The 57,671-nt window shown below is 41.9% G+C and carries 60 protein-coding genes and 1 pseudogene (1 of these 61 only partly in view); 57 read left to right on the top strand and 4 right to left on the bottom strand.

From position 1 onward, the window contains the following. From rpoB to BXY_RS08780, 38 genes are all read left to right on the top strand, one after another. A protein-coding gene (gene rpoB / locus BXY_RS08965) for a DNA-directed RNA polymerase subunit beta (RefSeq protein ID WP_004310892.1) crosses the window boundary here: on the top strand, positions 1-2,226 show its 3' portion. 1,587 nt of this gene lie to the left of the window's left edge; 2,226 of the gene's 3,813 nt are visible here — the last part of the coding sequence; the start codon falls outside the window, past its left edge; its stop codon occupies positions 2,224-2,226. A gap of 106 nt (positions 2,227-2,332) precedes the next feature. Next, positions 2,333-6,616: a DNA-directed RNA polymerase subunit beta' gene (gene rpoC / locus BXY_RS08960; RefSeq protein WP_004310891.1), complete on the top strand. Its 4,284-nt coding sequence runs from the start codon at positions 2,333-2,335 to the stop codon at positions 6,614-6,616. Positions 6,617-6,761: 145 nt separating this feature from the next. Beyond that, entirely contained in the window at positions 6,762-7,070 is a 309-nt protein-coding gene (locus BXY_RS08955; RefSeq protein ID WP_004296354.1) for a DUF3467 domain-containing protein, read from the top strand. A 136-nt stretch (positions 7,071-7,206) separates the two neighbouring features. Then, entirely contained in the window at positions 7,207-7,617 is a 411-nt protein-coding gene (gene rpsL, locus BXY_RS08950) for a 30S ribosomal protein S12 (RefSeq protein WP_002558078.1), read from the top strand. Positions 7,618-7,760: 143 nt separating this feature from the next. Continuing rightward, entirely contained in the window at positions 7,761-8,237 is a 477-nt protein-coding gene (gene rpsG, locus BXY_RS08945) for a 30S ribosomal protein S7 (RefSeq protein ID WP_004296352.1), read from the top strand. 45 nt (positions 8,238-8,282) lie between these two features. After that, entirely contained in the window at positions 8,283-10,400 is a 2,118-nt protein-coding gene (gene fusA, locus BXY_RS08940) for an elongation factor G (protein WP_004310890.1), read from the top strand. Between the two features lie 79 nt (positions 10,401-10,479). Beyond that, positions 10,480-10,785 carry a 30S ribosomal protein S10 gene (gene rpsJ / locus BXY_RS08935; RefSeq protein WP_002558075.1) on the top strand — a complete coding sequence of 102 codons (306 nt, stop codon included), beginning with the start codon at positions 10,480-10,482 and terminating at the stop codon, positions 10,783-10,785. 18 nt (positions 10,786-10,803) lie between these two features. After that, positions 10,804-11,421, top strand: coding sequence for a 50S ribosomal protein L3 (gene rplC / locus BXY_RS08930; RefSeq protein WP_004313455.1), 618 nt, complete (start codon positions 10,804-10,806; stop codon positions 11,419-11,421). Beyond that, entirely contained in the window at positions 11,421-12,047 is a 627-nt protein-coding gene (gene rplD / locus BXY_RS08925) for a 50S ribosomal protein L4 (RefSeq protein WP_008023043.1), read from the top strand. The genes rplC and rplD overlap by 1 nt, the downstream gene beginning before the upstream one ends. 16 nt (positions 12,048-12,063) lie before the next feature. Then, positions 12,064-12,354, top strand: a complete 291-nt coding sequence (gene rplW, locus BXY_RS08920; protein ID WP_004296347.1) for a 50S ribosomal protein L23 — start codon at positions 12,064-12,066, stop codon at positions 12,352-12,354. A gap of 5 nt (positions 12,355-12,359) precedes the next feature. Then, entirely contained in the window at positions 12,360-13,184 is an 825-nt protein-coding gene (rplB, locus tag BXY_RS08915; protein WP_009040599.1) for a 50S ribosomal protein L2, read from the top strand. Between the two features lie 20 nt (positions 13,185-13,204). Continuing rightward, entirely contained in the window at positions 13,205-13,474 is a 270-nt protein-coding gene (rpsS, locus tag BXY_RS08910) for a 30S ribosomal protein S19 (RefSeq protein ID WP_004296345.1), read from the top strand. A gap of 36 nt (positions 13,475-13,510) precedes the next feature. Beyond that, a complete protein-coding gene (gene rplV, locus BXY_RS08905; protein WP_004296344.1) occupies positions 13,511-13,921 on the top strand; it encodes a 50S ribosomal protein L22 in 411 nt (136 codons plus the stop codon). Between the two features lie 5 nt (positions 13,922-13,926). Then, positions 13,927-14,658, top strand: a complete 732-nt coding sequence (gene rpsC / locus BXY_RS08900; protein ID WP_004296343.1) for a 30S ribosomal protein S3 — start codon at positions 13,927-13,929, stop codon at positions 14,656-14,658. A gap of 23 nt (positions 14,659-14,681) precedes the next feature. Continuing rightward, positions 14,682-15,116, top strand: coding sequence for a 50S ribosomal protein L16 (rplP, locus tag BXY_RS08895; protein ID WP_004291234.1), 435 nt, complete (start codon positions 14,682-14,684; stop codon positions 15,114-15,116). A 5-nt stretch (positions 15,117-15,121) separates the two neighbouring features. After that, entirely contained in the window at positions 15,122-15,319 is a 198-nt protein-coding gene (gene rpmC, locus BXY_RS08890) for a 50S ribosomal protein L29 (protein ID WP_004296342.1), read from the top strand. Next, positions 15,316-15,585: a 30S ribosomal protein S17 gene (rpsQ, locus tag BXY_RS08885; RefSeq protein WP_004296341.1), complete on the top strand. Its 270-nt coding sequence runs from the start codon at positions 15,316-15,318 to the stop codon at positions 15,583-15,585. The genes rpmC and rpsQ overlap by 4 nt, the downstream gene beginning before the upstream one ends. A gap of 2 nt (positions 15,586-15,587) precedes the next feature. After that, entirely contained in the window at positions 15,588-15,953 is a 366-nt protein-coding gene (gene rplN, locus BXY_RS08880; RefSeq protein WP_004296340.1) for a 50S ribosomal protein L14, read from the top strand. A gap of 19 nt (positions 15,954-15,972) precedes the next feature. Continuing rightward, positions 15,973-16,293: a 50S ribosomal protein L24 gene (gene rplX / locus BXY_RS08875; protein WP_004296339.1), complete on the top strand. Its 321-nt coding sequence runs from the start codon at positions 15,973-15,975 to the stop codon at positions 16,291-16,293. After that, positions 16,293-16,850: a 50S ribosomal protein L5 gene (rplE, locus tag BXY_RS08870; RefSeq protein WP_004310886.1), complete on the top strand. Its 558-nt coding sequence runs from the start codon at positions 16,293-16,295 to the stop codon at positions 16,848-16,850. Before rplX ends, rplE begins: the two co-directional genes overlap by 1 nt. 5 nt (positions 16,851-16,855) lie before the next feature. Continuing rightward, a complete protein-coding gene (gene rpsN / locus BXY_RS08865) occupies positions 16,856-17,155 on the top strand; it encodes a 30S ribosomal protein S14 (RefSeq protein WP_004310885.1) in 300 nt (99 codons plus the stop codon). Positions 17,156-17,207: 52 nt separating this feature from the next. Continuing rightward, a complete protein-coding gene (rpsH, locus tag BXY_RS08860) occupies positions 17,208-17,603 on the top strand; it encodes a 30S ribosomal protein S8 (RefSeq protein WP_004296336.1) in 396 nt (131 codons plus the stop codon). Positions 17,604-17,618: 15 nt separating this feature from the next. Next, on the top strand, positions 17,619-18,188 hold the full coding sequence (rplF, locus tag BXY_RS08855; RefSeq protein WP_004310884.1) for a 50S ribosomal protein L6: 570 nt from the start codon (positions 17,619-17,621) through the stop codon (positions 18,186-18,188). A gap of 21 nt (positions 18,189-18,209) precedes the next feature. Beyond that, the gene (gene rplR / locus BXY_RS08850; protein ID WP_004310883.1) at positions 18,210-18,554 is read left to right on the top strand and encodes a 50S ribosomal protein L18; all 345 of its coding nucleotides are present in this window, start codon (positions 18,210-18,212) and stop codon (positions 18,552-18,554) included. 5 nt (positions 18,555-18,559) lie between these two features. Continuing rightward, entirely contained in the window at positions 18,560-19,078 is a 519-nt protein-coding gene (gene rpsE, locus BXY_RS08845) for a 30S ribosomal protein S5 (protein ID WP_004296333.1), read from the top strand. Between the two features lie 9 nt (positions 19,079-19,087). Beyond that, on the top strand, positions 19,088-19,264 hold the full coding sequence (gene rpmD / locus BXY_RS08840; protein ID WP_004296332.1) for a 50S ribosomal protein L30: 177 nt from the start codon (positions 19,088-19,090) through the stop codon (positions 19,262-19,264). A 32-nt stretch (positions 19,265-19,296) separates the two neighbouring features. After that, complete coding sequence (gene rplO, locus BXY_RS08835) at positions 19,297-19,743, top strand: 50S ribosomal protein L15 (RefSeq protein ID WP_008023042.1); 447 nt, start codon at positions 19,297-19,299, stop codon at positions 19,741-19,743. Positions 19,744-19,747: 4 nt separating this feature from the next. After that, positions 19,748-21,088: a preprotein translocase subunit SecY gene (secY, locus tag BXY_RS08830; protein WP_004310881.1), complete on the top strand. Its 1,341-nt coding sequence runs from the start codon at positions 19,748-19,750 to the stop codon at positions 21,086-21,088. A 15-nt stretch (positions 21,089-21,103) separates the two neighbouring features. After that, positions 21,104-21,901 carry a type I methionyl aminopeptidase gene (gene map / locus BXY_RS08825; protein ID WP_008023041.1) on the top strand — a complete coding sequence of 266 codons (798 nt, stop codon included), beginning with the start codon at positions 21,104-21,106 and terminating at the stop codon, positions 21,899-21,901. Position 21,902: 1 nt separating this feature from the next. After that, positions 21,903-22,121 (top strand): translation initiation factor IF-1, encoded by a 219-nt coding sequence (infA, locus tag BXY_RS08820; RefSeq protein ID WP_002558052.1) that lies wholly within the window; start codon positions 21,903-21,905, stop codon positions 22,119-22,121. Positions 22,122-22,129: 8 nt separating this feature from the next. Next, positions 22,130-22,246 carry a type B 50S ribosomal protein L36 gene (gene ykgO / locus BXY_RS08815; protein ID WP_002558051.1) on the top strand — a complete coding sequence of 39 codons (117 nt, stop codon included), beginning with the start codon at positions 22,130-22,132 and terminating at the stop codon, positions 22,244-22,246. 33 nt (positions 22,247-22,279) lie between these two features. Next, the gene (gene rpsM / locus BXY_RS08810) at positions 22,280-22,660 is read left to right on the top strand and encodes a 30S ribosomal protein S13 (protein ID WP_004296328.1); all 381 of its coding nucleotides are present in this window, start codon (positions 22,280-22,282) and stop codon (positions 22,658-22,660) included. 11 nt (positions 22,661-22,671) lie between these two features. Continuing rightward, positions 22,672-23,061, top strand: coding sequence for a 30S ribosomal protein S11 (gene rpsK, locus BXY_RS08805; RefSeq protein ID WP_004296327.1), 390 nt, complete (start codon positions 22,672-22,674; stop codon positions 23,059-23,061). A 117-nt stretch (positions 23,062-23,178) separates the two neighbouring features. Beyond that, the gene (gene rpsD, locus BXY_RS08800) at positions 23,179-23,784 is read left to right on the top strand and encodes a 30S ribosomal protein S4 (protein WP_004296326.1); all 606 of its coding nucleotides are present in this window, start codon (positions 23,179-23,181) and stop codon (positions 23,782-23,784) included. An 11-nt stretch (positions 23,785-23,795) separates the two neighbouring features. Beyond that, positions 23,796-24,788: a DNA-directed RNA polymerase subunit alpha gene (locus BXY_RS08795; RefSeq protein ID WP_004296325.1), complete on the top strand. Its 993-nt coding sequence runs from the start codon at positions 23,796-23,798 to the stop codon at positions 24,786-24,788. Positions 24,789-24,791: 3 nt separating this feature from the next. Next, positions 24,792-25,295: a 50S ribosomal protein L17 gene (gene rplQ, locus BXY_RS08790; protein ID WP_004313458.1), complete on the top strand. Its 504-nt coding sequence runs from the start codon at positions 24,792-24,794 to the stop codon at positions 25,293-25,295. Between the two features lie 147 nt (positions 25,296-25,442). Then, positions 25,443-25,838 carry a hypothetical protein gene (locus tag BXY_RS08785; RefSeq protein ID WP_004313459.1) on the top strand — a complete coding sequence of 132 codons (396 nt, stop codon included), beginning with the start codon at positions 25,443-25,445 and terminating at the stop codon, positions 25,836-25,838. A 112-nt stretch (positions 25,839-25,950) separates the two neighbouring features. Next, positions 25,951-26,493, top strand: a complete 543-nt coding sequence (locus BXY_RS08780) for a hypothetical protein (protein ID WP_004313460.1) — start codon at positions 25,951-25,953, stop codon at positions 26,491-26,493. A 152-nt stretch (positions 26,494-26,645) separates the two neighbouring features. Here BXY_RS08780 and BXY_RS08775 read toward each other — a convergent pair whose 3' ends face one another. Continuing rightward, positions 26,646-28,460, bottom strand: coding sequence for a MutS family DNA mismatch repair protein (locus BXY_RS08775; protein WP_015531720.1), 1,815 nt, complete (start codon positions 28,458-28,460; stop codon positions 26,646-26,648). Positions 28,461-28,714: 254 nt separating this feature from the next. Between BXY_RS08775 and BXY_RS08770 the strand changes: the two genes are divergently transcribed. From BXY_RS08770 to BXY_RS08685, 19 genes and pseudogenes are all read left to right on the top strand, one after another. After that, entirely contained in the window at positions 28,715-29,359 is a 645-nt protein-coding gene (locus BXY_RS08770; protein WP_004313462.1) for a DUF6563 family protein, read from the top strand. A gap of 538 nt (positions 29,360-29,897) precedes the next feature. Further along, entirely contained in the window at positions 29,898-31,895 is a 1,998-nt protein-coding gene (locus tag BXY_RS08765) for a urocanate hydratase (protein WP_015531719.1), read from the top strand. A 227-nt stretch (positions 31,896-32,122) separates the two neighbouring features. Next, a complete protein-coding gene (gene ftcD / locus BXY_RS08760; protein WP_015531718.1) occupies positions 32,123-33,025 on the top strand; it encodes a glutamate formimidoyltransferase in 903 nt (300 codons plus the stop codon). Positions 33,026-33,163: 138 nt separating this feature from the next. Beyond that, positions 33,164-34,417: an imidazolonepropionase gene (gene hutI / locus BXY_RS08755; protein WP_015531717.1), complete on the top strand. Its 1,254-nt coding sequence runs from the start codon at positions 33,164-33,166 to the stop codon at positions 34,415-34,417. Positions 34,418-34,459: 42 nt separating this feature from the next. Continuing rightward, entirely contained in the window at positions 34,460-35,089 is a 630-nt protein-coding gene (locus tag BXY_RS08750) for a cyclodeaminase/cyclohydrolase family protein (RefSeq protein WP_009040606.1), read from the top strand. Next, a complete protein-coding gene (hutH, locus tag BXY_RS08745; RefSeq protein ID WP_004313467.1) occupies positions 35,086-36,585 on the top strand; it encodes a histidine ammonia-lyase in 1,500 nt (499 codons plus the stop codon). The genes BXY_RS08750 and hutH overlap by 4 nt, the downstream gene beginning before the upstream one ends. Positions 36,586-36,932: 347 nt before the next feature. Beyond that, entirely contained in the window at positions 36,933-37,583 is a 651-nt protein-coding gene (locus BXY_RS08740) for a TetR/AcrR family transcriptional regulator (protein WP_008023025.1), read from the top strand. A 55-nt stretch (positions 37,584-37,638) separates the two neighbouring features. Further along, positions 37,639-38,985, top strand: a complete 1,347-nt coding sequence (locus tag BXY_RS08735; protein WP_004313469.1) for a TolC family protein — start codon at positions 37,639-37,641, stop codon at positions 38,983-38,985. Between the two features lie 33 nt (positions 38,986-39,018). Beyond that, entirely contained in the window at positions 39,019-40,056 is a 1,038-nt protein-coding gene (locus BXY_RS08730) for an efflux RND transporter periplasmic adaptor subunit (protein WP_008645763.1), read from the top strand. A gap of 114 nt (positions 40,057-40,170) precedes the next feature. Next, positions 40,171-43,329 carry an efflux RND transporter permease subunit gene (locus BXY_RS08725; protein WP_015531715.1) on the top strand — a complete coding sequence of 1,053 codons (3,159 nt, stop codon included), beginning with the start codon at positions 40,171-40,173 and terminating at the stop codon, positions 43,327-43,329. A gap of 14 nt (positions 43,330-43,343) precedes the next feature. Continuing rightward, positions 43,344-43,637, top strand: coding sequence for a PG0541 family transporter-associated protein (locus BXY_RS08720; protein ID WP_008023018.1), 294 nt, complete (start codon positions 43,344-43,346; stop codon positions 43,635-43,637). A 223-nt stretch (positions 43,638-43,860) separates the two neighbouring features. Beyond that, positions 43,861-45,252, top strand: a complete 1,392-nt coding sequence (locus BXY_RS08715; protein ID WP_015531714.1) for an SGNH/GDSL hydrolase family protein — start codon at positions 43,861-43,863, stop codon at positions 45,250-45,252. Beyond that, the gene (locus BXY_RS08710) at positions 45,206-46,156 is read left to right on the top strand and encodes an SGNH/GDSL hydrolase family protein (RefSeq protein ID WP_044130242.1); all 951 of its coding nucleotides are present in this window, start codon (positions 45,206-45,208) and stop codon (positions 46,154-46,156) included. The genes BXY_RS08715 and BXY_RS08710 overlap by 47 nt, the downstream gene beginning before the upstream one ends. Beyond that, positions 46,143-47,630, top strand: a complete 1,488-nt coding sequence (locus tag BXY_RS08705) for an MBOAT family O-acyltransferase (protein ID WP_015531713.1) — start codon at positions 46,143-46,145, stop codon at positions 47,628-47,630. Before BXY_RS08710 ends, BXY_RS08705 begins: the two co-directional genes overlap by 14 nt. A 123-nt stretch (positions 47,631-47,753) precedes the next feature. Continuing rightward, positions 47,754-48,758 carry an aldo/keto reductase gene (locus BXY_RS08700; protein ID WP_009040610.1) on the top strand — a complete coding sequence of 335 codons (1,005 nt, stop codon included), beginning with the start codon at positions 47,754-47,756 and terminating at the stop codon, positions 48,756-48,758. 297 nt (positions 48,759-49,055) lie between these two features. Beyond that, positions 49,056-50,201, top strand: coding sequence for a DUF7689 domain-containing protein (locus BXY_RS08695; RefSeq protein ID WP_008645790.1), 1,146 nt, complete (start codon positions 49,056-49,058; stop codon positions 50,199-50,201). 296 nt (positions 50,202-50,497) lie between these two features. Beyond that, positions 50,498-50,782, top strand: a pseudogene (locus BXY_RS23520) (transposase); the annotation flags it as partial. Positions 50,783-51,039: 257 nt separating this feature from the next. Continuing rightward, positions 51,040-52,161 carry an ISAs1 family transposase gene (locus BXY_RS08690; RefSeq protein WP_015531712.1) on the top strand — a complete coding sequence of 374 codons (1,122 nt, stop codon included), beginning with the start codon at positions 51,040-51,042 and terminating at the stop codon, positions 52,159-52,161. A gap of 258 nt (positions 52,162-52,419) precedes the next feature. Next, positions 52,420-53,628 carry a hexokinase family protein gene (locus tag BXY_RS08685; RefSeq protein WP_009040229.1) on the top strand — a complete coding sequence of 403 codons (1,209 nt, stop codon included), beginning with the start codon at positions 52,420-52,422 and terminating at the stop codon, positions 53,626-53,628. Positions 53,629-53,864: 236 nt separating this feature from the next. Here BXY_RS08685 and BXY_RS08680 read toward each other — a convergent pair whose 3' ends face one another. The 3 genes from BXY_RS08680 to BXY_RS08670 all read right to left on the bottom strand — a co-directional run. Continuing rightward, positions 53,865-55,859: a glycoside hydrolase family 97 protein gene (locus tag BXY_RS08680; protein ID WP_009040228.1), complete on the bottom strand. Its 1,995-nt coding sequence runs from the start codon at positions 55,857-55,859 to the stop codon at positions 53,865-53,867. Between the two features lie 113 nt (positions 55,860-55,972). Continuing rightward, positions 55,973-57,070, bottom strand: coding sequence for a cellulase family glycosylhydrolase (locus BXY_RS08675; RefSeq protein ID WP_015531711.1), 1,098 nt, complete (start codon positions 57,068-57,070; stop codon positions 55,973-55,975). A 59-nt stretch (positions 57,071-57,129) separates the two neighbouring features. Continuing rightward, the coding region (locus BXY_RS08670; RefSeq protein ID WP_208946792.1) for a beta-galactosidase trimerization domain-containing protein at positions 57,130-57,671 on the bottom strand (542 nt) is incomplete at its 5' end.

Genomic DNA, 57,671 nt, shown 5'->3' with positions numbered 1-57,671 from the left:
ATCGGTTTGATTTCTTCATTGTGTGTATTTGCTAAGATTAATGAGCTAGGATTCATTGAAACTCCCTACCGCAAGGTGGAAAATGGAAAAGTGGATCTTTCTGATAACGGTCTGATTTATCTGACTGCTGAAGAAGAGGAAGAAAAGGTTATTGCGCAGGGAAATGCTCCGTTGAATGACGATGGTACATTCGTACTTAACAGAGTTAAGTCTCGTCAAGATGCAGATTTCCCGGTTGTTGAACCATCTGAAGTTGACTTGATGGACGTTGCTCCTCAGCAGATTGCATCTATTGCAGCTTCTTTGATTCCATTCTTGGAACATGACGATGCTAACCGTGCATTGATGGGATCGAACATGATGCGCCAGGCGGTTCCTTTGTTGAGAAGTGAAGCTCCGATCGTAGGTACAGGTATCGAACGTCAGTTGGTAAGAGACTCTCGTACCCAGATTACCGCAGAAGGCGATGGTGTGGTTGACTATGTGGATGCTACTACTATCCGTATTTTGTATGACCGTACGGAAGACGAAGAATTTGTAAGTTTCGAACCTGCTTTGAAGGAATATAGAATACCTAAGTTCCGTAAGACTAACCAGAACATGACGATTGACTTACGTCCGATTTGTGACAAAGGCCAGCGTGTGAAGAAAGGTGATATCTTGACTGAAGGTTATTCTACTGAAAAGGGTGAATTGGCATTGGGTAAGAACCTGCTGGTAGCTTATATGCCTTGGAAGGGTTACAACTATGAGGATGCTATCGTATTGAACGAACGTGTGGTACGCGAAGACTTGTTGACTTCAGTTCACGTAGAGGAATATTCTCTGGAAGTTCGTGAAACAAAACGTGGTATGGAAGAGTTGACTTCTGATATCCCGAATGTAAGTGAAGAAGCTACCAAAGACTTGGATGAAAATGGTATCGTAAGAATTGGTGCTCGTATCGAGCCGGGTGATATCATGATTGGTAAGATTACGCCGAAGGGTGAATCTGATCCTTCTCCGGAAGAAAAACTGCTTCGGGCTATCTTCGGTGATAAGGCAGGTGACGTGAAAGATGCTTCTTTGAAAGCTTCTCCTTCTTTGAAAGGTGTGGTGATTGATAAGAAACTTTTCTCACGTGTGATTAAGAATCGTAGCTCTAAACTGGCCGATAAAGCATTGTTGCCTAAGATTGATGATGAATTTGAATCTAAGGTAGCTGACTTGAAACGTATCCTGGTTAAGAAACTGATGACTTTGACTGAAGGTAAGGTTTCTCAAGGTGTGAAAGACTATTTGGGTGCGGAAGTTATTGCGAAAGGTTCTAAGTTCAGTGCTTCTGATTTTGATTCACTTGACTTTACTTCTATTCAATTGAGCAACTGGACAAGCGACGATCATATTAACGGTATGATTCGTGATCTGGTGATGAATTTCATTAAGAAATATAAAGAGCTGGATGCTGAATTGAAACGTAAGAAGTTTGCTATTACAATTGGTGATGAACTTCCTGCTGGTATTATCCAGATGGCAAAAGTATATATTGCTAAGAAACGTAAGATTGGTGTGGGTGATAAGATGGCTGGTCGCCACGGTAACAAGGGTATTGTATCCCGTGTTGTTCGTCAGGAGGATATGCCGTTCTTGGCTGATGGTACTCCGGTTGACATCGTGTTGAATCCGTTGGGTGTGCCTTCTCGTATGAACATTGGTCAGATTTTTGAAGCTGTACTCGGACGTGCCGGAAAAACGTTGGGCGTGAAATTTGCGACTCCTATTTTCGACGGTGCTACCATGGAAGATCTGGATCAGTGGACAGACAAGGCAGGATTGCCTCGCTACTGTAAGACTTATCTTTGTGATGGTGGTACAGGTGAGCAATTTGACCAGGCAGCTACTGTGGGCGTAACTTACATGTTGAAGTTGGGCCACATGGTTGAAGACAAGATGCATGCTCGTTCTATCGGTCCGTACTCATTGATTACTCAGCAACCTCTTGGTGGTAAAGCTCAATTCGGTGGTCAGCGTTTCGGAGAAATGGAGGTTTGGGCACTCGAAGGTTTCGGTGCTGCCCATATCTTGCAGGAAATCCTGACTATCAAATCTGATGACGTGGTAGGACGTTCGAAGGCTTATGAAGCAATTGTGAAAGGTGAACCGATGCCACAACCTGGTATTCCGGAATCCTTGAACGTATTGTTGCACGAGTTGAGAGGTTTAGGTTTGAGTATCAACCTAGAATAAAATAATGAAAGAATGTGAGATGTCAATGTACCGATGAAGGTCTGTTGGCATCCGCACTTTTTTCAATTTCCAATGATTCAATTATCAAATCTCAATTATATAGAGTATGGCTTTTAGAAAAGAAAATAAGACGAAAAGTAATTTCTCGAAGATCTCAATTGGTCTGGCTTCTCCGGAAGAAATCCTTGAGAATTCGAGTGGTGAAGTTTTGAAGCCTGAAACCATTAATTACCGTACGTACAAACCCGAACGTGACGGTTTGTTCTGCGAGCGCATTTTTGGTCCTATCAAGGATTATGAATGTCATTGCGGTAAATACAAGCGTATCCGTTATAAAGGTATCGTCTGCGACCGTTGTGGTGTGGAAGTTACTGAAAAGAAAGTGCGCCGTGAACGTATGGGACATATCCAGCTGGTTGTGCCGGTGGCTCACATCTGGTATTTCCGTTCGCTTCCTAATAAAATCGGTTATTTGCTCGGATTGCCGACAAAGAAACTGGATTCGATTATATACTACGAACGTTATGTTGTTATTCAGCCGGGTGTGAAAGCTGAAGATGGCGTAGCCGAATATGATTTGCTTTCTGAAGAAGAATATCTGGATATTCTGGATACGCTTCCGAAAGACAATCAGTATCTTGAAGATAATGATCCGAATAAATTTGTTGCAAAGATGGGAGCCGAAGCTATCTATGATTTGCTGGCTCGTTTGGATCTGGATGCTTTGTCTTACGAACTGCGTCACCGCGCCGGAAACGATGCGTCTCAGCAACGTAAGAATGAAGCTTTGAAACGTCTTCAGGTAGTAGAATCGTTCCGCGCATCACGTGGACGTAACAAACCGGAATGGATGATCGTACGTATCGTACCGGTTATTCCGCCCGAACTTCGTCCGTTGGTTCCGCTGGATGGTGGCCGTTTTGCTACATCTGACTTGAACGACCTTTATCGTCGTGTGATTATCCGTAACAACCGTTTGAAACGACTGATTGAAATCAAGGCTCCGGAAGTAATCTTGCGTAATGAAAAACGTATGCTTCAGGAATCTGTCGATTCTTTGTTTGATAACTCACGTAAGTCAAGTGCTGTGAAGACAGATGCCAACCGTCCGTTGAAGTCATTGTCTGACAGTTTGAAAGGTAAACAGGGACGTTTCCGTCAGAACTTGCTGGGTAAACGTGTTGACTACTCTGCTCGTTCCGTAATCGTCGTTGGTCCGGAATTGAAGATGGGTGAATGCGGTATTCCTAAATTGATGGCTGCCGAATTATACAAGCCGTTTATTATTCGCAAACTCATCGAACGTGGTATCGTTAAGACTGTTAAGTCTGCAAAGAAAATCGTAGACCGCAAAGAGCCGGTGATTTGGGATATCTTGGAACATGTAATGAAGGGACACCCGGTACTGTTGAACCGTGCTCCGACCTTGCACCGTTTGGGTATTCAGGCTTTCCAGCCTAAAATGATCGAAGGTAAAGCTATCCAGTTGCACCCGTTGGCATGTACGGCATTCAACGCCGACTTTGACGGTGACCAGATGGCTGTTCACTTGCCTTTGAGTAATGAAGCAATTCTTGAAGCACAAATGTTGATGCTTCAATCACATAATATCTTGAATCCGGCAAACGGTGCGCCTATTACTGTACCTGCACAGGATATGGTTCTTGGTTTGTACTATATTACTAAGTTGCGTGCTGGTGCAAAAGGTGAAGGCTTGACATTCTACGGACCGGAAGAAGCGTTGATCGCTTACAATGAAGGTAAGGTGGATATTCATGCTCCGGTGAAGGTTATCGTGAAAGACGTTGATGAAAATGGTAACATTGTAGACGTAATGCGCGAAACTTCAGTAGGACGTGTGATTGTGAATGAAATCGTTCCACCTGAAGCTGGTTATATCAATACAATTATCTCTAAGAAATCTCTTCGTGATATTATTAGTGATGTAATTAAGGTCTGTGGTGTGGCTAAGGCTGCCGACTTCCTGGATGGAATCAAGAATTTAGGTTATCAGATGGCGTTCAAGGGTGGTTTGTCATTCAACTTGGGTGATATTATCATTCCGAAGGAAAAAGAAACTTTGGTACAAAAAGGTTACGACGAAGTTGAACAAGTCGTAAACAACTATAACATGGGTTTCATTACCAATAACGAACGTTACAATCAGGTAATTGATATTTGGACACATGTGAACTCCGAGTTGTCTAATATCCTGATGAAGACTATTTCTTCGGACGATCAGGGTTTCAACTCTGTATATATGATGCTTGACTCTGGTGCCCGTGGTTCAAAAGAGCAGATTCGTCAGTTGTCAGGTATGCGTGGTTTGATGGCAAAACCGCAGAAAGCAGGTGCTGAAGGTGGTCAGATCATCGAGAACCCGATTTTGTCGAACTTTAAAGAAGGACTTTCGGTGTTGGAGTACTTTATCTCTACCCATGGTGCTCGTAAAGGTTTGGCGGATACCGCTTTGAAGACTGCCGATGCTGGTTATTTGACTCGTCGTCTGGTGGACGTATCACACGATGTGATTATTACAGAAGAAGACTGCGGTACACTCCGCGGATTGGTTTGTACGGACCTTAAGAATAATGATGAGGTTATTGCTACTCTGTACGAACGTATCTTAGGCCGTGTTTCCGTACATGATATTATTCATCCTACCACAGGTGAATTGCTTGTTGCCGGTGGTGAAGAAATCACAGAAGAAGTAGCCAAGAAGATTCAGGAGTCTCCGATCGAGAGTGTTGAAATCCGTTCGGTATTGACTTGTGAAGCTAAGAAGGGTGTTTGTGCTAAATGCTACGGACGTAACCTGGCAACGAGCCGCATGGTTCAGAAGGGTGAAGCTGTCGGTGTAATCGCTGCTCAGTCTATTGGTGAGCCGGGTACACAGTTGACATTGCGTACATTCCACGCCGGTGGTACTGCTGCAAATATTGCAGCTAACGCCAGTATCGTTGCTAAAAATAATGCACGTCTTGAATTTGAAGAGTTGCGTACAGTAGATATCGTTGACGAGATGGGTGAATCTGCAAAAGTAGTAGTAGGTCGTTTGGCCGAAGTACGTTTTGTGGATGTGAATACCGGTATCGTTCTTTCTACTCATAACGTACCTTATGGTTCAACACTGTATGTAAGCGACGGCGATTTGGTAGAAAAAGGCAAACTGATTGCTAAGTGGGACCCGTTCAATGCTGTTATTATCACAGAAGCAACCGGTAAGATCGAATTTGAGGGCGTGATTGAAAACGTTACTTATAAGGTTGAATCGGATGAAGCAACAGGTCTTCGTGAAATTATTATTATTGAATCCAAGGATAAAACCAAAGTTCCTACTGCTCATATCTTAACAGAGGACGGTGATTTGATCCGTACTTATAACTTACCGGTAGGTGGTCACGTTATCATCGAGAACGGTCAGAAGGTAAAAGCCGGTGAAGTAATCGTGAAGATTCCGCGTGCCGTAGGTAAGGCGGGTGATATCACGGGTGGTCTTCCTCGTGTTACTGAATTGTTTGAAGCTCGTAACCCGTCAAATCCGGCTGTCGTTTCTGAAATCGACGGTGAGGTGACAATGGGTAAGATCAAACGTGGTAACCGTGAAATCATCGTAACTTCCAAGACAGGTGAGGTTAAGAAATATCTGGTTGCACTGTCTAAGCAGATTCTGGTACAGGAAAATGACTATGTACGTGCTGGTACTCCGTTGTCTGACGGTGCTACTACTCCGGCAGATATCTTGGCAATCAAGGGTCCTACAGCTGTACAGGAATATATCGTGAATGAAGTTCAGGATGTATATCGCTTGCAGGGTGTGAAGATTAATGATAAGCACTTTGAGATTATCGTTCGTCAGATGATGCGCAAAGTACAAATTGATGAACCGGGAGATACTCGCTTCCTCGAACAGCAAGTCGTAGACAAACTGGAATTCATGGAAGAAAATGATCGTATCTGGGGTAAGAAAGTCGTAGTAGATGCTGGTGATTCTCAAAATATGCAAGCTGGACAGATTGTAACTGCCCGCAAGTTGCGTGATGAGAATAGTATGTTGAAACGTCGTGACTTGAAACCGGTTGAGGTTCGTGACGCTGTTGCTGCTACCTCTACTCAGATTCTTCAAGGTATCACGCGTGCTGCTTTGCAAACATCAAGCTTTATGTCGGCTGCTTCCTTCCAGGAAACAACGAAAGTCTTGAATGAAGCTGCTATTAACGGTAAGATCGATAAGCTTGAAGGTATGAAGGAAAATGTGATCTGTGGTCACTTGATTCCTGCCGGTACCGGACAGCGCGAGTTCGAAAAGCTCATCGTTGGATCAAAAGAAGAGTATGACCGTATCTTGGCTAACAAGAAAACAGTACTTGACTACAATGAAGTAGAATAAATACAATTCAATTGACTATATGAAAAGGAGCAGTTGCCTGATTGGGCAATTGCTCCTTTTTTATTTCTTTTTTACTCGCGTGTATTACCATTAGTTTCAGGAAAAATGTGTTATTTTGCAGGATAACTTTTTAATCATATTAAATATGGAAGAACAAAATAACAACGGACAATTACAGATTGAATTGAGAGAAGAGGTTGCACAGGGAACTTATGCAAATCTTGCTATTATTACTCATTCGAGTTCTGAATTCATCCTTGACTTCGTGCGCGTAATGCCGGGCATACCGAAGGCTGGTGTGCAATCTCGTATTATTGTGGCTCCGGAGCACGCAAAACGTCTGCTGCGGGCATTAGAAGATAATATAGCAAAGTATGAGCGCGTATTCGGTCCGATTCGTACTTCGGATGAACCCCCTATTTCTCCTTTGACGGGTGTAAAAGGCGAAGCGTGAGGATGATATAAAAACATTAAAAAAGAAAAAAAAGTTGTAGCGCATTGAATATTCAAATATTATTCGTATTTTTGCAGCCCAAAATGTATAGTTACGAAATTAATATAACAATAATATAAATCAAAAAACAATTAAAATGCCTACAATTCAGCAATTAGTAAGAAAAGGACGCGAAGTGCTGGTGGAGAAAAGTAAATCTCCAGCCTTGGATTCATGTCCTCAAAGACGTGGCGTTTGCGTGAGAGTATACACTACTACTCCGAAGAAGCCGAACTCTGCAATGCGTAAAGTAGCTCGTGTACGTTTGACTAACCAAAAAGAGGTGAACTCATACATTCCGGGAGAAGGACACAACTTGCAGGAACACTCAATCGTTTTGGTACGTGGTGGTCGTGTAAAAGACCTTCCGGGTGTGCGTTATCACATTGTACGTGGTACACTTGATACAGCAGGTGTTGCTGGTCGTACTCAAAGACGTTCTAAGTATGGTGCTAAGCGTCCGAAACCAGGACAAGCTGCTGCTCCTGCTAAGGGTAAGAAAAAATAAGGATTAAGACCTAATTAAAATTAAAGTAATAACTTACGTTTTAGTTTGTTGGAAATGCTAAAGGTTGAGTAAATTCTCCGGAGGGAGAGTTGAAGAAGTCAAGAAGTAGACAACCAAGAACAAAAACATTATTTTTCAAACAAATGAGAAAAGCAAAACCAAAAAAACGCCTGATTCTTCCGGATCCTGTGTTTAATGACCAAAAGGTTTCCAAGTTCGTGAACCACTTGATGTATGATGGAAAGAAAAATACATCTTATGAAATCTTTTATGCCGCTTTGGAAACAGTGAAAGCAAAACTTCCTAACGAAGAAAAATCAGCTCTCGAAATCTGGAAAAAGGCTTTGGATAATGTAACTCCGCAAGTGGAAGTAAAGTCTCGCCGTGTAGGTGGTGCTACTTTCCAAGTTCCTACTGAAATCCGTCCGGATCGTAAAGAATCAATCTCTATGAAGAATTTGATTCTGTTTGCTCGCAAAAGAGGTGGTAAATCAATGGCTGACAAGTTGGCTGCTGAAATTATGGATGCCTTCAATGAACAAGGCGGTGCATACAAACGTAAAGAAGATATGCACAGAATGGCAGAAGCTAACCGTGCATTTGCTCATTTTAGATTCTAATACTGTAAGAAACCTAATATAAACTTAAAGTAAAGGAATTAGAAGATGGCTAAACATGATTTACATTTAACTCGTAATATCGGTATCATGGCTCACATTGATGCCGGAAAAACAACTACTTCTGAACGTATCCTGTTCTACACTGGATTGACTCACAAAATTGGTGAAGTTCATGATGGTGCTGCTACTATGGACTGGATGGAGCAGGAGCAAGAACGTGGTATCACTATTACATCCGCTGCTACAACAACAAGGTGGAAATATGCTGGTGATACTTATAAAATTAACTTGATTGACACTCCGGGACACGTTGACTTTACCGCAGAGGTAGAACGTTCATTGCGTATCCTTGATGGGGCTGTAGCTGCTTACTGTGCTGTTGGTGGTGTTGAGCCTCAATCTGAAACAGTATGGCGTCAGGCTGATAAATATAACGTTCCTCGTATTGCTTATGTTAATAAGATGGACCGTTCTGGTGCTGACTTCTTTGAAGTAGTTCGTCAGATGAAGGATGTTCTTGGAGCTAATCCGTGTCCGATTGTTGTTCCTATCGGTGCTGAAGAATCTTTCAAAGGTCTTGTTGACCTTATCAAAATGAAAGCTATCTATTGGCATGATGAAACAATGGGGGCTGACTACAGTATTGAGGAAATCCCTGCAGAACTTATCGATGAAGCTAACGAGTGGAGAGATAAGATGCTTGAAAAAGTAGCAGAATTTGATGATGCTTTGATGGAGAAATATTTCGATGATCCTTCTACTATTACTGAAGAAGAAGTATTGAGAGCTCTTCGTAATGCAACAGTTCAGATGGCTGTAGTTCCTATGCTTTGCGGATCTTCTTTTAAGAACAAAGGTGTTCAGACATTGCTTGATTATGTTTGTGCTTTCTTGCCTTCTCCACTTGATACAGAGAACGTAATAGGTACAAATCCTAATACGGGAGCTGAAGAGGATCGTAAACCAAGTGATGATGAAAAAACATCTGCTTTGGCGTTTAAGATCGCAACTGACCCATATGTAGGTCGTTTGACTTTCTTCCGTGTTTATTCTGGTAAAATTGAAGCAGGTTCTTATATCTACAACTCTCGTTCTGGTAAGAAAGAACGCGTTTCTCGTCTGTTCCAGATGCACTCCAACAAACAGAACCCGGTTGAAGTAATCGGTGCTGGTGATATTGGTGCAGGTGTAGGCTTTAAAGATATTCGTACTGGGGATACTTTGTGTGATGAAACAGCTCCGATAGTACTTGAGTCTATGGACTTTCCGGAACCGGTTATTGGTATCGCTGTAGAACCTAAGACTCAGAAAGATATGGATAAACTGTCTAACGGTTTGGCTAAATTGGCTGAAGAAGACCCGACATTTACTGTGAAAACAGACGAACAGACAGGTCAGACAGTTATTTCTGGTATGGGTGAGCTTCACTTGGATATTATCATTGACCGTTTGAAACGTGAATTCAAGGTAGAATGTAATCAAGGTAAGCCTCAGGTTAACTATAAGGAAGCTATCACGAAGACAGTTAACTTGCGTGAAGTGTACAAGAAGCAGTCTGGTGGACGTGGTAAGTTTGCTGATATCATTGTGAACATTGGTCCGGCTGATGCGGATTTCACTTTAGGTGGTTTGCAGTTTGTTGATGAAGTGAAGGGTGGTAATATTCCTAAGGAATTTATCCCAGCAGTTCAGAAAGGCTTTACAAATGCTATGAAGAGTGGTGTTTTGGCAGGCTACCCATTGGATTCATTGAAAGTGACTTTGGTTGATGGTTCATTCCACCCGGTTGACTCTGACCAGTTGTCATTTGAAATCTGTGCAATGCAGGCTTATAAAAATGCATGTGCTAAGGCAGGTCCTGTTTTGATGGAACCTATCATGAAACTGGAAGTTGTAACTCCGGAAGAAAACATGGGTGATGTTATCGGTGACTTGAACAAACGTCGTGGACAGGTTGAAGGTATGGAATCTAGCCGCTCTGGCGCTCGTATCGTGAAAGCGATGGTTCCACTGGCGGAAATGTTTGGTTACGTAACAGCTTTACGTACTATTACTTCTGGTCGTGCAACCTCGTCAATGACCTACTCTCATCACGCTCAGCTTTCTTCTTCTATTGCTAAGGCTGTATTGGAAGAAGTAAAAGGACGCGCTGATTTACTCTAAAATATCTAAAGTAGCAGGCTAGCGAATGACTCTTAGCCTGCCGCTTTATCTTATTATAAATGTATTAATTAAAAAAATAATGAGTCAGAAAATTAGAATTAAATTGAAATCTTACGACCACAACTTGGTTGACAAGTCAGCTGAGAAAATTGTAAGAACTGTAAAAGCTACAGGTGCTATCGTTAGCGGTCCAATACCTCTGCCTACGCACAAACGTATCTTTACTGTGAACCGTTCGACTTTCGTAAATAAAAAGTCTCGTGAGCAATTTGAACTCTCTTCTTATAAGAGATTAATCGACATCTATAGCTCAACAGCTAAGACAGTAGATGCTTTGATGAAGTTGGAATTGCCAAGTGGTGTGGAAGTAGAAATTAAAGTTTGATAATTAAAAATTAGTGAAATGCCAGGATTATTAGGAAAAAAAATCGGAATGACATCCGTTTTCAGTGCCGATGGTAAAAATGTACCATGCACTGTTATCGAAGCAGGTCCTTGTGTTGTTACTCAAGTTAAAACTGTAGAAAAAGATGGCTATGCAGCTGTTCAGTTGGGTTTCCAGGACAAAAAGGAAAAACATACAACTAAACCGTTGATGGGACATTTTAAAAGAGCAGGAGTAACACCGAAGAGACACTTGGCTGAGTTCAAAGAATTTGAAACAGAGTTGAATTTGGGTGATACCATTACTGTAGAAATGTTTAACGACGCTAGCTTTGTTGACGTTGTTGGTACTTCTAAGGGTAAGGGTTTTCAGGGTGTAGTAAAAAGACATGGTTTTGGTGGTGTGGGTCAAGCTACTCACGGTCAGCATAATCGCGCTCGTAAACCGGGTTCTATCGGTGCTTGTTCTTACCCTGCAAAAGTATTCAAAGGAATGCGCATGGGTGGACAACTTGGTGGTGACAGAGTCACTGTACAAAACTTGCAGGTATTAAAAGTAATCGCGGATCATAACCTTCTTTTGGTTAAAGGTTCTATCCCGGGTTGCAAAGGTTCAATCGTATTAATTGAGAAATAATGGAAGTTAACGTATATAACATTAAAGGTGAAGACACTGGGAGAAAGGTTACGTTAAACGAATCTATCTTCGGAATTGAGCCCAACGACCACGCTATTTATTTGGACGTAAAACAATTTATGGCTAATCAGCGTCAGGGTACTCATAAGTCAAAAGAAAGAAGTGAAATCAGTGGTTCAACTCGTAAGATCGGTCGTCAGAAAGGTGGCGGTGGAGCACGTCGTGGTGATATGAACTCGCCTGTTCTTGTAGGTGGTGCTCGTGTTTTCGGTCCGAAACCAAGAGACTACTTCTTCAAATTGAATAAAAAAGTTAAGACATTGGCTCGTAAGTCAGCTTTGTCTTATAAAGCTCAAAACGATGCAATCATTGTCGTTGAGGATTTCACATTTGAAGCTCCTAAGACAAAAGATTTCGTTGCAATGACAAAAAATCTTAAAGTTTCCGATAAAAAGCTACTTGTAATTTTACCGGAAGCAAATAAAAACGTATATTTGTCAGCTCGTAACATCGAGGGTGCTAATGTGCAGACTATCTCAGGATTAAATACTTACAGAGTATTGAATGCTGGGGTTGTTGTGCTTACAGAAAACTCTCTGAAGGCTATTGACAATATCTTAATTTAAAAAGGAGGCTTAAATAATGGGAATTATTATTAAACCGTTGGTAACAGAGAAAATGACTGCAATCACAGATAAGCTGAATCGTTTCGGCTTTGTTGTACGTCCTGAAGCTAACAAACTGGAAATTAAGAAGGAAATTGAAGCTCTTTATAATGTTACTGTAGTTGATGTGAATACTGTGAAGTATGCTGGCAAGAATAAGAGCCGTTATACCAAAGCAGGTATCATCAATGGTCGTACGAATGCTTTCAAAAAAGCAATCGTGACATTGAAAGAAGGAGATACTATTGATTTTTATAGCAATATTTAATAAAAATGGCAGTACGTAAATTTAAGCCCACAACACCGGGGCAAAGACATAAAATTATTGGTACTTTCGAAGAAATTACTGCATCAGTACCAGAAAAGTCTCTTGTATATGGTAAGAAATCATCTGGTGGTCGTAACAGCGAAGGTAAGATGACTATGCGCTACATTGGTGGCGGTCATAGAAAGGTGATTAGAGTTGTTGATTTCAAGAGAAATAAGGACGGTGTTCCAGCAGTAGTTAAAACAATCGAATACGACCCGAATCGTTCGGCTCGTATCGCTCTGTTATTTTATGCTGATGGAGAAAAAAGATATATTATTGCTCCCAATGGATTGCAAGTTGGTGCGACTCTGATGTCAGGTGAAACAGCAGCGCCAGAGATTGGTAATGCTCTTCCTCTTCAAAACATTCCGGTGGGTACTGTGATTCACAATATCGAATTACGTCCGGGACAGGGTGCTGCTCTGGTTCGTTCAGCTGGTAACTTTGCTCAGTTGACTTCTCGTGAGGGTAAGTATTGTGTAATTAAGTTGCCTTCAGGTGAGGTTAGACAGATTCTTAGCACTTGTAAAGCTACTATCGGTAGTGTAGGTAACTCTGATCATGGATTGGAAAGTTCAGGTAAAGCAGGACGTTCTCGTTGGCAAGGACGTCGTCCTCGTAACCGTGGTGTTGTAATGAACCCGGTTGATCACCCGATGGGTGGTGGTGAAGGACGTGCTTCCGGAGGTCACCCAAGATCACGTAAGGGATTGTATGCTAAGGGACTTAAGACTAGAGCTCCTAAGAAACAATCGTCTAAGTACATTATTGAGAGAAGAAAAAAGTAATCTGATTAATTGAGTAAACTATGAGTCGTTCATTAAAAAAAGGTCCATATATTAACGTTAAGCTTGAAAAGAGAATTCTTGCCATGAATGAATCAGGTAAGAAAGTCGTAGTAAAGACTTGGGCCAGAGCTTCAATGATTTCGCCTGATTTTGTAGGCCATACAGTTGCAGTTCACAATGGAAATAAATTTATTCCTGTTTATGTTACCGAGAATATGGTAGGACACAAGTTGGGCGAATTTGCTCCAACTCGTACATTCAGAGGACACGCTGGTAACAAGAAAAGATAACAGGATTTATTTGAAATAATAAAGTAATAAATAATAATGGGAGCAAGAAAAAAAATATCGGCTGAAAAAAGAAAAGAAGCCCTTAAGACCATGTATTTTGCAAAATTGCAAAATGTTCCTACTTCTCCACGTAAGATGCGTCTGGTTGCAGACATGATCCGTGGTATGGAAGTGAACAGAGCACTTGGTGTTTTGAAATTTTCTTCAAAAGAAGCTGCTGCAAGAGTGGAAAAATTGCTTCGCTCTGCAATTGCTAACTGGGAACAGAAAAACGAACGTAAAGCAGAAAGTGGCGAATTGTTCGTAACACAGATTTTTGTTGATGGTGGAGCTACACTCAAAAGAATGAGACCGGCACCACAGGGTAGAGGTTATAGAATTCGCAAACGTTCAAATCACGTAACATTGTTCGTTGGTGCTAAAAGTAATAACGAAGATCAAAATTAAGGTAGATGGGACAAAAAGTTAATCCAATAAGCAACCGTTTAGGAATTATCAGAGGATGGGATTCTAACTGGTATGGTGGAAATGATTACGGTGATTCTTTGCTGGAAGATAGCAAAATCCGTAAATATCTTAATGCAAGACTTGCAAAAGCAAGTGTATCAAGAATCGTAATTGAACGTACGCTGAAGCTCGTTACTATTACTGTTTGCACTGCTCGCCCGGGTATTATTATCGGTAAAGGTGGCCAAGAAGTTGATAAGTTAAAAGAGGAGTTGAAGAAGGTTACCGACAAAGATATTCAAATCAATATCTTTGAAGTGAAGAGACCGGAACTGGATGCTGTGATTGTTGCTAACAACATCGCTCGCCAGGTTGAAGGTAAAATTGCCTATCGCCGTGCCATCAAGATGGCTATCGCAAACACAATGCGTATGGGTGCTGAAGGTATCAAAATTCAGATTTCAGGACGTTTGAATGGAGCTGAAATGGCTCGTTCTGAAATGTATAAAGAAGGAAGAACTCCGTTGCACACTTTCAGAGCTGATATCGACTACTGCCATGCAGAAGCATTGACTAAAGTAGGTCTTCTTGGTATCAAAGTTTGGATTTGTAGAGGTGAAGTGTTTGGTAAGAAAGAATTGGCTCCGAACTTTACACAAAGCAAAGAAAGTGGTCGTGGAAACAATAGTGGAAACAACGGCGGAAAGAACTTCAAAAGAAAGAAAAATAATCGCTAAACGAATTTGAATTTTAGGAAACTATGTTACAACCGAAAAAGACAAAATTCAGAAGACAACAAAAAGGCCGTCAGAAAGGTAATGCCCAGAGAGGCAACCAGCTGGCCTTTGGTTCTTTTGGCATAAAGGCTTTGGAGACTAAGTGGATTACAGGCCGTCAGATCGAAGCTGCTCGTATTGCAGTAACAAGATATATGCAACGTCAAGGACAGATCTGGATCCGTATATTCCCGGATAAACCGATCACTAGAAAACCTGCCGATGTACGTATGGGTAAAGGTAAAGGTGCTCCAGAGGGATTTGTGGCTCCTGTAACTCCAGGTAGAATCATTATTGAAGCTGAAGGAGTATCTTACGAAATCGCGAAAGAAGCATTGCGCTTAGCTGCTCAAAAGCTTCCTATTACAACGAAGTTTGTCGTAAGACGTGATTATGATATTCAAAATCAAAATGCGTAAGTGTTATGAAAATTGCAGAAATTAAAGAAATGACTACTAATGATTTAGTAGAAAGAGTAGAGGCGGAAACAGCTAATTATAACCAAATGGTTATTAATCATTCTATTTCTCCTTTGGAAAATCCTGCTCAAATCAAACAATTACGCAGGACTATTGCGCGTATGAAAACAGAATTGCGCGAAAGAGAACTTAACAATAAATGATCAGCTTGATGGAAGCAAGAAATTTAAGAAAAGAAAGAACAGGGGTTGTGTTGAGCAATAAGATGGACAAGACCATCACAGTTGCTGCCAAATTTAAGGAAAAACACCCTATATATGGTAAGTTCGTTAGCAAAACGAAGAAGTACCATGCTCACGATGAAAAGAATGAATGCAATATCGGTGATACTGTAAGCATCATGGAAACTCGTCCTTTGAGCAAGACTAAAAGATGGAGATTAGTAGAAATAATTGAAAGAGCTAAGTAATTATGATACAAGTAGAATCCAGACTTACAGTATGTGATAACAGTGGAGCGAAAGAGGCGTTGTGTATCCGCGTTTTGGGGGGGACAGGTCGTCGTTATGCTTCAGTGGGGGATGTCATTGTAGTTTCAGTGAAGAGCGTTATCCCTTCTAGTGATGTTAAAAAAGGTGCAGTATCAAAGGCTTTGATTGTACGTACAAAGAAAGAAATCCGTCGTCCTGATGGTTCTTATATACGTTTTGATGATAATGCTTGCGTGTTGTTGAATAATGCAGGTGAAATTAGAGGTAGTCGTATTTTCGGTCCTGTAGCAAGAGAACTTCGTGCTACAAACATGAAAGTTGTGTCACTTGCGCCTGAGGTACTTTAATTTGTAAAAGATTTAAGTAATGAGTAAATTACATATTAAAAAAGGCGATACAGTTTACGTAAATGCTGGTGAAGATAAGGGCAAAACTGGTCGTGTATTGAAGGTTCTTGTTAAAGAAGGACGTGCATTTGTTGAAGGTATCAATATGGTATCTAAAAGCACAAAGCCGAATGCAAAGAATCCACAAGGTGGTATTGTGAAGCAAGAAGCTTCTATCCACATTTCAAACTTGAACCCGGTTGATCCAAAAACTGGTAAAGCAACGCGTATTGGGAGAAAAAAGAGTTCGGAAGGAACTTTAGTGCGTTATTCTAAAAAATCAGGAGAGGAGATTAAGTAATGAGTAATACTGCTAGTCTTAAGAAAGAATATGCAGAGCGTATAGCACCTGCATTGAAATCACAGTTCCAGTATTCTTCTACAATGCAGATACCCGTACTTAAGAAGATTGTAATCAATCAGGGATTAGGTATGGCTGTTGCTGATAAGAAGATTATCGAAGTAGCAATCAATGAAATGACAGCTATTACAGGTCAAAAAGCTGTAGCTACCATTTCTCGTAAAGATATCGCAAACTTTAAGTTGCGTAAAAAAATGCCGATTGGTGTTATGGTAACTTTACGTCGTGAAAGAATGTACGAATTCCTTGAAAAATTGGTTCGTGTAGCTCTTCCTCGTATTCGTGACTTCAAAGGTATCGAAAGTAAGTTTGATGGTAAAGGTAACTATACCCTTGGTATTCAGGAACAAATCATTTTCCCTGAAATAAATATCGATAGTATTACAAGAATTCTCGGAATGAATATTACCTTTGTAACCTCTGCGGAAACAGATGAAGAAGGTTATGCTTTGCTGAAGGAATTCGGTTTACCTTTTAAAAACGCTAAAAAAGACTAATAGATATGGCAAAGGAATCAATGAAAGCACGTGAAGTAAAGCGTGCTAAATTAGTAGCCAAATACGCCGAGAAAAGAGCTGCTTTGAAGCAAATCGTAAGAACAGGTGATCCTGCTGATGCTTTCGAAGCTGCACAGAAGTTGCAAGAGTTGCCAAAGAATTCTAATCCAATTCGTATGCACAACCGTTGCAAACTGACTGGTCGTCCTAAAGGTTATATTCGTCAGTTCGGAATTTCGAGAATTCAATTCCGTGAGATGGCATCTAACGGACTGATCCCAGGCGTAAAAAAAGCAAGCTGGTAATTATTGTTTAAATATTGTCAGGGTAGTCCTGATTAATTTAATTTATTTTTATATGACTGATCCAATAGCAGATTATTTAACGAGGTTGCGGAACGCGATTGGTGCAAAGCACAGAGTTGTTGAAGTTCCCGCTTCGAATTTGAAAAAAGAAATCACTAAGATTCTTTTTGAAAAAGGCTACATCCTTAATTATAAGTTTGTAGAAGATGGTCCTCAAGGAACTATTAAGGTTGCCTTGAAGTATGATTCTGTTAACAAAGTTAACGCAATCAAAAAGTTAGAAAGAATATCTTCTCCGGGTATGCGTAAGTATACTGGTTACAAAGATATGCCGCGTGTTATTAATGGGCTGGGTATTGCTATAATATCTACTTCCAAAGGTGTAATGACTAACAAAGAGGCTGCAGAACTGAAAATCGGTGGTGAAGTCTTGTGTTATGTATATTAATTAGGAGGAATTAGAATGTCAAGAATAGGAAAATTACCCATTAGTATCCCTGCTGGAGTGACAATCACTCTGAAGGATAATGTGGTTACCGTAAAGGGACCCAAAGGCGAAATGAGCCAATATGTGAATCCTGCTATCAATGTTACTATTGAAGACGGACACGTAACTTTAACAGAAAACGATAAAGAAATGCTTGATAACCCGAAGCAGAAACATGCTTTCCACGGTTTGTATCGTTCATTGGTTCACAACATGGTTGTGGGCGTATCTGAAGGTTACAAGAAAGAACTGGAACTTGTAGGTGTAGGTTATCGTGCTTCAAACCAAGGTAACATCATTGAGCTGGCTTTAGGTTATACACACAATATTTTCATTCAATTACCTGCTGAGGTAAAAGTTGAAACGAAGTCTGAAAGAAATAAGAATCCTCTTATTATATTGGAATCGTGTGACAAACAATTGCTTGGTCAAGTTTGCTCTAAAATACGTTCTTTCCGTAAGCCTGAACCATACAAGGGTAAAGGTATTAAGTTTGTTGGCGAAGTAATTCGTAGAAAGTCTGGTAAATCAGCCGGCGCTAAGTAATTCATATAAAATTAGATTATTATGACAACAAAAATAGAAAGACGAGTTAAGATCAAATATAGAGTACGCAACAAAATTTCAGGTACTACTGAATGTCCGCGTATGAGTGTATTTAGAAGTAACAAGCAAATTTATGTCCAGATTATCGATGATCTTTCTGGTAAGACACTGGCTGCTGCTTCTTCTTTAGGTTTGACTGAGAAAGTCGCTAAAAAAGAACAAGCTGCTAAAGTTGGTGAAATGATTGCTAAAAAGGCTCAGGAAGCAGGTATAACTACTGTTGTTTTCGACCGTAATGGTTACTTGTATCATGGGAGAGTAAAAGAAGTAGCTGATGCTGCTCGTAACGGTGGACTTAAATTTTAATCATTATGGCAGGAGTTAATAATAGAGTTAAGATTACTAACGATATAGAACTGAAAGATAGATTAGTTGCTATTAATCGTGTTACTAAAGTTACCAAAGGTGGTAGAACTTTTAGTTTCTCTGCAATCGTTGTTGTAGGTAACGAAGAAGGTATCATTGGTTGGGGACTTGGTAAAGCAGGTGAAGTAACAGCTGCTATCGCTAAAGGTGTTGAGTCAGCTAAAAAGAACCTGGTGAAAGTACCTATTTTAAAAGGTACTGTTCCTCATGAACAATCAGCTAGATTTGGTGGTGCTGAAGTATTCATCAAACCTGCATCTCACGGAACCGGTGTTGTAGCTGGTGGTGCTATGCGTGCTGTATTGGAAAGTGTTGGTGTTACTGACGTTTTGGCTAAATCTAAAGGTTCTTCGAATCCGCATAATCTTGTTAAAGCTACAATTGAAGCTTTGAGTGAAATGCGTGATGCAAGAATGGTTGCTCAGAACAGAGGTATTAGTGTTGAAAAAGTATTTAGAGGATAAGGAGGAGATATGTCAACTATAAAGATTAAACAAGTTAAAAGTAGAATTGGTGCTCCAGCTGATCAGAAAAGAACTCTTGACGCACTGGGACTTCGTAAACTGAACCGTGTGGTTGAACACGAAAGCACTCCTTCAATTCTTGGAATGGTAGATAAAGTAAAACACTTGGTTGCCATTGTTAAGTAATTATTTGTTGAATAATAAAACGAAATTACAATATGAACTTAAGTAATTTAAAACCTGCTGAGGGATCTACTAAGACAAGAAAAAGAATTGGACGTGGTGCTGGTTCTGGCTTAGGTGGTACTTCTACAAGAGGTCATAAAGGAGCTAAATCAAGATCTGGATACTCTAAGAAAATCGGTTTTGAAGGTGGTCAGATGCCTCTTCAACGTCGAGTTCCTAAATTTGGTTTCAAGAATATTAATCGTGTTGAATATAAAGCTATCAACTTGGATACTATCCAGAAACTTGCTGAAGCTAAAAGCTTGGCAAAAGTTGGTGTAAACGACTTTATCGAAGCAGGATTTATTTCTTCAAATCAGTTGGTAAAAGTATTGGGTAACGGAACTCTGACTAACAAGCTGGAAGTAGAAGCTCATGCATTCTCTAAGACTGCAACTGCTGCTATTGAAGCTGCTGGTGGAACTGTAGTAAAACTCTGATTCAATGAGAAAAGCTATTGAAACATTAAAGAATATATGGAAGATTGAGGATCTGAGACAGCGGATCCTCATCACCATATTGTTCGTGGCAATTTACCGTTTCGGATCGTATGTCGTATTACCGGGTATCAATCCGGCGATGCTGGCAAAATTGCACGAACAAACAAGTGAAGGCCTTTTAGCCTTGTTAAATATGTTCTCTGGAGGAGCATTTTCTAATGCCTCTATTTTTGCATTAGGAATCATGCCTTATATCTCTGCATCTATCGTAATCCAGTTATTGGGAATCGCTGTACCGTATTTCCAGAAGTTGCAACGCGAAGGTGAGAGCGGCAGAAGAAAAATGAATCAATATACTCGTTACTTGACGATTGCTATATTGTTAGTTCAGGCCCCTTCTTATTTGCTCAATCTTAAAATGCAGGCTGGCCCTTCCTTAAATGCTTCATTAGATTGGACTCTGTTTATGGTTACCTCTACCATTATTTTGGCAGCAGGTAGTATGTTTATTTTGTGGCTTGGTGAAAGAATTACTGATAAAGGTATTGGTAACGGTATTTCATTTATCATCTTGATTGGTATTATCGCTCGTTTCCCTGATGCTTTGTTGCAAGAAGTTGTATCCAGAGTAGCAAATAAGAGCGGTGGTCTGATTATGTTTATAATTGAAATCGTATTCTTATTATTAGTGATTGGCGCTGCTATTCTTTTGGTGCAAGGTACAAGAAAGATTCCTGTACAGTATGCAAAAAGAATTGTTGGTAACAAGCAATATGGTGGTGCTAGACAGTATATCCCTTTAAAGGTGAATGCTGCCGGTGTTATGCCTATCATTTTTGCTCAGGCAATCATGTTTATTCCAATTACATTTATCGGCTTTTCAAATGTAAATGATGCAGGCGGTTTCTTGCATGCGTTTACAGATCATACAAGTTTCTGGTATAATTTTGTCTTTGCGGTAATGATTATATTATTTACGTATTTCTATACTGCAATTACAATTAATCCGACTCAGATGGCTGAGGATATGAAGAGAAATAATGGTTTCATCCCTGGTATTAAACCGGGAAAGAAAACAGCAGAGTATATTGATGATATAATGTCTCGTATCACTTTGCCGGGTTCTTTCTTCTTGGCTTTAGTTGCTATTATGCCTGCTTTTGCCGGTGTATTCGGAGTGCAAGCAGGATTCGCTCAATTCTTCGGCGGTACATCTTTGTTAATTCTTGTAGGTGTTGTTCTTGATACCCTGCAACAGGTTGAAAGTCATTTGTTGATGAGACACTATGATGGTCTGTTGAAATCTGGTCGTATTAAAGGACGCGCTGGTGTAGCGGCATATTAATTCTTTAGATTAGAAATGATATTTCTTAAAACAGAAGATGAAATAGAATTGCTCCGTCAGAGTAACCTGCTTGTTGGTAAAACTCTTGCAGAGGTTGCCAAACTGGTGAAGCCTGGTGTAACTACACGTGAGTTGGATAAAGTTGCTGAAGAGTTCATTAGAGATCATGGGGCAACTCCAACTTTCAAAGGATTTCCGAATCAATATGGAGAACCGTTTCCCGCATCTCTCTGTACTTCTGTCAATGAACAGGTGGTACATGGAATCCCAGGGGATATCGTACTGAAAGATGGTGATATCGTATCAGTGGATTGCGGAACTTACATGAATGGTTTCTGTGGTGATTCTGCTTATACTTTTTGTGTAGGAGAGGTAGACGAAGAGATTCGTAACTTGTTGAAGGTAACTAAAGAAGCGTTATATATTGGCATCCAGAACGCAGTGCAAGGTAAAAGAATTGGTGATATCGGATATGCTATTCAGCAATATTGTGAGTCTCATTCTTATGGTGTAGTGCGTGAGTTTGTTGGCCATGGCATCGGTAAAGAGATGCACGAAGATCCTCAGGTTCCTAACTATGGTAAAAGAGGATATGGACCATTGATGAAAAGAGGCCTTTGCATAGCGATAGAGCCGATGATAACATTGGGAGACCGACAAGTGATAATGGAAAGTGACGGATGGACTGTGAGGACCAGAGATCGTAAATGTGCTGCACATTTTGAGCATACGATAGCTGTTGGAGCTGGTGAAGCTGATATTTTGTCTTCATTCAAATTCATAGAAGAAGTTTTAGGAGATAAAGCAATATAATATGGCAAAGCAATCTGCAATAGAACAAGATGGAGTTATAGTTGAAGCATTGTCAAATGCAATGTTTCGTGTTGAATTAGAAAACGGACATGAGATTACCGCACATATTTCAGGCAAGATGAGGATGCATTACATCAAGATCCTGCCGGGAGATAAAGTGAGAGTCGAAATGTCTCCTTACGACTTATCGAAAGGAAGAATTGTGTTTAGATATAAATAAAATAAGATATGAAAGTAAGAGCATCATTAAAGAAACGCACGCCAGAATGTAAGATCGTTAGACGTAATGGCCGTTTGTATGTTATTAACAAGAAAAATCCTAAGTATAAACAACGTCAAGGATAATTTGTTATTTTTGCAAAAAAAATAATTTAGTATATGGCTATAAGAATAGTTGGTGTAGATTTACCTCAGAACAAAAGAGGTGAAATTGCGTTGACCTATGTATATGGAATAGGTCGCAGTAGTTCAGCAAAAATTTTAGATAAAGCTGGTGTAGATAAAGATCTGAAGGTTAAAGACTGGACAGATGATCAAGCTGCTAAGATTCGTGAGATTATCGGTGCAGAGTATAAAGTAGAAGGTGATCTTCGTTCTGAAATCCAATTGAACATTAAGCGATTAATGGATATTGGTTGCTATCGTGGTGTACGTCACCGTATTGGTCTGCCTGTTAGAGGTCAGAGCACTAAGAACAATGCACGTACTCGTAAGGGTAGAAAGAAAACCGTTGCTAATAAGAAAAAAGCTACTAAATAATAATTGTTGATATGGCAAAAAAAACAGTTGCAGCTAAAAAGAGAAATGTGAAAGTAGACGCTAATGGACAGTTGCATGTTCATTCATCTTTCAACAATATTATTGTTTCTCTTGCAAATAGTGAAGGGCAGATTATCTCTTGGTCATCTGCTGGTAAAATGGGATTTAGAGGTTCTAAAAAGAATACTCCTTATGCAGCTCAGATGGCTGCCCAGGATTGTGCAAAGATTGCATTCGATCTTGGCCTGAGAAAGGTAAAAGCATATGTGAAGGGTCCAGGTAACGGACGTGAGTCTGCTATTAGAACTATCCACGGTGCTGGTATCGAAGTTACTGAAATCATTGACGTGACTCCGCTTCCACATAATGGTTGTCGTCCTCCGAAAAGACGTAGAGTTTAATTTACCTTTAACTTACACAATGATCTTGATTTTGTTTTTGGATTACATTAATTTCTCTCTGTAATCGCGGCTGCAACAAATTGAGTTCATGAATAAACAATTAAATATTTAAAAGAAATGGCTAGATATACTGGACCAAAATCGAGAATCGCCCGTAAATTCGGTGAAGGAATCTTTGGAGCTGACAAAGTTTTGTCAAAGAAGAACTATCCTCCCGGACAACATGGTAATTCAAGAAAAAGAAAAACTTCTGAATACGGTGTGCAACTTCGTGAAAAACAGAAAGCTAAATACACCTATGGAGTTTTGGAAAAACAATTCCGCAATTTGTTTGAAAAAGCAGCTACTGCTAAAGGTATTACCGGTGAGGTACTTCTTCAATTGCTGGAAGGCCGTCTTGACAACGTAGTATTCCGTTTGGGTATTGCTCCTACACGTGCTGCTGCTCGTCAGTTGGTTAGTCACAAGCACATCACTGTAGATGGTGAAGTAGTAAACATTCCTTCATTTGCAGTAAAACCAGGACAATTGATTGGTGTTCGTGAAAGATCTAAGTCTTTGGAAGTAATTGCTAATTCTCTTGCAGGTTTCAATCACAGCAAGTATGCTTGGTTGGAATGGGACGAGGCTTCAAAGGTTGGTAAAATGTTGCACATACCTGAAAGAGCAGACATTCCTGAGAACATTAAAGAACATTTGATCGTTGAATTGTATTCTAAATAATAATTAATTTCATGGCGATATTAGCATTTCAAAAACCTGATAAAGTATTAATGTTGGAGGCGGACTCCAGATTCGGTAAATTCGAATTCCGTCCGTTGGAACCGGGTTTTGGTATTACTGTAGGTAATGCATTACGCCGTATCCTTCTTTCTTCATTAGAGGGTTTTGCTATCACTACTATCAGAATCGATGGTGTGGAGCATGAATTTTCTAGTGTACCTGGAGTAAAAGAGGATGTTACCAACATTATCTTGAATCTGAAACAAGTGAGATTCAAGCAAGTAGTTGAAGAGTTCGAGAGCGAAAAAGTGAGCATCACTGTCGAGAATTCCAGTGAATTTAAAGCAGGTGACATAGGTAAGTATTTGACTGGATTTGAAGTGTTAAATCCGGAATTAGTTATTTGTCATTTAGATTCTAAGTCAACTATGCAGATTGATATTACCATTAACAAAGGTCGTGGTTATGTACCTGCTGATGAAAATCGCGAGTATTGCACGGATGTTAATGTAATTCCAATCGACTCTATTTATACACCGATACGTAATGTCAAGTATGCTGTAGAAAACTTCCGTGTAGAACAGAAGACTGACTACGAAAAGCTAGTGCTTGAAATTAGTACCGACGGTTCTATACACCCGAAAGAAGCGCTGAAAGAAGCTGCAAAAATTCTGATTTATCACTTCATGTTGTTCTCTGACGAGAAGATCACGCTTGAAAGTAATGATACTGACGGCAATGAAGAGTTTGATGAAGAAGTATTGCACATGCGTCAGCTGTTGAAAACTAAACTCGTTGATATGGACTTGTCAGTTCGTGCCCTCAATTGCTTGAAGGCTGCTGACGTAGAAACTCTCGGCGACTTGGTACAATTCAACAAAACTGACCTACTGAAATTCAGAAACTTCGGAAAGAAATCGCTTACCGAGCTTGATGATTTGCTGGAAAGTCTGAATCTGTCGTTTGGAACCGACATTTCTAAATATAAATTAGATAAAGAATAAAAAATGAGACATAATAAAAAATTCAATCATTTAGGTCGTACTGCTTCTCATAGAAGCGCTATGTTATCTAACATGGCTTGCTCTTTGATCAAGCACAAAAGAATCACTACGACTGTTGCAAAGGCGAAAGCTTTGAAAAAGTTTGTTGAGCCTTTGATTACTAAGTCTAAAGAAGATACTACGAACTCTCGTCGTGTTGTATTTAGCAACTTGCAAGATAAGATTGCAGTAACAGAGTTGTTCAAAGAAATCTCTGTTAAGATTGCTGATCGTCCGGGTGGTTATACTCGTATTATCAAGACTGGTAACCGTTTGGGTGACAACGCAGAAATGTGCTTTATTGAGTTGGTTGACTACAATGAAAACATGGCTAAGGAAAAAGTTGCTAAGAAAGCTACTCGTACTCGTCGTTCGAAAAAAGCTGCTGAAGCTGCTCCTGCTGCTGTTGAAGCTCCTGCAACTGAAGCTCCTAAGGCTGAAGAACCAAAAGCTGAATCGGCTGAATAATTTTACAGTTATTCTTATAGATATAAAAAAGGCTACCTTCGAAGGTAGCCTTTTTTGTTTGTCTGCCGTTTATTAATACTAAGATACATTAAAATATATCCTAATTAAACTTTTCATAGAGAGAATCTGTTATATTTGCAGGTGAATATGGCAAAATTTGTAAAGGTAATATTGTTTCTGTTGCTGACAGTTGCTTTTCATAGCATAGCAGGCAATGTCTCTACCGAAAGAATGGTGGATAAGCAGGGGTGTGATATTACATATGCTATGGGGCAGCGTGGGGAAATCTGTGCACCCGATCTTCCGGGTAAGCCTGTGGCTGAATTGACCAATTTGCAGAGCCATCAAATATCTGTGACACGTATTCAACGTGTACAGCTTGGAGAATATTTCTTTTCTTTAAAGAATGCGCTACAAGGTTGTGCTGATCGTGAGAGCTCACTATCACAACACTGGGGGCGGATTTATGATACAACAACTTCCTATTATTGCCAGCCATCGAGTGAATACTATGTATACACCTTGAGGCGTATAATTATTTAGCAGTATATTTATTGGTATTGTTTATTTTGTGGTTACTGGTATCTTCTGTATACTGGTGATACTACTTCTTTTTATCTTTATATTTTTACTAATAAATTAAACTTTAAATATTATGGCAACTACTCAAACGATTGATGCTACTATATTCGCATCTACACACCCCGATATCGCTAAACGCATAAGTGTTTCAGGAGTTTTAATCTCTTCTGTTATGTTATTGATTGGTATTTTAGCTTTTGCTTCAACATTCGAATTGGATGACAAGTCTTCTACAACCAGTATGGCTTTGATGGTTTTGGGGACAGGTTTATTCCTTATCGGAATTTTCCGTCTTTTCTGGAAATCAAAGGAGGTTGTTTATTTACCAACAAAAAGTGTGGCTAAAGAGCATAGTGTATTCTTTGATTTGAAGCATATGGATGCTTTGAAAAATCTTGTAAATTCGGGTTCATTCTCCGCTGATTCGAAAATAAAAAGCGAGGCTAGTGGTAATATACGTATGGATGTGATACTTTCTGCTGATAAAAAGTTTGCAGCTGTACAGTTATTCCAATTTGTACCTTACACGTATCAGCCAATAACATCGGTGCAGTATTTCACTAATGAAAAAGCTTCTGCGATAGTCGCTTTTTTGTCGAAAAGTAAAATACAATAAGTATATATCTATAACACCTGTTTGACTTTGTTTTTTCCGACACATTAAAACTATGCAGTTTGAAACTTTATATTGAGTTTGCTGCTACTAAATAAAACAGGTTTTAGATGTTACTGTAAAAGATAACTTTGATTTTCATACGAAGATGGGGATTAGTCGTTAATGACGGCGATCCCCATTTTTTTCATTAAGAAGCAGGCGTTCATGTTTTGAGCAACTCCGTTTCTCATTTGATATGAGAAGGTGAGTTCATTGTTGGTAATGTCGGCTTCGAAACAGTAATTTCGGATATTTTGTGGGAAGGACTCTATTAAAGTCCCTAATAACAAGTCATGGGTGGCGATGATACCGTTGGCGTTCATGTGCATGAATTGTTTGATAAGGGCGAAAGAGCCTTTCTGTTTGTCCATGGAGTTGGTGCCTTTCAGTATTTCATCAAGGATGATGAAAAGCTCTTCCCCGGCTTCAAGTTTGTCTATGATTAATTTAAGTCGCTTGAGTTCTGCAAAGAAATAAGATTCGTTGTCAGCTAGGGAATCACTGGTTCGAAGGCTGGTAACGAGACGGGCCGGATATATTTTCATTTGCTTTGCCCAAACGGGAGCTCCTATACATGCCAGTAGATAGTTTACTCCTACAGTACGTAAATAAGTACTCTTGCCTGCCATATTGGCGCCTGTGATTATAATAAAGAAAGGACGTTTTTCAATGTCTATTCCGTTACGCACACATTGGTTGCGATCCATTAGGGGATGCCCCAAGGCTTCAGCTTGTAGGTGGAAAGATTGAGCAGCGATAGTGGGGTAAATATAATCCGGATGGTTATATGCGAATGTTGCCAGGGAACAATAGGCATCTATTTCTCCGATTGTTTCTATCCATCGGGGTAGGTCGGATGCATGAATCTCTTTCCACTTCTCGATTCGCATCACCTGTCGTAGCTCCCAAAATATCAGTCCGTTGAGTATAGTACTCATGAGCAGATTGCTTCGTTGATCGAGTGCGTTCATCAGTTTAGAAAGCTGGCGGACTGCTTGAGAAGCGGTTTGATTTTGACTTGTAAGGTCCGCTTTTAACTCTTGTAGTATATGACTGTGCATTTCTTTTTGTTCAGTGAGCAGAATTTGGTCAGCGTATGTCGAAAGAATCTGCAGCTTTTCTCCGTAGGTTGTTTGCAGTTTAGTGATTCCTTTAGAGAAAATAGTACTGAATAATACAAAGCAGACAAATACTCCTCCTGCGATGTTAGCCGAGATAATACCTGAAATGGCTAGACTTATACATAAGAAATTAATGACGGTAACCGCTATTGGGAGGATACGCAAGAGCGTACGTTTTCGATAATAACTCGGACTGGTTGCCCATTCTTTGATTTCGGTGGTATCGGCAGGTTTTCCTTTATAGAGTAATCCGAGTAAGCGGATTTGTTGGCGATATTCCAAATCGGTGGAGAGTTCCCGGATGGCTTCCTGGCGGTGGTCAATAGCTGCTTTATTTTCCAGATGTGCATTGAACCAATTTGCGAGATGTTGCTTGCCGATAGGGGTTGCGGTGCGGTTGATATATTGGAAAAGAGAGTGCTCGCCAAATACATCCAGATCAAGAGTGTAGAGGTGAGACGGGTTAATGAATTCTTTTCCATCGTCAAAATCGGAAAAATCATATTGCATGGCACGTAGTTCCTGCTCGTTGATTTCTATTTTCTTTTTCAGAAAGTCTTTCCGGTAGAACCAGAAATTATGGCGTTTTACTAACCAAATGAATAAGATAAAGGGTAGGACAGCGAATGCAGAGAGGCATAGCCAACCGTCAGACCAAAAAATAATGGCATTTGCTACGGCTCCTACGAATAAGATAAGTCGAAGAAGACTTATATAATAGATACGTTTTCGTGCATTCTGTAACTCCAGTTCTGTTTTCTGAATGATTTGCTGATATGTGGTAATGATCTGTTCTAGTTTTTCCATGACAAATTTAAATCTTTTGCGCAAAGGTAATATAATTCATAACGGTCGGGATAGGAGCTTGTTTTTGTCAAGAGTAGATTTACTGTTTATTAACGGAAGTAGGAAGATGTGTGGGCTTGGATTATAACTCGTCTTGATAATGTTATTGTTAGCTGGAAGAAATTTTCAATATTTCTTTTCTCATTCTTGCATTTATCCGCTAAAATTTATAACTTTCCACTCGAAAAGGCGTTAGACAGGAAAGGAGGATGCTTATGAAGAAAGGATGTATCTTATGTTTGCTGATAAGCGTGATTAGCCTTCCGTTAATTGCGCAGAATATTATTTATTCCAACCTGAAAGAGTTGCTGACTCAACATGGCGATACCACTGCTGTGTTGCGTGTAGAAAAACGTTCCAGAAATCAGATTGTATTAACAGGAGGGGCTGATTACCGGATAACGGCCGGTGATGACGAGTCGATGTGCCGGCGTTTGAAGAAGCGTTGTTTTGCTGTGCGTGACGAAAAAGGAAATTTATATTTGAACTGTCGTAAGTTGCGCTATAAGAAATTGCGTTTTGGAGCATGGTATGCTCCTGCCGTTCAGTTAGGCAAAAACATCTATTTTTGTGCGATGCCTTTAGGATCAGTCATCGGAGGCAACTTTGTGGAAGAAGATGATGTAAAACTAGGAGGAAATATAGGCGATGCTCTTGCCGCTTCAAGTCTGGTTACAAAACGTGTTTGCTATGAATTGAATGGTGAAACGGGAAAAGTCGACTTTCTGGGGAAAGATAGAATGCTGCAATTATTGAAGAATTATCCGGAACTGAAACAAGCATATTTGAAAGATGATAGTCAGGAGGCAAAGCATACTTTTAAATATCTGTTAGAGTTGCAGAATAAACAAAAGAAATAATTCCATTAATTGCGGTTGGTATCGTATAAAAAGCCCTATCAATAATACAATCATCTATATAATGATATTATTGAGATGCGGGTTACGCTAGTTATACAAATTCCACCGATTTCATAGCGTTGATTTTAGAAAGGGCTGCTATTTGCTTTACTAAAGATTCTCTTTTATTTTAATGAAAGGTTTTTTACCAACGATCCTTCCATTCATTTTAATGAAAAGTCTATTTTTAGCTTTAGTGAAGCTCCGCCATTCGTTTTAATGATAGTTTTGCTATTTACCGTAATGCCCCCTGCTATCTACTTTAATGAAAGGTCTATCTATCTGTTTTGACAAAACGGTTTGTATTCGTGCCTGTATAAAAGCATAAGAGAGTTTTGACATCGCTTGTGTCTTGTTCTTCTATCAAACTGTAAATGTAATAATACCTTTCTGATAATAAATCTGTCAAATCTCTTGTCTTTTATCTTCTTTTTTTCTATCTTGCGAAGAGTTATAAGACTGTATTGCTTACAGTTTGTAATCCTTAATTCTGTTTATTATGAGAATAACTCTTGGCAACACACTACCTCCTTATCCGGATTTTGTAGAAGGTATCCGGAGAGCTCCCGACCGTGGTTATACACTTACCCCGGCGCAGACAATCACTGCATTAAAAAACGCTTTGCGTTATATTCCTACCGAGTGGCACGAACAATTGGCTCCTGAATTGATGGAAGAGCTACGCACTCGCGGGCGGATTTACGGATACCGTTTCCGTCCTGCCGGCGACTTGAAAGCCAAACCGATTGATGAATATCGGGGACAATGCATTGAAGGCAAAGCTTTTCAGGTAATGATTGACAATAACCTTTGCTTCGATATAGCATTATATCCCTACGAACTAGTCACTTACGGTGAAACCGGACAAGTCTGTCAAAACTGGATGCAATATCGGCTGATAAAACAATACCTCGAAGAACTTACCCAAGAACAGACGCTGGTTATTGAGTCCGGACATCCATTAGGGCTTTTCCGCTCCCGTCCCGATGCTCCCCGCGTTATAATAACCAATTCGATGATGATCGGGCAATTCGACAATCAACATGATTGGCATATTGCTGCCCAGATGGGAGTTGCCAATTACGGGCAAATGACCGCTGGCGGCTGGATGTATATCGGTCCTCAAGGAATTGTGCATGGCACTTTCAATACCCTCCTCAATGCCGGGCGATTGAAACTGGGGATTCCCCAAGATCAGGATCTGCGGGGACATTTATTTGTATCTTCCGGCTTGGGAGGAATGAGCGGCGCACAACCCAAAGCGGCGGAGATAGCAGGAGCAGTCTCCATCATAGCCGAAGTAGATAGTTCGCGTATTGAAACCCGCCACCGCCAGGGATGGGTGGGACACGTGACTGCGGATATAGCCGAAGCATACCGGATGGCATCTCAAGCAATGCAACGTCGTGAACCCTGCTCGATAGCCTATCACGGCAATGTCGTAGATCTGCTCGAATATGCCGAACGCGAAAGAATTCCTATTGAATTATTATCCGATCAAACCTCCTGTCATGCCGTTTACGAAGGCGGTTACTGCCCTGTCGGACTAACTTTTGAAGAACGCACACGCCTTCTTCACGAATCTCCGGAACAATTCCGTCACTTGGTAGATATATCCTTGCATCGTCATTTCGAAGTTATTAAGAAACTCGTAGCCCGCGGAACTTATTTCTTTGATTATGGAAACTCCTTCATGAAAGCTATATACGATGCCGGAGTAAAAGAAATTTCCCGTAATGGTGTTGATGAAAAGGACGGATTTATCTGGCCAAGCTATGTTGAAGATATTATGGGACCCCAACTCTTTGATTATGGCTACGGTCCGTTCAGATGGGTTTGCTTGAGTGGCAAACACGAAGATCTGATAAAAACAGACCACGCAGCTATGGAATGTATCGACGTCAATCGGCGCGGTCAGGATCTTGACAATTACAACTGGATACGGGATGCCGAAAAGAATCAGCTCGTGGTGGGTACACAGGCACGTATTCTGTATCAGGATGCAGTTGGGAGAATGAACATAGCCCTCCGTTTCAATGAGATGGTCCGCCGGGGCGAAGTAGGTCCTATCATGCTGGGACGAGACCATCACGATGTAAGCGGAACGGATTCTCCTTTCCGGGAGACATCGAATATCAAAGACGGAAGCAATGTGATGGCAGATATGGCTGTGCAATGTTTTGCCGGAAATTGTGCCCGCGGAATGAGCCTGGTAGCTTTGCACAATGGTGGGGGAGTCGGTATTGGCAAAGCAGTCAATGGCGGCTTCGGTATGGTATGCGACGGTAGCGAACGGGTAGATGAAATACTTCGTTCGGCAATGCTCTGGGATGTGATGGGCGGAGTAGCCCGTCGCTCATGGGCGCGTAATCCGCATGCGATGGAGACAAGCGAAGCATTTAATGACTCCCATGCAAGAGACTATCAGATAACAATGCCGTATGTAGCAGACGAAGAACTTATAAAGAAGATAGTCCCATATATTGTGGGAAAATAGTATCACATATTATGGGAATTTATTCTCTTAATATGAGAGAATAAATTCCCATAATATATGGACTGTTTAAACATATAGCTGTTTAGTATAAACCATGCGGTGATTCGGTATGAAACTCGTGTGAACCGTGCTTGATTATATAAGGACTATTGGGCAAGAGCACTTGTTTAATGTAAAACATATAGTTATCCAGTTGAATATAACCTCTATAATAGTAGATATTTGATATGAGTTGGAATAAAATTATTGAATGCGTCCCCAATTTTAGCGAGGGACGTGATTTAGAGAAAATAGATCAGATAGTAGCCCCTTTCCGTATTAAGGCCGGAGTAAAACTGCTTGATTACAGTAATGATGAAGACCATAACCGTTTGGTTGTAACCCTTGTCGGCGAGCCGGAAGCTCTGTACGAAGCAATCGTTGAAGCCGTCGGTGTGGCTGTCCGTTTGATAGACCTGAATCAGCATACCGGGCAACATCCCCGTATGGGAGCAGTCGATGTCATCCCTTTCATCCCGATTAAGAATACCAGCATGGAAGAAGCCATCGAACTATCCAAGAAAGTAGCCGCAAAAGTAGCCGAGATCTATCATCTTCCTGTCTTCCTGTATGAGAAGTCCGCAACTGCGCCGCATCGGGAGAATCTCGCTTCCGTCCGTAAAGGAGAATTTGAAGGCATGGCCGAAAAAATCAAACTACCCGAATGGCAACCAGATTTCGGACCTGCCGAACGTCATCCAACCGCAGGTACAGTCGCCATCGGAGCTCGTATGCCGCTTGTAGCCTATAATATCAATCTTAGTACGGACAATCTGGAAATAGCTACCAAGATAGCAAAGAATATCCGCCATATCAACGGAGGGCTCCGTTATGTGAAAGCAATGGGAGTGGAGCTAAAGGAGAGAAACATCACCCAGGTATCCATAAACATGACCGACTATACCCGTACTGCTCTTTACCGCGCCTTCGAACTGGTACGTATCGAAGCTCGCCGCTATGGTGTTACGATTGTCGGTAGTGAAATCATTGGCCTCGTACCGATGGAAGCCCTGATTGATACAGCTTCCTACTATCTCGGACTCGAAAACTTTTCCATGCAGCAAGTCTTGGAAGCCCGTATCATGGAATAGCCGGTAAAGAAATATGTTAGCGAATATTCAATCCAAATCAGAACGGATGTTTACAGGGGAACCTGCCCTGATAAAAAACAACGGATCAAGAAGCAGGATGAATGAAACAAGAATAAACCAAGATAATTCGGATAATTTATGAGTGAAAACCTAATCATATTCAATGCCCGTATTGTAACTCCCATCGGCTTTTCCGCCCGTAAAGGCGAAGAAATGTCCCAACTGCAAGTCATAGAGAACGGAACCGTGGAAGTCACCAAAGGAGTCATCACCTACGTTGGTGAAAACCGTGGCGAAGACCGCGACGGTTACTATCAACACTACTGGCATTATAATGCTCGCGGACACTGCCTCTTGCCCGGCTTCGTCGATTCCCATACCCATTTCGTGTTTGGCGGAGAACGTTCCGAAGAATTCTCCTGGCGTCTGAACGGCGAAAGCTATATGTCGATTATGGAGCGGGGAGGCGGAATTGCAAGCACCGTAAAAGCCACCCGGCAAATGAACCTCCTGAAACTTCGTTCAGCAGCTGAAGGCTTTCTGAAAAGAATGAGCACAATGGGCGTAACCACCGTAGAAGGTAAAAGCGGCTACGGACTGGATCGGGAAACCGAACTATTACAGCTAAAGGTAATGCGCAGCCTGAACAACACCGAGCATAAACGTGTCGATATAGTCTCCACCTTTCTCGGTGCCCATGCCCTTCCCGAAGAATATGCAGGAAGAAGCGACGAATACATCGACTTCCTGATTCGTGAAATGCTTCCCCTTGTCCGTGACAGCGAACTGGCAGAATGTTGTGATGTCTTTTGCGAACAAGGCGTTTTCTCTATCGAACAGTCCCGCCGCCTGCTTCAGGCAGCCAAGGAACACGGCTTTCTGTTGAAACTCCACGCTGACGAAATCGTCTCCCTCGGTGGAGCTGAACTGGCAGCCGAACTGGGAGCACTGTCTGCCGATCACCTCCTGCACGCTTCCGATGCCGGCATCCGTGCAATGGCCGATGCCGGAGTAGTAGCCACCCTGTTACCTTTGACAGCTTTTGCTCTGAAAGAACCCTACGCACGCGGTCGTGAAATGATTGACTCCGGCTGTGCGGTAGCACTTGCCACCGACCTGAATCCCGGCAGTTGTTTCTCCGGTTCTATCCCGCTGACCATTGCTCTGGCCTGCATCTATATGAAAATGAGCATCGAAGAAACCATCACCGCCCTGACCCTGAACGGAGCTGCCGCCCTTCAGCGAGCCAACCGGATTGGAAGCATCGAAGTAGGCAAACAAGGCGATTTTATCGTCCTCAATTCCAACAACTATCATATTCTACCTTATTATATAGGCATGAACTGTGTAATCATGACTATTAAAGGTGGCATGTTATATCCCGTCGCTTAATAGTTGACCAACTCATTCATTAATCACTTAAAACAAAATACCATGTTAGCAGATTTAACCGTAAAAGATTTCTTAGATAAAGTAGCTTGCAGCGATCCTGTACCCGGTGGAGGTAGTATTGCCGCTTTGGATGGAGCACTGGCTTCCGCCCTTTCCACAATGGTAGCACGGCTCACCGTAGGAAAAAAGGGATACGAAGCCAGTGAAGAAGTAATGCAGCACGCACAAACTATCACCCTCCGTCTGCTGGACGAATTTATTGCACTTATCGATAAAGATTCCGCTGCCTACAACGAAGTCTTTGCCTGCTTCAAACTTCCTAAAACAACCGACGAAGAGAAAGCCGCGCGAAGTGCCGCCATTCAGGAAGCAACCAAACAAGCCGCCCTCGTTCCGTTGGAAGTAGCCCGCAAAGCCCTGGATATGATGTCCGTCATAGCAGATGTTGCCCGCTTGGGCAACCGCAATGCCGTCACAGATGCCTGTGTAGCCATGATGGCCGCCCGTTCTGCCGTATTGGGAGCCTTGCTGAACGTCCGTATCAACCTCGGTTCGCTCAAAGACAGAGATTTTGTCTTCCAACTGCAAACCGAAGCCGATACAATCGAGCAAACCGCCTGCTGGAGAGAAAAAGAATTGTTGGATGCCGTAAATCAAGACTTGCGCGTATGAGTAAGAATGTATATCATATCGGTTCCGGAGCATTGACCTTCGAAATCATCGAACGAATTATCAACGAAAACCTAAAACTGGAACTAGCTCCCGAAGCCAAGTTGCGCATCCAGAAATGTCGTGACTATCTCGACCACAAAATAGCTTCTTCCGAAGAACCGCTGTACGGTATAACAACCGGTTTCGGCTCTTTATGTACCAAAAATATATCTCCCGACGAACTCGGTACGCTTCAGGAGAACCTGATAAAAAGCCATGCTTGCAGCGTAGGCGAAGAAATCCGCCCCGTCATCATCAAACTGATGATGCTTCTCAAAGCCCACGCCCTCTCATTGGGACATAGCGGCGTACAAGTAATCACCGTGCAGCGCATCCTCGACTTCTTCAACAATGACGTCATGCCTATCGTCTATGACCGTGGCTCCCTTGGAGCCTCCGGCGACCTTGCTCCGCTCGCCAATCTTTTCCTCCCCCTGATTGGTGTCGGCGATGTCTACTATAAAGGGAAAAAGTGCGAAGCCATCAGCGTACTTGACGAATTCGGCTGGGAACCCGTCAAACTAATGAGTAAAGAAGGACTGGCCCTGCTCAACGGCACCCAATTTATGAGCGCCAACGGTGTATTCGCTATGCTCAAAGCCTTCCGCCTCTCAAAAAAAGCCGACCTCATAGCCGCCCTTTCCCTCGAAGCCTTTGATGGTCGTATCGACCCGTTTATGGACTGCATCCAGCAAATCCGCCCCCATCAGGGACAAATCGAGACAGGCGAAGCCTTCCGCAAACTACTGGCCGGTAGCGAACTTATCGAACGTCACAAAGAACACGTTCAAGATCCCTATTCCTTCCGCTGCATCCCGCAGGTACACGGTGCCACGAAAGACGCCATCCGCTACGTTGCCTCCGTATTGCTGACTGAAATCAATTCCGTCACGGACAACCCCACCATCTTCCCCGATGAAGACCGGATCATCTCCGGCGGAAACTTCCACGGGCAACCGCTTGCCATCTCTTATGACTTCCTTGCCATCGCTTTGGCCGAATTGGGAAATATCTCCGAACGCCGTGTCTCCCAACTGATTATGGGACTCCGCGGACTACCTGAATTCCTGGTTGCCAACCCCGGTCTGAACTCCGGCTTCATGATTCCGCAATATGCCGCCGCTTCGATGGTCAGCCAGAATAAAATGTACTGCTATGCGGCTTCGAGCGACTCCATCGTCTCCTCCAACGGACAGGAAGACCACGTAAGCATGGGCGCCAACGCCGCTACCAAACTTTATAAAGTGATGGACAACCTGGAACATATCCTTGCCATCGAACTGATGAATGCTGCACAAGGCATTGACTTCCGTCGTCCGCTGAAAACTTCTCCCGTTCTTGAACGTTTCCTTCATGCCTATCGGAAAGAAGTGCCTTTTGTGAAAGATGATATCGTGATGTACAAGGAGATACATAAAACAGTCGCCTTCCTGAAGAGGACACAAATTGACTATTGACCATAAACCAACCCTTTTTCGCTTTTCGTTAATAATGGTGACTGTTGTTGCCGGGTAAGTGTTGATTCTATCGACATTTATCCGGCATTGGTCGATTATAATCCCTCTGCCGGCGATAAAACTTTACTTCGTATTCCCCTCATTCCTACCTTTGCCCTATGTTTGTTCCGTATTTCCTATTAACACTTGTTTTCATTTTACTCTATTGAATGATAATAATTCCCAAATGCATTATAAATAGAAGGAAACTTGATTTGTTAATTGAGTTTTCTATATATCTTTGTTCCGTTTTTCCTTTGGAAATGAAAAGAAAACGAAAACTGCATTTTAATAAAATAGAAAAACGGATGATGGCAGAGCATGGAAAAGACGCTTCCCAACGGGTAGAGTTAAGAGAACGGATCATAACGGCAGCAACAGAAGCTTTTACTTCAAAAGGCATCAAGAGTATTACGATGGACGACATTGCAGCAGCATTAGGAATATCCAAACGTACCCTCTATGAAGTCTTTTCGGATAAAGAATCGTTGTTGAAAGAATGTATACTGAAGGCACAGGCCGACAGAGATAAGTACTTACAGAAAATCTTTGAACAGTCGCATAATGTGTTAGAGGTAATACTTGCAGTCTTTCAGAAAAGTATTGAGGTGTTCCATCAGACGAATAAACGCTTTTTTGAAGACATCAAGAAATATCCGAAGGTATATGAGATGATGAAGAACCGGCAGGACAGCGATTCGCAGAAAACGATGTCCTTCTTCAAGACGGGAGTAGAGCAGGGCATCTTTCGTCCGGATGTGAACTTCGCTATCGTTAATTTGCTGGTACGAGAGCAGTTTGACGTACTTCTGAATACGGATATCTGCAATGAATATCCTTTTATTGAAGTGTACGAATCCATCATGTTTACTTATATACGCGGCATCTCCACCGAAAAAGGAGCAAAGGTACTGGAAGACTTTATACAAGAATATCGTAAGAACCGCATCGCAGATTAGAGCAAAAGTGAGGTTTTATTGACAAACAAGTAAGATTAAATTAGAAATTCAGTTTATGAACAAGATGAAAAGATTGGCAGGTAAGAAGATTCTTCTGGTAGCTGTGGCACTCTGTGCATTTGGTTTTGCAAAGGCGCAGGACACACAGGCGGAGAAGAATATACTAACCTTAACCTTAGACAAAGCCCTGGAAATTGCATTGGATGAGAATCCGACAATAAAAGTGGCAGAAGAAGAAGTTGCATTAAAGAAAGTTGCCAGTAAAGAAGCCTGGCAAAGTCTGTTGCCGGAGGCTAGTATTGCCGGTTCAGTAGACCATACCATTAAAGCGGCTGAAATGAAATTGAACGATAACGTGTTCAAGATGGGGCAAGACGGTTCGAACACCGTTAATGCGGGGTTGAGTATTAATCTGCCACTCTTTGTGCCGGGCGTTTATCGTGCCATGTCGATGACAAAGACGGATATTGAACTGGCAGTAGAGAAGTCACGCGCTTCCAAACTGGATCTCGTGAATCAGGTGAGCAAGGCTTATTATCAGTTGATGCTTGCGCAGGACAGCTATGAAGTGCTTCAAGGCAGTTATAAACTGGCAGAAGATAACTACAATGTGGTGAATGCCAAATATCAGCAGGGAACTGTGAGCGAATATGACAAGATCAGTGCGGAAGTGCAGATGCGCAGTATTAAACCGAACTTGATTTCGGCAGCTAATGCGGTGACTTTGGCTAAGTTGCAGTTGAAAGTCCTGATGGGGATCACAGCCGATGTGGAGATAAAGATTAACGATAGTCTGACCAACTATGAGACGGCCATGTTTGCCAACCAGTTGAGAGAAGAAAATGTAAATCTGGACAACAATACCACCATGAAGCAGTTGGACTTGAACATGAAGTTGCTTGAAAAGAACGTAAAGTCTTTAAAGACAAACTTTATGCCGACTCTTTCAATGAGTTTCTCCTACCAATATCAATCACTGTATAATCCGAATATCAATTTTTTCAATTACAACTGGAGTAACAGTTCCAGCCTGATGTTCAATCTTAGTATACCTTTATATAAGGCAAGTAACTTTACGAAAGTGAAATCCGCCCGTATACAGATGCGCCAGCTCGATTGGAACCGTATCGATACGGAAAGACAATTGAATATGCAGATTGTCAGTTGTCGCAATAACATGAGTGCCAGCACAGAGCAGGTAGTCAGTAACAAGGAAAATGTGATGCAGGCAAAGAAAGCGGTAGTGATTGCCGAAAAACGTTATGATGTAGGTAAGGGGACGGTGCTCGAACTGAACAGCTCCCAAGTGTCGCTGACACAGGCACAACTCACCTATAATCAGTCCATATACGATTACCTGGTTGCTAAGGCAGACCTCGATCAGGTTCTGGGAAAAGAATAAAGATAGACAACTAAAAAATTACAATTAAGGAATATGAAAAGAAGTATCCAATTGGTAGCCCTGCTGTTAACTGTGTTTATGGGCTCATGTACAGGTGGAAAAGACAAAGCGGCTGCGGAACATGTGGACGCGAAGCCCATTGTGAAGCTGGCAGACGTAAAAGCCCGTCCCGTAGATCAAATACAAGATTACACAGCGACGGTGGAAGCTGAAGTAAAGAATAATATAGCCCCTTCGTCTCCCGTACGTATCGACCAGATTTTTGTGGAAGTAGGCGACCGCGTATCCAAAGGCCAGAAACTTGTGCAGATGGATGCAGCCAACCTGAAACAGACGAAGCTGCAACTAGATAATCAGGAAATAGAATTCAACCGTATTGACGAATTATATAAAGTGGGCGGTGCGTCCAAATCAGAGTGGGATGCTTCGAAGATGCAACTCGATGTGAAGAAAACCGCTTATAAGAATCTGCTGGAGAATACCTCTTTGCAAAGCCCTATCAACGGTGTGGTCACTGCACGCAACTATGATAATGGCGATATGTACAGCGGTGGAGAACCCGTACTTGTAGTAGAACAGATCACTCCGGTGAAACTCCTGATTAACGTGTCCGAAACCTACTTCACGAAAGTGAAAAAAGGTACTCCTGTCGACGTGAAACTCGATGTATATGGCGATGAAGTATTTACAGGAACCATCAATCTGATTTACCCTACCATAGATGCCACTACCCGTACATTCCAGGTAGAGATCAGACTGGATAATAAAGACCAGCGTGTGCGTCCGGGAATGTTTGCCCGTGCGACATTGAACTTCGGTACAGCAGAAAACGTCGTTGTTCCCGATTTGGCAATCGTTAAGCAGGCAGGTTCCGGTGACCGTTATGTATTCGTTTATAAAGACGGTAAAGTATCTTATAATAAGGTCGAACTGGGTAGACGCATGGGTACGGAGTATGAGTTGAAATCCGGTGTACCGGATAACTCACAGGTGGTAGTTGCCGGACAGTCACGTTTGGTGAATGGTATGGAAGTAGAGGTGGAAGCCTCTTCCCAGTCTTCTTCCAAATAAGAGGTGTTCAGTACCTTTCGCCCGATGCTTTTATTAATTAACCTGATTTCAACACGATCTTCCGGCTCCCTCTTTTGGGGAGAGGAGCAGGGAGAGGCTTTTAAATAAAATAACATGAGTTTATACGAAGGCGCGGTTAAGAAACCGATTATGACCTCCCTCTGCTTCCTGGCAGTGGTGATTTTTGGTCTTTTCTCTTTGTCCAAGTTACCTATCGACTTGTATCCGGACATTGACACGAATACAATCATGGTAATGACCGCTTATCCCGGAGCAAGTGCTTCGGATATAGAAAATAATGTGACTCGCCCGCTCGAAAATACGTTGAACGCGGTGAGCAACCTGAAACATATTACCTCCCGTTCTTCCGAGAATATGTCATTGATTACATTGGAGTTCGAGTTTGGTAACGATATTGACGTTCTGACCAATGATGTGCGTGATAAACTCGACATGGTAAGTTCGCAGCTTCCCGATGATGTCGAGAATCCGATCATCTTCAAATTTAGTACGGACATGATTCCTATCGTGCTGCTTTCCGTACAGGCCAATGAAAGTCAGTCAGCCCTTTATAAGATATTGGACGACCGTGTGGTAAACCCGCTGGCGCGTATTCCGGGAGTCGGAACCGTGTCTATCAGTGGTGCGCCGCAACGTGAGATTCAGGTCTATTGCGACCCCAATAAACTGGAAGCCTATCACCTGACTATCGAAACAATCAGTTCCATTATCGGCGCCGAGAATAAGAACATTCCCGGTGGTAACTTCGATATCGGTAGTGAAACATACGCGTTGCGTGTAGAAGGTGAATTCGATGATTCCCGACAGTTGGCAGACGTAGTGGTAGGTACGCATAATGGGGCAAATGTCTTTTTGCGTGATGTAGCCCGAATCGTCGATACTGTGGAAGAACGTGCACAGGAAACCTATAACAATGGTGTGCAAGGTGCGATGATTGTTGTTCAGAAACAGTCGGGAGCCAATTCGGTAGAAATCTCCAAGAAAGTGGCCGACGCATTGCCGAGGCTTCAGAAGAACCTGCCGAGTGACGTGAAGATCGGTGTCATTGTTGATACCTCCGACAACATTTTGAACACCATCGACAGTTTGACGGAAACCGTTGTTTATGCCTTGCTCTTCGTTGTCATCGTCGTGTTCCTTTTCCTGGGACGCTGGCGTGCTACATTGATTATCTGTATCACCATTCCGCTTTCGTTGATTGCCTCGTTCATTTACCTGGCGATTAGTGGAAATACGATTAATATCATCTCGCTTTCATCACTTTCTATCGCTATCGGTATGGTAGTGGATGATGCGATTGTGGTACTTGAAAACGTAACGACCCATATCGAGCGTGGCTCCGATCCGAAACAGGCAGCCGTGCACGGAACAAATGAGGTGGCAATTTCTGTAGTCGCTTCTACGCTGACCATGATTGCCGTGTTCTTCCCGTTGACAATGGTAAGCGGTATGTCCGGTGTACTTTTCAAACAGTTGGGTTGGATGATGTGTGCCATCATGTTTATTTCTACGGTCGCCGCACTATCTTTGACTCCGATGCTCTGTTCCCAGTTGCTTCGTTTGCAGAAGAAACCATCGAAGATGTTCAAGCTCTTCTTTACTCCGATAGAGAAAGCACTCGACGGGCTCGATACCTGGTATGCGAAGATGCTGAACTGGGCTGTACGTCATCGTCCGATTGTCATTGTGGGATGTATTGCTTTCTTCGTTATCAGTTTAATGTGTGCAAAGGGTATCGGTACGGAGTTCTTCCCGGCACAGGATAACGCCCGTATTGCCGTGAAGTTGGAGCTGCCGATCGGTACACGAAAAGAGATAGCGCAGGAACTTTCAGAGAAGTTGACTAACCAATGGCTGACGAAGTATAAAGACATCATGAAAGTCTGTAACTATACAGTCGGCCAAGCTGACTCTGATAATACCTGGGCATCTATGCAGGACAACGGGTCGCATATTATTTCGTTCAACATCAGTTTGGTGGATCCGGGCGATCGTGATATCACTTTGGAAGCAGTCTGTGATGAGATGCGTGAAGATTTGAAAGCCTATCCGGAATTCAGTAAAGCACAGGTAATCCTCGGAGGTAGCAACACAGGTATGTCCGCACAGGCTAGTGCCGACTTTGAGGTTTACGGATATGATATGACGGTAACCGACAGCGTGGCAGCTCGTCTGAAACGTGAATTGCTGAAAGTGAAAGGTGTGACCGAGGTAAATATCAGCCGTAGTGATTATCAGCCGGAATATCAGGTAGACTTTGACCGTGAAAAACTGGCAATGCATGGTTTGAATCTTTCAACTGCCGGTAACTACCTGCGTAACCGTGTCAATGGTGCGGTAGCGTCTAAATATCGTGAAGACGGAGATGAGTATGATATCAAAGTGCGTTATGCGCCTGAATTCCGTACAAGTCTGGAAAGTCTCGAAAATATTCTCATTTACAATGCGCAAGGACAATCCGTTCGTGTGAAAGATGTCGGAAAGGTAGTCGAACGTTTCGCGCCTCCTACTATTGAACGTAAAGACCGCGAACGTATTGTAACCGTTTCCGCAGTAATCTCCGGTGCTCCGTTGGGCGACGTAGTAGCTGCCGGTAATAAGGTGATAGATAAAATGGATCTTCCGGGAGATGTCACCATTCAGATTTCCGGTTCATACGAAGACCAGCAGGATTCGTTCCGCGATTTGGGAACACTTGCCATCCTGATTGTTGTGCTCGTATTTATCGTGATGGCAGCACAGTTCGAGTCACTGACCTATCCGTTCATTATTATGTTCTCCCTGCCGTTTGCTTTTAGCGGTGTCTTGATGGCACTATTCTTTACGAACAGTACATTGAGTGTCATGAGTTTGTTGGGAGGTATCATGCTGATTGGTATTGTGGTGAAGAACGGTATCGTGCTTATCGACTACATCACCCTTTGTCGCGAACGTGGACTGGCAGTGTTGAACTCTGTAGTAACCGCTGGTAAGAGCCGTCTCCGCCCGGTATTGATGACCACTGCCACTACCGTTCTTGGTATGATTCCGATGGCTATCGGTGGCGGTCAGGGTTCTGAAATGTGGAGTCCGATGGCGATTGCCGTAATCGGTGGTTTGACGATCTCTACTGTTTTGACATTGATTTTGATTCCTACTCTATATTGTGTATTTGCAGGAACAGGTATTAAGAACCGTCGTCGTAAGCTCCGTCGTCAACGTGAATTGGATGTTTACTTCCAGGCGAATAAAGACAGTATTATTAAGAAATAATAAAGAAAAGAAATATGAAATCAGTATTGATAACATTCGATCAGGCTTATTACGAACGAATCATGGCATTACTCGACCGTTTGGGTTGTCGTGGTTTTACGTACCTTGAGAAAGTACAGGGACGTGGTTCGAAAACAGGCGATCCGCATTTCGGAAGCCATGCCTGGCCAAGTATGTGCTCGGCTATCTTGACGATAGTAGACGATAGCAAAGTCGATCCGTTGCTCGACACCTTGCATATAATGGACTTGGAAACCGAACAATTAGGTTTGCGTGCATTTGTGTGGAACATTGAACGGACGATCTGACCGATGTCCGGCATGTAAATAAGTAAAAAGGGAGAATCTCATAAATAATGTAGATTCTCCCTTCTTTTTTATTGCTTTTCTCTATCTTTGCAGCCTGAAAATGTCCGGCACCGATGAAGGCCTCCTCCGGCACCGATGAGGAGATGGTTCGGCACCGAGGAAGAGGTAGCTCGGCACCGGGTAAAAACAAGAACTAAAATAGTGCCTATATCTACTTGTAAAGATGGAGATAATAAAGAATTATTTGAAATATTCGTTGTGGTTCGTACTGATTGTGTTTGCAGTCTTACTCGGGCTTCATTGGCTTCCGGCGCTGACTATTGACGGGCACACGATGAGGCGTGTAGACCTTTTGAGCGACCTTCGTTATCCGGAATCAGAGACTGCCGCAGCTGATTCGGACAGCATCCCTTTGCCTCCTGTTGTAAAACCTGCCTTTGTAGATACCTGTCGTACAGGTATGACTTGCATTGAAGATTACAGTGATTCCACTCTCCGGGGGATGACTCCTTTTTATAAAGCACTCGACCGTGTCTCTTCCGATGACTCCGATGACAAACAGGTGCGTATTGCCGTATTCGGAGATTCCTTTATCGAAGCGGATATCTTTACGGCTGACTTACGCGAAATGCTTCAGAAACAATTCGGCGGTTGTGGTGTAGGTTTTGTTACCATCACTTCCATGACAAGCGGTTACCGTCCTACGGTGCGACATACGTTTGGCGGATGGTCCAGTCATGCGGTAACAGACAGTGTCTATTTCGATAAGAAGAAACAAGGCATATCCGGTCATTATTTCGTTCCCCGCAACGGAGCTTATGTAGAACTGCGCGGGCAAAATAAATATGCCTCCCTGCTCGATACTTGCCAGCGTGCCTCCATCTTCTTCCATAGCAGAGACTCCGTCCTCCTTTCTGCCCGTGTGAACAAAGGAGAAAACAAGAATTATTCATTAGGCCCTTCCGACGGATTGCAGCAAATTCAGGTAGACGGACGCATCGGCTCTATCCGTTGGACAGTAGACCGTGCAGACTCTACATTGTTCTATGGTTTGGCAATGGATGGAAAGAAAGGAATCATTCTCGACAACTTCTCGTTGCGTGGCAGTTCCGGTCTTTCTCTGCGGGGCATTCCTTCACAGATGTTGAAACAGTTTAACCGCCAACGTCCTTACGACCTCATTATCCTCGAATATGGTTTGAATGTAGCTACCGAACGGGGACGCAATTATGATAACTATCAAAAAGGACTGCTCACAGCTATCGAGCATTTGAAAGAATGTTTCCCACAAGCAGGAATCCTGTTGTTGAGCGTCGGCGACCGTGATTCTAAAAACGAGAACGGTGAACTTCGTACCATGCCCGGTGTGAAGAATCTGATTCGTTATCAGCAGAACATTGCAGCCGAAAGCGGCATCGCCTTTTGGAATATGTTTGAAGCAATGGGCGGAGAAGGCAGCATGGCAAAACTGGTGCATGCCAAACCTTCTATGGCAAATTACGATTATACGCATATAAACTTCCGTGGCGGCAAGCATTTGGCGGGACTACTTTATGAAACGATGATCTATGGTAAGGAACAATACGACAGGAGGCGTGCTTATGAGCAAGAATAATCTGCAGTCTGTCTTTATTCTTATTCTCGCCGGTATGTTGAGTGTTCCTTGTTTCCTTGCAGAAGCAATCGCGCAAGACCGTATCCCTGTATGTCCTCCACTGGGAAAGACCGCAAAACTTATAAAGCCTTTACGGGAAATGAACTGGGCGAATGATACGATCACTGTACAAATATCCTTCCCTTCAGCTTTCCGCGAAACCGGTCGGAATGAGATTATTGACAGTATCGCTCTGCTAGCTCCCGTCTTCGAACATCTTCGCCAGGTGCGTGCCGGACTCTCCGAAGATACAGTCCGTATCGTTCATATTGGCGACAGCCATGTACGTGGACATATCTACCCTCAAACCATCGGTGCCCGTTTGACAGAAACTTTCGGTGCTGTTTCTTATATAGATAAAGGCGTCAACGGAGCTACTTGCCTTACCTTTACCCATCCGGATCGTATTGCCGAAATTGCCGCCCTGAAGCCCGAATTGTTGATTCTCTCTTTCGGAACCAATGAAAGCCATAACCGGCGTTATAATATAAATGTGCACTACAATCAGATGGATGAACTGGTGAAACTGTTGCGCGACAGTCTTCCTAACGTACCCATTCTTCTGACTACCCCTCCCGGTTCTTATGAAAGTTTCCGGCAGCGAAGGCGTAGACGCACGTATGCCATCAATCCACGTACAGCGACAGCAGCGGAAACCATTCGTCGTTATGCAAAAGACCATCGTCTGCTCGTGTGGGATATGTACGATGTAGTCGGAGGGAAGCGCCGTGCCTGCACGAACTGGACGGACGCAAAACTGATGCGGCCCGATCATGTACATTATTTACCCGAAGGATACATCCTGCAAGGAAATTTATTATACCAAGCACTTATCAAAGCATATAATGACTATGTTTCCCATTGATATAGATTTCAGTAGACTGAAAGAGGTACTTACCTACGATCCGCAAGCGCCAATGATATTCAGCAGCGGTATCTTCCTTTGGTTGTTCGCTGCTTTCATGGTGGTGTATGTGTTGCTACAACGCAAATACACCGCCCGTATCATGTTTGTTACTCTCTTCTCCTATTATTTTTACTATAAGAGTAGCGGCACCTATTTTTTCCTGCTTGCCATAGTCACCGTTGCCGACTTTTTCCTTGCGCAACTTATGGATCGTGTAGAGGGTTATTGGAAACGTAAAGGATTGGTCGCTTTGAGTTTGGGAGTTAATTTAGGACTTCTTGCTTATTTCAAATATACCAATTTTCTGGGTGGAGTGATTGCGTCATTGATGGGAGGAGAATTTACCGCTCTCGATATATTCCTGCCGGTCGGCATCTCCTTTTTCACTTTCCAGTCATTGAGCTACACCATCGACGTTTACCGAAGAGACATAAAACCATTGACCAATCTTTTGGACTATGCCTTCTACGTATCTTTCTTCCCCCAGTTGGTGGCAGGACCTATCGTGCGTGCCCGCGACTTTATCCCGCAAATCCGGAAACCCTTATTCGTCTCGCAGGAAATGTTCGGACGCGGAATTTTTCTGATCGTTTCCGGTCTTTTCAAGAAAGCCATCATATCCGATTATATCAGTATCAATTTTGTGGAACGTATTTTTGATAACCCTACTCTTTATTCCGGTGTTGAGAATCTGATGGGCGTATATGGTTATGCTTTGCAGATTTACTGTGACTTTTCCGGATATAGCGACATGGCTATCGGTATCGCCTTATTGTTAGGTTTCCATTTCAATCTCAACTTTAATTCACCTTATAAGTCTGCCTCTATTACGGAATTTTGGCGTCGTTGGCACATATCTTTATCCAGTTGGTTAAAAGATTATTTATACATTTCTTTGGGAGGAAACCGAAAAGGTAAATTCCGGCAATATCTCAACTTGATAATTACCATGTTCTTGGGCGGTCTGTGGCATGGTGCCTCCTGGAACTTCGTTCTTTGGGGAACTTTTCATGGAGTAGCTCTGGCATTACATAAAATGTGGATGTCTATCACCGGGCGTAAGAAAGGAGAGGAAAGTCACGGTTGGCGGCGTGTGTTTGGAGTGATTATCACTTTCCATTTCGTCTGCTTCTGCTGGATTTTCTTCCGTAATGCCGATTTTCAGAATTCAATGGATATGCTGGGACAGATATTCACTACTTTCCGTCCGCAACTGTTCCCGCAATTACTAGAAGGATATTGGAAAGTATTTGCGTTGATGTTGCTTGGCTTCCTGCTTCATTTTGCTCCTGATAGTTGGGAAAATGTAGCTTGTCGAGGAGTGATCCGTTTGCCGTTCCTAGGAAAAGCAGTATTGATGGTCGCTTTGATTTATCTGGTTATTCAGATGAAGAGTTCGGAAATTCAACCGTTTATTTATTTCCAGTTCTGATTGGTTGTATGGTTAATGTGGCATCCTGCTTTTAATTAGAGTATTCTTTTTAATATTCGACTAAAGCTGTAATTGGAATATTTTTCCTTACTTTGTGAAAGGAAAATATAAACATTCTGTTTTATGGAAAACTCTTTTAGTTATCAGCCGGCAGCCGGACGCTACGAACGGATGCCCTATAAATATTGTGGCAAGAGCGGCTTGCAGTTACCTTTAATCTCTTTGGGGTTGTGGCACAACTTCGGTAGTGTGGACAATTTCGATGTAGCAACCGACATGATTAAGTATGCATTCGATCATGGTGTCACCCATTTCGACCTGGCAAACAATTATGGTCCTGTTCCCGGAAGTGCTGAAACCAATTTCGGACGAATCTTGCGAGAGAACTTCCAGGGTTATCGGGATGAAATGATCATCTCTTCCAAAGCCGGTCATGAAATGTGGGCTGGCCCTTATGGCGGAAATAGCTCCCGTAAAAATCTGATGGCGAGCATTGACCAAAGTCTCCGCCGGACAGGATTGGAGTATTTTGATATCTTTTATAGCCATCGTTATGATGGAGTTACTCCGGTCGAAGAAACCATTCAGACATTGATTGATATCGTGAAACAAGGGAAAGCTCTGTATATCGGAATCTCCAAATATCCCCCCGAACAAGCACGTATGGCCTACGAGATGATGGCAAAAGCCGGTGTTCCCTGTCTCATCAGCCAGTATCGGTATAGTATGTTCGACCGTGAGGTGGAGGCGGAAACACTTCCGCTGGCAGCAGAATATGGTTCCGGTTTCATCGCCTTTTCTCCTTTGGCGCAAGGACTGTTGACAGATAAATACCTGAATGGTATTCCGGAAGGTTCACGTGCCGCACGTTCTTCGGGTTTTCTTCAGCTTTCGCAAGTGACGCCTGAAAAGGTAGAAGCCGCCCGCCAGTTGAATGAAATAGCCCTCCGGCGTGGACAAACACTTGCTGAAATGGCACTGGCATGGGTATTGAAAGACGAACGGATGACTTCGGTGATTGTGGGCGCAAGCTCTGTCAACCAGTTGGCCGACAATTTGAAAGCACTGGAACATTTGGAATTCATGGCAGATGAGTTGAAAGAGATCGAACAGATTTTACCTGAATAATTTCAGCCTGAATCGTATGCTGATTTCACCTTATTATTGAAAATGATAAGGTGAAGTCATCTATTTTAAGGATGCTCCTGTCCAGTCATATACATATTTCCAAGATTTAACCATGCGATTGCATCTCCTCTGGCTGCTGCTATTTTAAAATATTCAAAAGGTTTTTAAAGTCACTAGCATCTATATCATTTAATAACAAAAGAATGGAATATTATTGAGTAAAAAAACAGAAAAGTGTTAGGAATGCTCGAAAAAAATATATACATTCGTATAATATTCACCTTAAATACTTGTGATATGAAGCAATTAACTGTAGTATTCGCTCTGTTGTGTATTTTTGCTTGTAGTAGCGAAGATATTGTAAGTACCGTTGAGGAATCTGTAAAGCCGGCTAATGAAGTGGCTATACAAACTGTTAATTTGCTTGATAGCCTTGAAATTATGGATTATATTTATAGCATTATTGGACCGATGGCTAAGACACGATCAAATCTACCAGGGGGAGGGTATATTCTTCCTGATAATTGGGATTCTCAATTAACAGATGAACAGCGCGAATTGATCAGGAACTCTTTCCCACGACCTCTCTTTTCTGCTGAAAGGAATGCTTTAAGGAAATCGTTTCCTTTAGTTGAATATTCCAATACAGTTGTTATGAATTATCCGTCATCTGGATATAATTGTTTTGCCTATTCGTTGGGGTTTAATAATAAGTGGATAGAGTTTAGTACTTGGGATCAAGTAAGATATGGATATGAAAATGCGAGTTCCGTGTATCATGCCGCTTATGATTACATGAAAGGGGCAACCTCAATATCAAGATACTATCCTGTAGTTTGGGGTTGGGGAAATACCCCTCTGCATGCATCTCTTGGAGGTAGTCCCCATTGCGAGGCACCTTATTCTAAGATGGGGCGTATGTGGCTATTGTGGCACCTTGTAAGTGTGTTTTCTAATGGAATGTATGGAGTTCCTGTGGAAACCTATGGGGCAGTTTCTCCTACCCGTAGTCTAAGTGAAATAGATGCTAATGCAATGAAAGAAATAAGTGAGGATATTCACGAAAATATAATCTTCTCACCGGATGAGTTGATGATGATTGCTAGAAAAGTAAAAACATGTAGAGATAGTTCAAGGTTTGAATCTTTGTTTAATGAATGGAAGGAAGCATGGCATTACTCGCTTAGTAATAACACTGCTACTACAAGAAATTTACCTCAATATGCCGATTTAAAGGCTATGGGAAAAGAAATCATTCCATTATTGATTGAGAAGATGGTAACAGAAGAGGATAATTTCTTTGCAATAAGATTGTATGAAGATCTACAAGATAATCCTAATCTGATAATACGATATGCGAACGATGATCCACACCAACTTGAAGGATTACAACAAACAACCAAAAAAACTATAAAGAAGTGGTTAGAATATAATTCCAATTAAAGTTATCTTGGGGATGATAGGTTGTTGGATATTGCGTATACCTTTAAATTAAGAATATCGGCTCAAATTGGGCCGATATTTGAATATAAATATTCAAGAAATGGGATATCAATAATAATAGAGATAAGTCTGTTTTTAGGATCTTTTGCTGGAGTGTTTCTCGTTTGATTTTACTGTGAAAAACTTATTTGTAGTCTTAATCGAAAAATGGATTTTTGAGGTAAAGAAAATATGAATAATATTTCTCTGCTTTTGAAAGAACTGAATGTCATATGTGAGGATTATGAACGTAGGGAAAACTTACTGAATACTTTCAGTTCACATCGGATATGCATCGTATGATTTATACCATAAATACAGTTGAGGACTGTCATCATCAGATACGGAAAGTGACAAAAAAACAAGGGCGTGTTCCCTAACAACACCGCCCTTAAAAAACTGTTTTACCTCGCTTATCGCAATATATGTAAGAAATGGACCATGTCATACTGGCTAACTGGGGAGCTAGTGCACGACAACTGGCGATAAAATTTGTAGATAGGTTTAAAATGTTGCAATTTTACGTCCGTTGGGACGGGTAGTCCTGCCCCTTGGCGCTGGCCGTTCACCGACCGATGAGATTGAATGAGAATAAAGCATACATAGTTTAATTTACACATCTCCCTGCCTGGTGAATGATCAGGGCGAACGCTCAATAACTTGTACATGTTAATTTAGCTTTTATTATTCCCTAAATAGATAGTTTTTTCCTGTATTTTTTAATATCTTCTGTTCCTATTCTCTGTGTGAATATAATTCATTACATTTGCATATCTACTATATTAATCTCTACCGCAATATGGCCATTCAAGCCTTTTCAGCTATAATTCCTGATGTAAGAGATGATAAGAATAAAATATATCAGTCTAACGAAATAGTGTTCATCGCCCTAGTCTCTGTTATCTGCGGAGCTGATACGTGGAACGAAATAGAAACATTCGGCAAGACGCATGAATCCTATTTCAAGACGCGTCTTCCGGTTTTGACTTCTATCCCTTCCCATGATACCTTGAGTCGTTTCTTCTCCATATTGGATATCGACTGGTTTGAAGAATGTTTCAGGTTGTGGGTCGATGACATCTGCCGTAAAATTCCCGGGGTGGTAGCTATTGACGGAAAAGCCGTTTGTGATAATCCCCATAAAAACAGCCGCTCAAAAAATGGAGTGAGAAGCAAGCTCTATATAGTCAGCGCCTGGTCTGTATCCAACGGCATTTGCCTTGGTCAAAAGAAAGTAGAAGAAAAATCGAATGAAATAAAGGCTATCCCCGAGCTAATAAAGGCGCTTGATCTTGAGAACTGCATCATAACCATTGACGCTATGGGCTGCCAGAAATCAATCACTAAACTAATAATCGAGAACAAAGCTGATTATATTTTATGTGCCAAAGATAACCATGAAACACTCAGGGATATGATAGAATTTAATCTTAGTGAGGAAACAAGATACTATTTATGTCACGCAAAAAGGTACTTTGAGGAAAACGAAGGGCATGGAAGAAGTGAATACAGGGAATGTGTATGCATAAGCGCTAAAAATCTTCAATATTTTCTCAAAGGGTGGACAGGGATCAAGACATTGGCTATGATAAATTCTATCAGAAAAACAGGTGATAAAGAAGCTACTATGGAAACAAGGTACTATATATCATCATTGGAACCTGACCCGGTACTCATACTTAAATCGGTCAGATCACACTGGGAGGTTGAAAACAACCTACATTGGGTACTTGATATAGGATTCAGAGAAGATGATGACAGAAAAACAGGAAATGCTGCAATCAACTTCTCCGCCATATCAAAGTTGGCACTTATGTTATTAAAACAGAGCGATATCAAACTGGGAATGGCAGGAAAGAGGAAAGCGTGTGGATGGGACGAGAAAATAAGAGATAAAGTCATTGGGATTGGAAAAATATAGAGAATAATAGGATGTACAAGTTATTGAGCGTTCGCCCTGAATATGAGAAATGCAAGTGAAAAATAGGCGACAGGAAAAAGTGTGCGTAAGTAAACTGAATTCAGCATTTTTTTAAGAAAGAGCAAAAAGGAAAAGAGCAAAAAGAAAGAGATAAATCCAGGAATCCGATTGGATCCATATACCGTATACCTAACGAGCAAAATTCCTCTTCAGTTGTTATTCATACATAAACATATTCTATACAATAAAAATAATATCATGGAGAAAAATATTTTTCAGTTAGATAATGAGCAGCTCAAAGAGATTGCTCGCTCATTTAAAGCGAAAGTAGAAGAAGGTTTGAACACTGAAAATGCAGAGATACAATGCATTCCCACTTTCATCACTCCGAAAGCAAGTGGTATCAATGGCAAATCATTAGTACTCGACTTGGGAGGAACGAATTACCGGGTAGCAATCGTTGACTTCAGCAAAATGCCTCCCACCATTCATCCTAACAATGGTTGGAAAAAGGACATGTCGATTATGAAAACTCCTGGTTATACCCGAGAGGAGTTGTTCAAAGAAATGGCAGATATGATAACCGGAATAAAACGGGAAAAAGAGATGCCTATTGGATATTGTTTTTCTTATCCGACAGAGTCCATCCCAGGTGGAGATGCCAAACTGCTACGTTGGACCAAAGGAGTTGATATAAAAGAGATGATCGGAGAAGTTGTTGGAAAACCTTTACTCGACTATCTGAATGAAAGAAATAAAATCAAGTTTACGAACATAAAAGTGCTCAATGACACTGTTGCCAGTTTATTTGCCGGACTTACCGACAGTAGTTACGATGCGTATATAGGTCTGATTGTAGGAACAGGCACCAATATGGCAACTTTTATTCCGGCTGACAAAATTAAAAAATTAAATCCGTCACATAAAGTAGATGGATTGATTCCCGTCAATCTGGAATCCGGCAATTTTCATCCGCCGTTTCTCACTGCAGTAGATAATACAGTGGATGGAATCTCCGGGAATCCGGGAAAACAACGTTTCGAAAAAGCTGTATCCGGTATGTACCTAGGAGATATTCTAAAAACAACTTTCCCATTGGAGGAGTTCGAAGAAAAGTTTGATGCACAAAAGCTCACCTCTATTATGAATTATCCCGATATTTATAAGGAGGTGTATGTAGAAGTAGCACAGTGGATATATAGTAGATCAGCACAGTTAGTTGCAGCTTCACTGACAGGGCTTATCATGTTGTTGAAGTCATACAACAAGAATATACGAAAAATTTGCCTGGTTGCCGAAGGCAGTCTTTTTTGGAGCAAGAACAGAAAAGACAAGAACTATAACATCATTGTCATGGAAAAATTACGGGAGCTTTTCAGTTTGTTTGGTTTGGAAGATGTAGAGGTTGATATCAAAAGCATGAATAATGCCAATTTGATAGGGACAGGTATTGCGGCTTTATCCTGACACCTCCCTGCCTATCATCGTCATTACAGGGTGATCCTCCCAATCGACTTGCTTATAAGAATCTGACAGGAATGTGCCAGAACTCTCTTTTTAATGTAATAGCCCTCGCTACAGATAGTTGTAACGAGGGTTATTCTTCGTTTATAAGGGTGGGGACGCACCCTTATCCAACCTATTGCAGATATATCAAATCTATTTCAAGATTTAATAGACAATGTAGTGTGTAAAGTGGTTGTTTACTTAATCTTCAAAGCAAACCCACCTCCGGGTGCCAAATGAATCTTCAACTTACTGTCATTTTTTATCCGGATGGATTCACATTTATAATCACGCCCGATCCGGTGAGCATTTGCTCCGTCTTTAAACAATGTAGCGTCATACGTCTTACCACCCAGGAAAGAGCAATCCACTTCGATGTCACGTGCCGTCCAATCGGTGATTCCACCTACATACCAGACATTTCCACTCCGGCGTGCTGTTACGATATACTCTCCCATCTTACCATCAAGCACGATACTTTCATCCCACACTGTCGGAACATCAGCAATAAATCCTGTTGATTCCGGTTCGCGCATATAGTTGCTCGGCGTATCACACAACATATTGAAAGGAGATTCAAATACAACATACAGAGCAAGTTGGCGGCAACGAGTTCCCTGACTCATCGGTTCTGAATTGCAAGGATAATAGTTACCTTTCGAAGCATTGCGCATCGCCCCTTGAGTGTAGTCCATCGGACCGGATACTTGACGAGTGAAAGGAATCATCACGTCATACTTCACCTGGTCCACCGAAGCCGGGCTCCATTTCATCTGTTCCAGACCATTGACACCTTCAAAGTTCAATACATTCGGGTAAGTACGATTCAAACCGGCCGGTTTGTGCGTTCCGTGCAAGTCGAGGATCAGTTTGTATTTAGCACACATTTCGGCAGCCCGATAATTGAATGCAGTCATAAGCTGATCGTCACGATCCATAAAATCGACCTTAAAACCTTTTACTCCCATGTCGGCATAATGACGGCAAACGTTCTCCATATCACGTTCGAAAGCATAATAACCGGCCCAAAGAATAATACCCACATTTTTGGAGGCTGCATAATCTACCAATTCTTTCAGATTAATCTCTTTCACCACTTGCATCAAATCCGCTTGCAGATTTACCGCCCAGCCTTCGTCAAGTATCACATATTCAATACCGTTCGCAGAAGCAAAATCAATGTAGGCTTTATAAGTCGGATTATTTACTCCGGTCACAAAATCAACGCCATCCAAATTCCAGGCATTCCACCAGTCCCATGCTACTTTGCCGGGTTTGATCCATGAAAGATCCGTCAGACGGGAAGGGGCAGCCAACAAATAGCTCAAGTTGCTTGCTGCCAAATCCTTATCGGAAGTGGTAACAATGCTCATGCGCCACGGGAAATTCCGGGGTTTATCTACTTTGGCAATGTAAGCTTCATGCTCTTTCACCAACATTTGAAGTTGATTGTGTCCGCCCTGCATCATCTTCTTGGGGTATGGAGCGAAACGTCCCGTCAACCGATTTTCTCCTTCAATAGCAGACAAATAGAGGCCGGGATAATTCTCCAAATCGGATTCTGTGATACAAACCTTAACGCCTTCACCGGCATCCACGACTAATGGCAAAAACATCAAACGTTTTTTATTCAGCTTCGATAATGGATCGGTAGTATAAGTATTTTCGAATGAATTGAAATATTGAGAGTTATAATCACCGTCCTTTCCTGTTTTTACATAAGGTACAGAAGCTACCATATCGGATGGGAAATGATAATCTACTGTTTCATCTACCACGTTGAAAGGTTTCTTCGCACGGCTGACAAAGCGGTAAACAATACCATCATTGTATGCACGAAACTCGACATTCCAGTCTTTTTTAAACCGAAGAGTCAGTTCATTATAGTGGTCTCTCAATTCACTGGCACGATAGAAAGGAGAAGGAATCATCTGATCTACTTTTTTCCCGGAAGTGCCGGACAACTTTGCTTTCTCTCCCCAGACTTCTCCGTTATCCAATGTCATCGAAATCGGAGAAGGAGCAAGGATCTGCCGTCCGTTACAGTGGATGTCATAAGTCAGCTTATCACCTACGGTAATCGTCGTTTGAAGCTTTCCATCCGGAGAGTTCAAAGTAAATTGTTTTTGCGCCTGTACCGTAAGCGTACATGCGACAATACATAAGAATAATAAAATCTTCAGTTTTTTCATGGTTTTAATTATAGTAGTTATCAAATTATAGAAGAACGATACAAAAATAAAATAATATAGTATAGCAACCTATATGAAAACTAAAAAACAGAGATAAAAAAGAATACGTAATCCTATCTTTTTCCTGTCAGGGATTGAATACAATCGACTTCTTCCTGCTGATAAGGTACTCCAGTAGGACGATAGATATCATGAAACCATAATTCCGGTTCTTCACCCGACGGAATAACGTCATCCCAGGCAAAAATAGTATTTGTCTTTCCTGCAACAAATCCCCAATTGATGGCGCCTACCTTTTCTTTTTTCATCAAAGGAAGAACATTACAAAAGCGGCTGTCATTGCGACGGGCCATATATTCGGTACAGATCAACGGACGGTTAAGCATCTTCAGAAATTTGATACATTCGCCATGCCGTTCCTCATTATCGTAATTATGATAAGAGATGATGTCCGAATGATTCAACACAAACGCATTCAGGACATTCTTCCGGGGCGAATTATAGTCCCATACACCGGCAGTAATCGGTTGTGACGGTTTACAATCGCGCACCCAACGAAAGACATTCGTCAATAAGGGCAAAGAAGTTTCCTCGTGTTTACTATTCCCCGGCTCATTATACAAATCCCACATCAATATCCGGTCATCGTTAGCATAGGTCCGAACAATATCTTTTACATACTCTTGCAGAAAAGGATACAACGTCAGTGTGTCTTTACGCAAACTACACGAAGGGTCCTGCACCCAGCCGGAATTATGTACACCCGTCTTCGGTTCCGGTTGCTTGCCATAAGCCGACTCCGGATTCCAACAATCATCAAAGAACACAAACATAGGGCGGATTGAATATTGCCCGCAAATATTCAAAAAATCATCCATACGTTTCTTCATTCCTGCCGCATCATTTTGCCATACGACACTGCTCAAGAAAACGCGTAAAGTATTAAAGCCCAGTTCATGCGCCCATGATAGTTCTTTCTCAATCTGTTCAGGATCGAAAGTATCCGCACTCCACATTTCTATCTGATTGATTGCCGTTGCCGGAATATAATTGCAACCGACCAGCCAAGGCTGATTGTCATACCATTCTTGTATCTTCTCTTCCGTCCAACGACTGTTGTTTGAAGAATTAGAATCCTGTGTACAAGCGCATACACATATCCCCACTAAAAAGAATAAAAACACAACATTAACACACCATTTATTTTTCATGCTATTTTCAATTGATTAATATAAAAGATTCCTTGTTCTTTTAATTCCCGTTTATTTGATTATTTATGCCTGTCGTCTGACTGTTCCTTCCACACCACTACTCCTGCAGGTTCGAGGCGTGCACTGCCGATCAATATCTCCGCCTCATCGGGAATGGCTATTTCCTGAATGTCCGATGTATAATTCAAAGCGATGTAAAAACCATCCCGCCATTCCTTCACTACTCCGTATGGTAAATCTTCAGTCGGTACGCCGGCTTCCTTATATACACGACGTACTACTTCTTTCTCCAATTTCCCGTCATCGGTATCCGTTCCGATATAGGTGGCCGTTCCTTTACCCAGCCTACGGTGTATCACGGAAGCAGCTCCCTTATAAAACTGGTCCGCATACACAGCCCAAACATCTGTTCCGGCAGACGGGGTTAGTACGTCCGCCCAATTGTTCCAGGCGTATTCCATGCCCCCGAAATCGACCTTTCCATACAGATTGTGAGGCAGATGGTCATAGTACAGGCTGTTTATTCCGGCCAGTTGGTGGATGGGAGCAGCCAAAGGAGCCTCCCACAGTTTGGCATTACGGTCTTTCTGCCCGGTACGGC

Source organism: Bacteroides xylanisolvens XB1A, assembly GCF_000210075.1.
Classification (GTDB): domain Bacteria; phylum Bacteroidota; class Bacteroidia; order Bacteroidales; family Bacteroidaceae; genus Bacteroides; species Bacteroides xylanisolvens.
The sequence above is the reverse complement of the archived record's forward strand: the minus strand, read 5'-3'. Positions and strand labels throughout refer to the sequence as shown.

Coding starts and splice junctions, on each gene's coding strand:
- BXY_RS08675 (WP_015531711.1), bottom strand. CDS start 57,070: ATGAAAAATAAATGGTGTGTTAATGTTGTGTTTTTATTCTTTTTAGTG.
- BXY_RS08730 (WP_008645763.1), top strand. CDS start 39,019: ATGAAAAGAAGTATCCAATTGGTAGCCCTGCTGTTAACTGTGTTTATG.
- BXY_RS08710 (WP_044130242.1), top strand. CDS start 45,206: ATGGTAAGGAACAATACGACAGGAGGCGTGCTTATGAGCAAGAATAAT.
- ftcD (WP_015531718.1), top strand. CDS start 32,123: ATGAGTTGGAATAAAATTATTGAATGCGTCCCCAATTTTAGCGAGGGA.
- rpsH (WP_004296336.1), top strand. CDS start 17,208: ATGACTGATCCAATAGCAGATTATTTAACGAGGTTGCGGAACGCGATT.
- hutH (WP_004313467.1), top strand. CDS start 35,086: ATGAGTAAGAATGTATATCATATCGGTTCCGGAGCATTGACCTTCGAA.
- BXY_RS08720 (WP_008023018.1), top strand. CDS start 43,344: ATGAAATCAGTATTGATAACATTCGATCAGGCTTATTACGAACGAATC.
- rplP (WP_004291234.1), top strand. CDS start 14,682: ATGTTACAACCGAAAAAGACAAAATTCAGAAGACAACAAAAAGGCCGT.
- rpmD (WP_004296332.1), top strand. CDS start 19,088: ATGTCAACTATAAAGATTAAACAAGTTAAAAGTAGAATTGGTGCTCCA.
- rplO (WP_008023042.1), top strand. CDS start 19,297: ATGAACTTAAGTAATTTAAAACCTGCTGAGGGATCTACTAAGACAAGA.
- BXY_RS08715 (WP_015531714.1), top strand. CDS start 43,861: ATGGAGATAATAAAGAATTATTTGAAATATTCGTTGTGGTTCGTACTG.
- rplE (WP_004310886.1), top strand. CDS start 16,293: ATGAGTAATACTGCTAGTCTTAAGAAAGAATATGCAGAGCGTATAGCA.
- rpsJ (WP_002558075.1), top strand. CDS start 10,480: ATGAGTCAGAAAATTAGAATTAAATTGAAATCTTACGACCACAACTTG.
- BXY_RS08770 (WP_004313462.1), top strand. CDS start 28,715: ATGAAGAAAGGATGTATCTTATGTTTGCTGATAAGCGTGATTAGCCTT.
- BXY_RS08695 (WP_008645790.1), top strand. CDS start 49,056: ATGAAGCAATTAACTGTAGTATTCGCTCTGTTGTGTATTTTTGCTTGT.
- rplW (WP_004296347.1), top strand. CDS start 12,064: ATGGGAATTATTATTAAACCGTTGGTAACAGAGAAAATGACTGCAATC.
- rplF (WP_004310884.1), top strand. CDS start 17,619: ATGTCAAGAATAGGAAAATTACCCATTAGTATCCCTGCTGGAGTGACA.
- rplD (WP_008023043.1), top strand. CDS start 11,421: ATGGAAGTTAACGTATATAACATTAAAGGTGAAGACACTGGGAGAAAG.
- BXY_RS08785 (WP_004313459.1), top strand. CDS start 25,443: ATGGCAAAATTTGTAAAGGTAATATTGTTTCTGTTGCTGACAGTTGCT.
- secY (WP_004310881.1), top strand. CDS start 19,748: ATGAGAAAAGCTATTGAAACATTAAAGAATATATGGAAGATTGAGGAT.
- rpsC (WP_004296343.1), top strand. CDS start 13,927: ATGGGACAAAAAGTTAATCCAATAAGCAACCGTTTAGGAATTATCAGA.
- rpsM (WP_004296328.1), top strand. CDS start 22,280: ATGGCTATAAGAATAGTTGGTGTAGATTTACCTCAGAACAAAAGAGGT.
- hutI (WP_015531717.1), top strand. CDS start 33,164: ATGAGTGAAAACCTAATCATATTCAATGCCCGTATTGTAACTCCCATC.
- BXY_RS08690 (WP_015531712.1), top strand. CDS start 51,040: ATGGCCATTCAAGCCTTTTCAGCTATAATTCCTGATGTAAGAGATGAT.
- infA (WP_002558052.1), top strand. CDS start 21,903: ATGGCAAAGCAATCTGCAATAGAACAAGATGGAGTTATAGTTGAAGCA.
- rplQ (WP_004313458.1), top strand. CDS start 24,792: ATGAGACATAATAAAAAATTCAATCATTTAGGTCGTACTGCTTCTCAT.
- BXY_RS08765 (WP_015531719.1), top strand. CDS start 29,898: ATGAGAATAACTCTTGGCAACACACTACCTCCTTATCCGGATTTTGTA.
- ykgO (WP_002558051.1), top strand. CDS start 22,130: ATGAAAGTAAGAGCATCATTAAAGAAACGCACGCCAGAATGTAAGATC.
- rplR (WP_004310883.1), top strand. CDS start 18,210: ATGACAACAAAAATAGAAAGACGAGTTAAGATCAAATATAGAGTACGC.
- BXY_RS08955 (WP_004296354.1), top strand. CDS start 6,762: ATGGAAGAACAAAATAACAACGGACAATTACAGATTGAATTGAGAGAA.
- BXY_RS08725 (WP_015531715.1), top strand. CDS start 40,171: ATGAGTTTATACGAAGGCGCGGTTAAGAAACCGATTATGACCTCCCTC.
- rplX (WP_004296339.1), top strand. CDS start 15,973: ATGAGTAAATTACATATTAAAAAAGGCGATACAGTTTACGTAAATGCT.
- BXY_RS08685 (WP_009040229.1), top strand. CDS start 52,420: ATGGAGAAAAATATTTTTCAGTTAGATAATGAGCAGCTCAAAGAGATT.
- BXY_RS08795 (WP_004296325.1), top strand. CDS start 23,796: ATGGCGATATTAGCATTTCAAAAACCTGATAAAGTATTAATGTTGGAG.
- map (WP_008023041.1), top strand. CDS start 21,104: ATGATATTTCTTAAAACAGAAGATGAAATAGAATTGCTCCGTCAGAGT.
- rpoC (WP_004310891.1), top strand. CDS start 2,333: ATGGCTTTTAGAAAAGAAAATAAGACGAAAAGTAATTTCTCGAAGATC.
- fusA (WP_004310890.1), top strand. CDS start 8,283: ATGGCTAAACATGATTTACATTTAACTCGTAATATCGGTATCATGGCT.
- BXY_RS08740 (WP_008023025.1), top strand. CDS start 36,933: ATGATGGCAGAGCATGGAAAAGACGCTTCCCAACGGGTAGAGTTAAGA.
- rpsD (WP_004296326.1), top strand. CDS start 23,179: ATGGCTAGATATACTGGACCAAAATCGAGAATCGCCCGTAAATTCGGT.
- BXY_RS08700 (WP_009040610.1), top strand. CDS start 47,754: ATGGAAAACTCTTTTAGTTATCAGCCGGCAGCCGGACGCTACGAACGG.
- rplV (WP_004296344.1), top strand. CDS start 13,511: ATGGGAGCAAGAAAAAAAATATCGGCTGAAAAAAGAAAAGAAGCCCTT.
- BXY_RS08735 (WP_004313469.1), top strand. CDS start 37,639: ATGAACAAGATGAAAAGATTGGCAGGTAAGAAGATTCTTCTGGTAGCT.
- rplB (WP_009040599.1), top strand. CDS start 12,360: ATGGCAGTACGTAAATTTAAGCCCACAACACCGGGGCAAAGACATAAA.
- rpsQ (WP_004296341.1), top strand. CDS start 15,316: ATGATCAGCTTGATGGAAGCAAGAAATTTAAGAAAAGAAAGAACAGGG.
- BXY_RS08680 (WP_009040228.1), bottom strand. CDS start 55,859: ATGAAAAAACTGAAGATTTTATTATTCTTATGTATTGTCGCATGTACG.
- rplN (WP_004296340.1), top strand. CDS start 15,588: ATGATACAAGTAGAATCCAGACTTACAGTATGTGATAACAGTGGAGCG.
- BXY_RS08705 (WP_015531713.1), top strand. CDS start 46,143: ATGTTTCCCATTGATATAGATTTCAGTAGACTGAAAGAGGTACTTACC.
- rplC (WP_004313455.1), top strand. CDS start 10,804: ATGCCAGGATTATTAGGAAAAAAAATCGGAATGACATCCGTTTTCAGT.
- BXY_RS08750 (WP_009040606.1), top strand. CDS start 34,460: ATGTTAGCAGATTTAACCGTAAAAGATTTCTTAGATAAAGTAGCTTGC.
- rpsL (WP_002558078.1), top strand. CDS start 7,207: ATGCCTACAATTCAGCAATTAGTAAGAAAAGGACGCGAAGTGCTGGTG.
- rpsK (WP_004296327.1), top strand. CDS start 22,672: ATGGCAAAAAAAACAGTTGCAGCTAAAAAGAGAAATGTGAAAGTAGAC.
- BXY_RS08775 (WP_015531720.1), bottom strand. CDS start 28,460: ATGGAAAAACTAGAACAGATCATTACCACATATCAGCAAATCATTCAG.
- rpsG (WP_004296352.1), top strand. CDS start 7,761: ATGAGAAAAGCAAAACCAAAAAAACGCCTGATTCTTCCGGATCCTGTG.
- rpsS (WP_004296345.1), top strand. CDS start 13,205: ATGAGTCGTTCATTAAAAAAAGGTCCATATATTAACGTTAAGCTTGAA.
- rpsE (WP_004296333.1), top strand. CDS start 18,560: ATGGCAGGAGTTAATAATAGAGTTAAGATTACTAACGATATAGAACTG.
- BXY_RS08780 (WP_004313460.1), top strand. CDS start 25,951: ATGGCAACTACTCAAACGATTGATGCTACTATATTCGCATCTACACAC.
- rpmC (WP_004296342.1), top strand. CDS start 15,122: ATGAAAATTGCAGAAATTAAAGAAATGACTACTAATGATTTAGTAGAA.
- rpsN (WP_004310885.1), top strand. CDS start 16,856: ATGGCAAAGGAATCAATGAAAGCACGTGAAGTAAAGCGTGCTAAATTA.